Origin of the sequence: Acinetobacter sp. ANC 4204 (genome assembly GCF_002135205.1) — a bacterium.
Lineage (GTDB): Bacteria > Pseudomonadota > Gammaproteobacteria > Pseudomonadales > Moraxellaceae > Acinetobacter.
In genome coordinates, this window is sequence record NZ_NEFZ01000014.1 from 1 (window position 1) to 44963 (window position 44963).

General features: G+C 40.3%; 46 protein-coding genes and 1 tRNA gene. 29 read left to right on the plus strand and 18 right to left on the minus strand.

What is annotated here, in order from left to right; genetic code table 11:
• The 7 genes from B9T36_RS18185 to B9T36_RS18215 form a co-directional block, all read right to left on the minus strand.
• Window positions 1-158: DUF4372 domain-containing protein (locus tag B9T36_RS18185; protein ID WP_139841375.1), on the minus strand; the 158-nt coding region annotated here is incomplete at its 3' end.
• Window positions 159-290: 132 nt separating this feature from the next.
• The gene (locus B9T36_RS18190; RefSeq protein ID WP_086210834.1) at window positions 291-1214 is read right to left on the minus strand and encodes a CysB family HTH-type transcriptional regulator; all 924 of its coding nucleotides are present in this window, start codon (window positions 1212-1214) and stop codon (window positions 291-293) included.
• A gap of 56 nt (window positions 1215-1270) precedes the next feature.
• Entirely contained in the window at window positions 1271-2332 is a 1062-nt protein-coding gene (locus tag B9T36_RS18195) for a sulfate/molybdate ABC transporter ATP-binding protein (RefSeq protein WP_086210835.1), read from the minus strand.
• Window positions 2333-2344: 12 nt separating this feature from the next.
• On the minus strand, window positions 2345-3226 hold the full coding sequence (gene cysW, locus B9T36_RS18200; RefSeq protein WP_086210836.1) for a sulfate ABC transporter permease subunit CysW: 882 nt from the start codon (window positions 3224-3226) through the stop codon (window positions 2345-2347).
• On the minus strand, window positions 3223-4056 hold the full coding sequence (cysT, locus tag B9T36_RS18205) for a sulfate ABC transporter permease subunit CysT (protein WP_086210837.1): 834 nt from the start codon (window positions 4054-4056) through the stop codon (window positions 3223-3225). The genes cysW and cysT overlap by 4 nt, the downstream gene beginning before the upstream one ends.
• An 85-nt stretch (window positions 4057-4141) precedes the next feature.
• Window positions 4142-4747: an RBBP9/YdeN family alpha/beta hydrolase gene (locus tag B9T36_RS18210; RefSeq protein ID WP_086210838.1), complete on the minus strand. Its 606-nt coding sequence runs from the start codon at window positions 4745-4747 to the stop codon at window positions 4142-4144.
• Window positions 4748-4785: 38 nt separating this feature from the next.
• Window positions 4786-5796 carry a sulfate ABC transporter substrate-binding protein gene (locus B9T36_RS18215; protein WP_086210839.1) on the minus strand — a complete coding sequence of 337 codons (1011 nt, stop codon included), beginning with the start codon at window positions 5794-5796 and terminating at the stop codon, window positions 4786-4788.
• 164 nt (window positions 5797-5960) lie between these two features.
• Between B9T36_RS18215 and pabC the strand changes: the two genes are divergently transcribed.
• The 4 genes from pabC to B9T36_RS18235 all read left to right on the plus strand — a co-directional run bounded on the left by pabC (window position 5961) and on the right by B9T36_RS18235 (window position 8936).
• On the plus strand, window positions 5961-6773 hold the full coding sequence (pabC, locus tag B9T36_RS18220; protein ID WP_086210840.1) for an aminodeoxychorismate lyase: 813 nt from the start codon (window positions 5961-5963) through the stop codon (window positions 6771-6773).
• A 1-nt stretch (window position 6774) separates the two neighbouring features.
• Entirely contained in the window at window positions 6775-7830 is a 1056-nt protein-coding gene (gene mltG, locus B9T36_RS18225) for an endolytic transglycosylase MltG (RefSeq protein WP_086210841.1), read from the plus strand.
• Window positions 7831-8430 (plus strand): dTMP kinase, encoded by a 600-nt coding sequence (gene tmk, locus B9T36_RS18230; RefSeq protein WP_086210842.1) that lies wholly within the window; start codon window positions 7831-7833, stop codon window positions 8428-8430.
• An 89-nt stretch (window positions 8431-8519) separates the two neighbouring features.
• Window positions 8520-8936: a PaaI family thioesterase gene (locus B9T36_RS18235; RefSeq protein WP_086210843.1), complete on the plus strand. Its 417-nt coding sequence runs from the start codon at window positions 8520-8522 to the stop codon at window positions 8934-8936.
• A 54-nt stretch (window positions 8937-8990) separates the two neighbouring features.
• Here B9T36_RS18235 and nadB read toward each other — a convergent pair whose 3' ends face one another.
• Window positions 8991-10622 carry an L-aspartate oxidase gene (gene nadB, locus B9T36_RS18240; protein WP_086210844.1) on the minus strand — a complete coding sequence of 544 codons (1632 nt, stop codon included), beginning with the start codon at window positions 10620-10622 and terminating at the stop codon, window positions 8991-8993.
• Between the two features lie 235 nt (window positions 10623-10857).
• Between nadB and B9T36_RS18245 the strand changes: the two genes are divergently transcribed.
• The 11 genes from B9T36_RS18245 (at window position 10858) to B9T36_RS18295 (ending at window position 20100) form a co-directional block, all read left to right on the plus strand.
• Entirely contained in the window at window positions 10858-12237 is a 1380-nt protein-coding gene (locus tag B9T36_RS18245; protein WP_086210873.1) for a trypsin-like peptidase domain-containing protein, read from the plus strand.
• 115 nt (window positions 12238-12352) lie between these two features.
• Entirely contained in the window at window positions 12353-12847 is a 495-nt protein-coding gene (locus B9T36_RS18250) for an acyl-CoA thioesterase (RefSeq protein ID WP_086210845.1), read from the plus strand.
• 126 nt (window positions 12848-12973) lie between these two features.
• The gene (gene lepA, locus B9T36_RS18255) at window positions 12974-14791 is read left to right on the plus strand and encodes a translation elongation factor 4 (protein WP_086210846.1); all 1818 of its coding nucleotides are present in this window, start codon (window positions 12974-12976) and stop codon (window positions 14789-14791) included.
• 20 nt (window positions 14792-14811) lie between these two features.
• Window positions 14812-15639, plus strand: coding sequence for a signal peptidase I (gene lepB, locus B9T36_RS18260; protein WP_086210847.1), 828 nt, complete (start codon window positions 14812-14814; stop codon window positions 15637-15639).
• A gap of 24 nt (window positions 15640-15663) precedes the next feature.
• On the plus strand, window positions 15664-16038 hold the full coding sequence (locus B9T36_RS18265; RefSeq protein WP_086210848.1) for a DUF4845 domain-containing protein: 375 nt from the start codon (window positions 15664-15666) through the stop codon (window positions 16036-16038).
• The gene (gene rnc / locus B9T36_RS18270; RefSeq protein WP_086210849.1) at window positions 16010-16702 is read left to right on the plus strand and encodes a ribonuclease III; all 693 of its coding nucleotides are present in this window, start codon (window positions 16010-16012) and stop codon (window positions 16700-16702) included. The genes B9T36_RS18265 and rnc overlap by 29 nt, the downstream gene beginning before the upstream one ends.
• Before the next feature lie 6 nt (window positions 16703-16708).
• Entirely contained in the window at window positions 16709-17737 is a 1029-nt protein-coding gene (gene era, locus B9T36_RS18275) for a GTPase Era (protein WP_086210850.1), read from the plus strand.
• A 34-nt stretch (window positions 17738-17771) separates the two neighbouring features.
• A complete protein-coding gene (locus tag B9T36_RS18280) occupies window positions 17772-17963 on the plus strand; it encodes an NF038104 family lipoprotein (protein ID WP_086210851.1) in 192 nt (63 codons plus the stop codon).
• Between the two features lie 10 nt (window positions 17964-17973).
• Entirely contained in the window at window positions 17974-18684 is a 711-nt protein-coding gene (gene recO, locus B9T36_RS18285; protein ID WP_086210852.1) for a DNA repair protein RecO, read from the plus strand.
• Window positions 18685-18697: 13 nt separating this feature from the next.
• On the plus strand, window positions 18698-19423 hold the full coding sequence (gene pdxJ, locus B9T36_RS18290; protein ID WP_086210853.1) for a pyridoxine 5'-phosphate synthase: 726 nt from the start codon (window positions 18698-18700) through the stop codon (window positions 19421-19423).
• A 23-nt stretch (window positions 19424-19446) separates the two neighbouring features.
• On the plus strand, window positions 19447-20100 hold the full coding sequence (locus tag B9T36_RS18295; RefSeq protein ID WP_086210854.1) for a tRNA-(ms[2]io[6]A)-hydroxylase: 654 nt from the start codon (window positions 19447-19449) through the stop codon (window positions 20098-20100).
• A 93-nt stretch (window positions 20101-20193) separates the two neighbouring features.
• Here the strand turns inward: B9T36_RS18295 and B9T36_RS18300 are convergent, their stop codons facing one another.
• From B9T36_RS18300 to B9T36_RS18310, 3 genes are all read right to left on the minus strand, one after another.
• Window positions 20194-20871 carry a hypothetical protein gene (locus B9T36_RS18300; protein WP_086210855.1) on the minus strand — a complete coding sequence of 226 codons (678 nt, stop codon included), beginning with the start codon at window positions 20869-20871 and terminating at the stop codon, window positions 20194-20196.
• A gap of 10 nt (window positions 20872-20881) precedes the next feature.
• Window positions 20882-21484 carry a TetR/AcrR family transcriptional regulator gene (locus tag B9T36_RS18305; protein ID WP_086210856.1) on the minus strand — a complete coding sequence of 201 codons (603 nt, stop codon included), beginning with the start codon at window positions 21482-21484 and terminating at the stop codon, window positions 20882-20884.
• Window positions 21485-21711: 227 nt separating this feature from the next.
• Window positions 21712-21787, minus strand: a tRNA-Asn gene (locus tag B9T36_RS18310).
• Window positions 21788-22037: 250 nt separating this feature from the next.
• Here B9T36_RS18310 and B9T36_RS18315 point away from each other — a divergent pair.
• On the plus strand, window positions 22038-22496 hold the full coding sequence (locus B9T36_RS18315) for a hypothetical protein (protein ID WP_086210857.1): 459 nt from the start codon (window positions 22038-22040) through the stop codon (window positions 22494-22496).
• A gap of 58 nt (window positions 22497-22554) precedes the next feature.
• Here B9T36_RS18315 and B9T36_RS18320 read toward each other — a convergent pair whose 3' ends face one another.
• Window positions 22555-22992, minus strand: coding sequence for a PaaI family thioesterase (locus B9T36_RS18320; RefSeq protein WP_162900268.1), 438 nt, complete (start codon window positions 22990-22992; stop codon window positions 22555-22557).
• A 340-nt stretch (window positions 22993-23332) separates the two neighbouring features.
• Here B9T36_RS18320 and B9T36_RS18325 point away from each other — a divergent pair, with 340 nt between their 5' ends.
• The 3 genes from B9T36_RS18325 to B9T36_RS18335 all read left to right on the plus strand — a co-directional run bounded on the left by B9T36_RS18325 (window position 23333) and on the right by B9T36_RS18335 (window position 26398).
• Window positions 23333-23755, plus strand: coding sequence for a GFA family protein (locus B9T36_RS18325; RefSeq protein ID WP_086210859.1), 423 nt, complete (start codon window positions 23333-23335; stop codon window positions 23753-23755).
• A gap of 127 nt (window positions 23756-23882) precedes the next feature.
• On the plus strand, window positions 23883-24752 hold the full coding sequence (locus B9T36_RS18330; RefSeq protein ID WP_086210860.1) for a DMT family transporter: 870 nt from the start codon (window positions 23883-23885) through the stop codon (window positions 24750-24752).
• 317 nt (window positions 24753-25069) lie between these two features.
• Window positions 25070-26398, plus strand: coding sequence for an MATE family efflux transporter (locus B9T36_RS18335; protein WP_086210861.1), 1329 nt, complete (start codon window positions 25070-25072; stop codon window positions 26396-26398).
• A 75-nt stretch (window positions 26399-26473) separates the two neighbouring features.
• Here the strand turns inward: B9T36_RS18335 and B9T36_RS18340 are convergent, their stop codons facing one another.
• Window positions 26474-27700, minus strand: coding sequence for a pyridoxal phosphate-dependent aminotransferase (locus tag B9T36_RS18340; RefSeq protein ID WP_005399684.1), 1227 nt, complete (start codon window positions 27698-27700; stop codon window positions 26474-26476).
• Window positions 27701-27916: 216 nt separating this feature from the next.
• On the opposite strand from B9T36_RS18340, the gene B9T36_RS18345 reads away from it, so the two are divergent.
• Window positions 27917-28096, plus strand: a complete 180-nt coding sequence (locus B9T36_RS18345) for a hypothetical protein (protein WP_062032428.1) — start codon at window positions 27917-27919, stop codon at window positions 28094-28096.
• Between the two features lie 181 nt (window positions 28097-28277).
• Here the strand turns inward: B9T36_RS18345 and B9T36_RS18350 are convergent, their stop codons facing one another.
• The 3 genes from B9T36_RS18350 to B9T36_RS18360 form a co-directional block, all read right to left on the minus strand.
• Entirely contained in the window at window positions 28278-29660 is a 1383-nt protein-coding gene (locus B9T36_RS18350; protein WP_086210862.1) for a CmpA/NrtA family ABC transporter substrate-binding protein, read from the minus strand.
• 469 nt (window positions 29661-30129) lie between these two features.
• Window positions 30130-31572 (minus strand): GGDEF domain-containing protein, encoded by a 1443-nt coding sequence (locus B9T36_RS18355; RefSeq protein ID WP_086210863.1) that lies wholly within the window; start codon window positions 31570-31572, stop codon window positions 30130-30132.
• A gap of 191 nt (window positions 31573-31763) precedes the next feature.
• Window positions 31764-32555, minus strand: coding sequence for a hypothetical protein (locus tag B9T36_RS18360; protein WP_086210864.1), 792 nt, complete (start codon window positions 32553-32555; stop codon window positions 31764-31766).
• Between the two features lie 175 nt (window positions 32556-32730).
• Here B9T36_RS18360 and uvrB point away from each other — a divergent pair, with 175 nt between their 5' ends.
• The 6 genes from uvrB (at window position 32731) to B9T36_RS18390 (ending at window position 40003) form a co-directional block, all read left to right on the plus strand.
• A complete protein-coding gene (uvrB, locus tag B9T36_RS18365) occupies window positions 32731-34752 on the plus strand; it encodes an excinuclease ABC subunit UvrB (protein ID WP_086210874.1) in 2022 nt (673 codons plus the stop codon).
• A gap of 103 nt (window positions 34753-34855) precedes the next feature.
• A complete protein-coding gene (locus B9T36_RS18370) occupies window positions 34856-35440 on the plus strand; it encodes a lipocalin family protein (protein ID WP_086210865.1) in 585 nt (194 codons plus the stop codon).
• A 156-nt stretch (window positions 35441-35596) separates the two neighbouring features.
• Window positions 35597-36532, plus strand: coding sequence for an EamA family transporter RarD (rarD, locus tag B9T36_RS18375; protein WP_086210866.1), 936 nt, complete (start codon window positions 35597-35599; stop codon window positions 36530-36532).
• Between the two features lie 323 nt (window positions 36533-36855).
• On the plus strand, window positions 36856-38313 hold the full coding sequence (locus B9T36_RS18380) for a glyceraldehyde-3-phosphate dehydrogenase (RefSeq protein ID WP_086210867.1): 1458 nt from the start codon (window positions 36856-36858) through the stop codon (window positions 38311-38313).
• A gap of 251 nt (window positions 38314-38564) precedes the next feature.
• A complete protein-coding gene (locus B9T36_RS18385; RefSeq protein WP_404814584.1) occupies window positions 38565-39314 on the plus strand; it encodes an MFS transporter in 750 nt (249 codons plus the stop codon).
• 8 nt (window positions 39315-39322) lie between these two features.
• Window positions 39323-40003, plus strand: a complete 681-nt coding sequence (locus B9T36_RS18390) for a hypothetical protein (protein ID WP_086210868.1) — start codon at window positions 39323-39325, stop codon at window positions 40001-40003.
• Window positions 40004-40057: 54 nt separating this feature from the next.
• Here B9T36_RS18390 and B9T36_RS18395 read toward each other — a convergent pair whose 3' ends face one another.
• Window positions 40058-40909: an SDR family oxidoreductase gene (locus tag B9T36_RS18395; RefSeq protein ID WP_086210869.1), complete on the minus strand. Its 852-nt coding sequence runs from the start codon at window positions 40907-40909 to the stop codon at window positions 40058-40060.
• A gap of 112 nt (window positions 40910-41021) precedes the next feature.
• Here B9T36_RS18395 and B9T36_RS18400 point away from each other — a divergent pair, with 112 nt between their 5' ends.
• From B9T36_RS18400 to proB, 3 genes are all read left to right on the plus strand, one after another.
• The gene (locus B9T36_RS18400) at window positions 41022-41405 is read left to right on the plus strand and encodes a winged helix-turn-helix transcriptional regulator (protein ID WP_086210870.1); all 384 of its coding nucleotides are present in this window, start codon (window positions 41022-41024) and stop codon (window positions 41403-41405) included.
• A 296-nt stretch (window positions 41406-41701) separates the two neighbouring features.
• Window positions 41702-42913: an Obg family GTPase CgtA gene (gene cgtA, locus B9T36_RS18405; RefSeq protein ID WP_086210871.1), complete on the plus strand. Its 1212-nt coding sequence runs from the start codon at window positions 41702-41704 to the stop codon at window positions 42911-42913.
• A 26-nt stretch (window positions 42914-42939) separates the two neighbouring features.
• Window positions 42940-44073 carry a glutamate 5-kinase gene (gene proB / locus B9T36_RS18410; RefSeq protein WP_005399671.1) on the plus strand — a complete coding sequence of 378 codons (1134 nt, stop codon included), beginning with the start codon at window positions 42940-42942 and terminating at the stop codon, window positions 44071-44073.
• Window positions 44074-44130: 57 nt separating this feature from the next.
• Here the strand turns inward: proB and B9T36_RS18415 are convergent, their stop codons facing one another.
• Window positions 44131-44727 (minus strand): phosphatase PAP2 family protein, encoded by a 597-nt coding sequence (locus tag B9T36_RS18415; RefSeq protein WP_086210872.1) that lies wholly within the window; start codon window positions 44725-44727, stop codon window positions 44131-44133.
• Window positions 44728-44963 lie beyond the last annotated feature (236 nt).

The following is a 44963-nucleotide window of genomic DNA, read 5'->3' on the forward strand; positions in this document are numbered from 1 at the left end:
CGACATGATAATTGAGACATCAAAATAGCAATAAATTGATCCCATCGTGTTGCAGATCTTAATTTTTGTCCTTGATGGTATTGTTTTGCAAGACGTTCAAAATCTTGTCTTAAAATGGGTTTGAGTAATTGATGAAATACAGTATTCTGATGTGACAAAACCTGAATCCTTGTAGTTGAAGTGTTTGTTCGCACTTATATTTTAACTACTTTGGACTCAGGTTTTTTTATTTAAGTCTAACTATGGGACAGCAGTGGGCTCGTTAGCCTCTTTTTGAAAGTATTAATAAATTAGTCTTCTGGATAAGCGACTCTTTTCAGTGCTTTAATATCCGCATCTGGTGAGCAGAGTGAAATAAATTCATAGCCATAACCACGTAGTAAGTGACCTTTACGCACGGCAATCCATGTCGTGTTGAGACCAAAAATATCGGTTGGGATTTGTTTTAAACGATAGTCGCGTTCAACATCATAGGCTACATTATTGACAATACCAACGCCCATGTTGAGTTCGACATAGGTTTTAATGACATCGGCATCTAGAGCAGACATGACGATGTCAACATCTACACCAGCATCTTCAAAAGCTTTGTCAATTTTTGAACGGCCTGTAAAACCACCATGGTAAGTAATCAGTGGATATTCCGCCAAGTCTACAATACTAATATTTTGTTTGCTTGCCAGTGGATGGTTTTGTGGGGTAATAATACTGTGCTGCCAATTATAGAATGGTACGCTGGCCAGATTATCTTCTGCGGTGAGTGATTCAGTCGCAATACCAATGTCGGCTTCGCCTTGAAGAAGCATCTCAGTAATTTCTACAGGGCTCGCTTGTTGCAAAATGAGATGAACTTTTGGAAACTCTTTTTTAAATTGATTAACAATAGGCGGCAATACATAACGTGCTTGTGTATGCGTTGTTGCAATTGTTAATGTTCCTTCATCGACACGATTAAAATCATCTGCAAGACGTTTAATATTATCGGCATCGACCAACATACGTTCAACAATACCCAGTAGGGCTTGACCAGGTTCGGTTAAACCGAGTAAGCGTTTTCCTTTACGAATAAACAGTTGAACACCTAATTCATCTTCTAGGTCTTTAATATGCTTACTGACGCCTGACTGAGAGGTGTACAGTGCGGCAGAGGCTTCGGTAAGGTTGAAATTTTGTCTCACCGTTTCCCGAATAATTCTAAGTTGTTGAAAGTTCATATTTTGGATCTCTTTTATCATGAAGCAGGCATTCAACATGCCCCTTCATCTTGGTTTTAAGCCGCAGGTTTTGCAAATAAATGTAAGTTAGAAGGGCTTAACCATACCGTTTGGTTCGGTCTAAATTGGTGTAATCTTGCTTCTTCTGCCGTGAGTGATATTTCAATCAGTTTACCTTGACGATCATGTAATTCAGCAACTACTTTTCCTGCAATCCATAATTCACGAACAAAGGTTGCTTGAATGGCATTGTCTTGAGGCTGCGCATGGATACGTAATTCATCTGGACGGGCAAAGGCGATGACTTCACCAGATGGTGCATTGCGTAAACTGTCTAATTGAATACGGTCTTCACCAATCTGGATTGTGCCTGCATTATTTTGTCCTTCGAAACGGTTTGCTTGACCAAGGAAATCGAATACAAACGGCGTTGCAGGCTTTTCATACACTTCACGTGGTGATCCAATTTGTTCGACATTACCTTTGTTCATTACGATGATTTGGTCTGCAACCTCAAGTGCTTCTTCTTGGTCATGGGTGACAAAGATGGAAGTAATATGTAATTCATCATGCAGTGTACGTAGCCAACGACGGAGCTCTTTACGTACTTTGGCATCTAGTGCTCCAAAAGGTTCATCCAGTAATAGTACACGTGGTTCAACGGCCAAAGCACGTGCCAACGCAATACGTTGACGTTGACCGCCTGAGAGTTGCGCAGGGTAGCGATCTGCCAAAAAGCCCAATTGGACTAGATCCAGCAAACGTGTGACACGTTTTTTAATTTCAGCTTCAGAAGGACGTGTTGAACGTGGTCGTACACGAAGGCCAAAAGCAATATTTTCAAATACAGTCATATGGCGGAACAATGCGTAGTGCTGAAATACAAAACCGACTTCACGTTCACGTACGTGGACATTGGTCGCATCTTCACCTTCTAAGATGACTTGACCGCCATCTGCAGACTCAAGCCCCGCAATGATGCGGAGTAGAGTGGTTTTACCACAGCCTGATGGGCCAAGTAACGCAACCAATTGACCATCAGGAAAATCGAGGGAAATGTTATTCAGCGCATGGAATGCACCAAAGTGTTTTTCAATATTTTTAACTTGAATACTCATGAGGTCATTCCTTTAAACGGTTGAATCATTTTGTTTGTTTTGCTTTTCTTGGCGTAGCTCAACCCATGTTTTTAAAACAAGCGTTACAATCGCTAATAGCGCCAACAGTGAAGACACAGCAAAAGCAGCACTGAAAGTATATTCGTTATAGAGAATCTCAACGTGCAATGGCAAAGTGTTGGTTTCACCACGAATGTGTCCAGAAACTACTGATACTGCACCAAATTCACCCATGGCACGTGCATTACACAGAATGACTCCGTAAATCAGACCCCATTTAATGTTGGGTAGGGTTACTTTCCAGAATGTTTGCCAGCCTGATGCACCAAGGACAATCGCCGCTTCTTCTTCTTCAGTTCCCTGAGCTTCCATTAGAGGAATCAGCTCACGTGCTACAAAAGGAACAGTAATAAAGATCGTTGCCAATACGATGGCAGGAACAGCATAGAGAATCTTGATGTCATGATCCATGAGCCAACCGCCAAACCAACCTTGTGTACCGAAAATCAACACCAGCATTAAACCTGCGATAACAGGTGACACAGAAAAAGGCATATCAATAATCGTGGTTAGGATTGATTTACCACGGAAGTTGAATTTGGCAACACACCATGCTGCTGCAACACCAAATACCACATTCAGTGGAACCGCAATCACAGCAGTTAATAAAGTGAGTTTGACCGCAGATAATGTATCAGGATGAACCAAGGCTTGGGTATAGACGCCCACACCTTGTTTAAAGGCTTCAACAAACACCAAAATCAGCGGTAAGATCAAACAGCTCAGAAAGAACAGCAGAGCAATAGTAATCAGGGTGTAGCGAACCCAAGTGGGTTCACGTGTCGCATCACGCGATTGGAGTTTTTCAGCCAGTGCATTACTGTTGATATTCATCGTGCAGTTCTCCCTGTGCGGCGGCTGGCCCATGCCTGTAACAAGTTAATCAGGAATAAAATAGCGAATGACAGCACTAACATGACGACAGCAATCGTGGTTGCACCTGCATAGTCATATTCTTCTAGACGCGAAATAATCATGAGTGGCGCAATTTCAGTTTTGAAAGGCTGATTGCCTGCAATAAAGATCACCGAGCCGTATTCACCGACCCCACGTGCAAATGCCAAAGCAAAACCCGTGATAAGTGCTGGAAATAAAATCGGAAAAATGACTTTCGTGACAATTTGCAGACGGTTTGCACCCAATGCCGATGCTGCTTCTTCTAACTCAGTTTCCAAGTCGCTCAGTACAGGTTGGACGGTACGAACTACGAAAGGAATACCAATAAAAATAAGGGCTAGAGTAATCCCAATTGGAGTGTATGCCACTTGAATCCCTAAAGGCTCAAGATACTGACCAATCCAGCCTGTAGGCGCATAAAGACAAGTCAGTGCAATACCTGCAACCGCAGTGGGTAAGGCAAAAGGCAAATCGACCAAAGCATCGACAATACGTTTGCCCGGGAAGCTATAACGAACCAAGCACCATGCTAGTAATAAACCAAAGACCACATTAATAAACGCAGCAATTAATGCAGCACTAAAACTGAGCTGTAGAGATTTTAAGATGCGTTCTGAGCTTAAAATTTCCCATAAACCATCCCAACCGATGCCTAAGGATTTAATAAAAACGGCAGACAACGGAATCAAAACAATTAATGACAGATATGCTAGGGTAAAGCCTAGAGAAAGACCAAATCCTGGCAGCACTCGGGATCGCTGCGACATGATTACTCCTCAAAGAGAGAAGACTGACTCAAAAGTGGTCAGCCCAAATAAAACTAAATTTCGGCACAAACATTATTTGCAGTGTTTAAATAGCAAATTTAAATAAATAATTGCTTTCATTGCGGAAATCGACATTTTTTAGTACATTTTCTGAAATCAAAAAATCATAAATTTCAGGAAATGGACCAAAACCTGATGCAACATTGATATGACCAACTTGACCTAAATTTTTAGGTTTAATTTTCCAAGCTTTAGAAAGTTGCATTGCATCTTCAAAACCTAACCAAGGATCATTTTCACTAATGATCATTTGTGTCGGAACTTGAATTTTAAGGTGGTGAAAGTATTGCTGATAGTCATTTTGACTATCACGTGCAAAACCTAAATCCCCAAAGCGTGCGGGATTAGCTGGCGCAACCAAAACAAGATTTTTAACTTTCTGATTCAGTTCTGGATGCTGAGCTAATGCCGCAACTGTGGTTAAGCATCCAAAGCTATGCGCCACAATTTGGATGGGTTCTGAAACGGACTGCACTGTTTTGACAAATTGTTCAATCCATTCATGGAGTACAGGTTTATTCCAATCCTGTTGCTGTACACGAGAGCACGACTTGAGCTGACGTTGTAACCATGATTGCCAGTGGTCATGTTCACTCCCACCCACGCCCGGTACAATTACAGTATGAATCATGTCGATGCTCCCTTACAGATGTTTACTTGATTCGTTGCTTATTTTGCAGTATTCGCTTTCACGATTTGGTCGTACACACCACCATTTTCAAAGTGTTGTTTTTGTACTTTGGTCCAACCACCAAATTCTTTATCAATGGTCACCAACTTCAACGGTTTGAATGTGGTTGCATATTTTTTCAAGACGCTTGCATTACGTGGGCGATAGAAGTTTTTTGCTGCAATTTCTTGACCCGCTGGCGAATATAAATAGTTCAAATATGCTTTGGCTAAGTTCAGATTGCCGTCTTTTTCTGCATTCTTTTCAACAATAGCAACAGGTGGTTCAGCCAAGATAGACAGTGATGGAGTCACAATTTCAAACTTACCTGGTTGTTCACGAAGTGCTAAATGAGCTTCGTTTTCCCATGCGAGTAAGACGTCTCCAATGCCACGTTCAGCAAAAGTTGTGGTTGCACCACGTGCACCTGAGTCAAGTACTTTGGTATTTTTATAAATTTTACGCACGAATTCTTGTGCCTTGGCATCATTGCCCGCAGGTTGATGCTTTGCCCAAGCCCAAGCGGCTAAATAGTTCCAACGTGCGCCACCAGAAGTTTTTGGGTTTGGTGTGATAATCGCAACATCAGGTTTAACCAAATCACCCCAGTCCTTAATACCTTTAGGGTTACCCTTACGTACGAGGAATACAATTGTTGATGTATACGGGGTCGAGTTATTTGGAAGCTTCTTTTGCCAGTTGGTTGGTAAGAGTTTTGCTTTTTCAGCAATCACGTCAATGTCCGCTGCAAGTGCAAGTGTTACGACATCTGCACCTAAACCATCAATGACTGAACGCGCCTGTTTACCTGAACCACCGTGGGATTGTTTAAAGTTGATGTCTTGTCCAGTACGCTGCTTCCAATATGCCCCAAACTGTTTATTGACATTTTCATACAACTCACGTGTTGGATCATACGAGACATTTAGAAAATCTTTTGCGACTGCGCCAAAAGATGTAACTGAAACTAGCGTTGCTAGTACCCCGATTTTTAACTTCGATAAGCTCATGTGAGACCTCAAATTTTAAGCGTTTTTAAATATGAGCCAAGAATACTGCGAGTCTTATTGCTAAAAAAATAATAAAAAACGAATTTTATATGAATAAAAATGAAAAGAGGTTCTGCGCTGAATTCATTAAACTAAGGCGGATCATTGTTTCAAGGCAAATAGATATGCAATGCTATAAAAATGCAGAAAAAGTCAAACAAATAGAATTATTAGACCGTGCATTTCATTATGGTGATGGATGTTTTACTACGGCAAGAGTTTGTAATGGTGTGATTGAATTAGAGTCATTGCATATAGCTCGTTTGCATTTGGGCTGTGAGCGTTTGCTGTTGTCAGCAGACTTATCTTATATTCAACAAACCATCGAACTTTTCAAACAAGACCATGTAAATTTAAATGGCACTATGAAAATTGTGGTCAGTCGGGGTGAAGGGCAACGAGGTTATAGTTTGCCAACACAGCCTGCGGATGTTTGGGTCTTTTTTTATCCGCAAGCATTAGAAGCGTTGACATACAGTGAAATTGATTCAGGAGTGCTGCAACTTGCGATGGGCTTGAATATGCCACAGTTGGTCGGTGTGAAGAGTTTGAATCGTTTAGAGCAAGTTTTACTCAAGCGTGAGGCAGAGCAGCAAGGCTGGTTGGAAGCATTAGTGACCGATGTACAAGGTTCTGTTGTTGAAGGTGTGAGCAGTAATTGTTTCATTCTGATAAATGATCGGTGGATTAGTCCTGAACTTCGTTATAATGGCGTGCATGGCGTTATGCGCGCAGAAATATTGGCGCGTATGCAACAGCAAGGTATTGCCTGTGAGCTGAGAATGGTTGATATGGAAGAAATTTCACGCTTTCAAAGTGTATTTTTTTGCAATGCCTTGAGCCCTATGAAAATAGCCAAAAGTTTGAACCGTCAGCATTTAGATGTTCAACCATGTATAGATTTGTTTTATCGTCTTCAACTTAATCAGATGCACTAGTATGTCCGCAGCCAAAACCAAATCGAAAAAGAAAATACAACCGCCCAAACGTAAAATCAAAGCTTTGTTATTGATTGCTGTAAGCATCCTTGTTTTAGTGATGGTTGTACTGTGGTCAAGTTTATTTAAGTCCTATCCGATTGAAGGCAAAAAGCAATTACTGGCCATTAATTCAGGCGATACCTATTCTGGTTTTATCGACCGTTTGGCCAAAGATGATATTGCAAATTTTCCGATTATTTTAAAGCTCTATCAAAAGATTTTTATTCATGACACGCTGAAAGCGGGCGTTTATGAAGTACATGAAGGTATGAGTATTCGCCAAGTTTTGGATATGATTTCCAATGTCGATAATGCGCAAATGAACCGTATATTGGTAATAGAAGGCACGACTTTTAAACAACTGGTTGAAGCGTTAAAAAAAGATGTTCTCGTCAAAAAAGAAGTGTCTAATTTGCCCATGGATCAGCTTTTAAAAGCTTTAGAGATTCCTTATGACCATGCAGAAGGACTGTTTGCGCCAGATACTTACTTTTTTGCTAAAGGTGAGTCGGACAAAAAAATCTTAATGGATTTATACAAACGCCAAATGAAAACTTTAGATGAAGCGTGGGCAAACCGTGCGGCAAATTTGCCGTATAAAGACAAATACGAAGCCTTGATCATGGCCTCTATCATTGAAAAAGAAACCAATGTTGATCGTGAACTGGAGCAAGTGTCAGGTGTGTTTGCGCGTCGCCTTCAACTCGGTATGCGTTTGCAAACGGACCCAACCGTGATTTATGGTATGGGGGATAAATATACAGGCAATATTAGCCGCCAAGACTTACGTACGCCAACCGCTTATAATACTTATACCATCAATGGCTTACCGCCAACGCCAATTGCTTTACCAAGTAAAAAAGCCATTGAAGCCACCATGCATCCAGACAACAGCAAAAACATCTACTTTGTTGCAACGGGGAATGGTGGTCACACATTTAGTGAGACTTTGGAGCAGCATAATCAAGCTGTACAAGAATATCTCAGCGTTTTAAAAACCAAGAAAGGTGAATAGATGTTTATTAGTTTTGAGGGCACAGAAGGTGTCGGTAAAACCACACTGATTCGCAAAATTTATGAGCATCTAGAGCAACAAGGCCAACAGGTTGTTTTAACCCGTGAACCAGGCGGTACACCGATGGCTGAGCAAATCCGTGCCTTGTTACTCTCTGTTAATCATGAAGAGTCGATGTCAAATGACACGGAACTATTGTTAATGTATGCAGCACGTGCACAGCATTTACAGCAAGTGATTGTTCCTGCATTGACTGAACAAAAAACAGTACTATGCGACCGCTTTACCGATGCGAGCTTTGCTTACCAATGTGCAGGACGCGGTTTAAGCCAGTCGAAGTTGCAACTCTTGAATGATCACTTTGTGAGTCATATGCCAAATATTACATTTTGGCTCGATGCACCGATTGAAACAGGTATGTCGCGCGCACGTGAACGTGGGGCTTTAGACCGCTTTGAACAAGAAAAAGTCACTTTTTTTGAAAAAGTACGGGCAGGTTATCAGCAGCTCTGGGAGCAGTATCCTGAGCGGGTCAAACGCTTGGATGCGACCCAGTCACCAGAGCAGGTTTTTGCACAAGCGTTGCAATATTTAAACTAAAAACTATCCTGAAATTTCCATTTCGGGATTGTAGTGAAATGAATTTTTCTTTTATAGTCAGTCACAAAGGATTGTAAATAGCAGGGAAAATGAAAAGTAACTTAACCGAAATTGTGGCTTTTTTAGAAAAGGAATTTCCACAAAGTTTAGAAAAATGTTGTATTGAGTCAGTCACTGAGCGTGCTGCAACGGTGCTCTATCAAGTTGATGACCGCGACTTGCGACCAGGCGGTACGGTTTCAGGCCCAACTATGATGACCCTTGCTGACTATGCGCTGTATATTGCTATTTTAGGAGAGATTGGGATAGTCGGTTTAGCTGTGACCACTAATTTGTCGATTAATTTTCTCAGTAAACCTGTTGCGTCAGCAAATATACGTGGTGAGTGTAAACTGATGAAGGTAGGCAAAGCGCTGGTGGTTGGTGATGTGTGGTTATATTCTGTCGGGAAGGATGAGCCGATTGCACATGTGGTGGGCACATATTCTATTCCGCCAAAATCCTAAGATGATAATTTTAAAATAAAAGCCTGATAGTCAGGCTTTTATTAGGGGTTAAATTTAGCTGTTCACTAAAGGTGTTTCAACTTCGAAGTTGGGCGGAGTAAGTACCGTTTTACGCAGTTCATTTGATAGCTCAGGGTAATCTAAAGTGTAGTGTAAACCACGAGATTCTTTGCGTTCCATAGCACAGCGCACGATCATTTCAGAGACTAAAACCAAATTCCGTAGCTCAATTAAGTTCTTACTGACTTGATAATCTTGGTAATACTCGGTAATTTCCCGCTTCAACATTTCAATACGGTGGAGTGCGCGTTCAAGACGTTTTGTGGTGCGGACAATGCCGACATAGTTCCACATGGTCTGACGCAGTTCATCCCAGTTTTGCAAAATCACCACATCTTCATCAGGATTTGTCACTTGGGAATCGTCCCAAGCTGGAGCCGTTGGAGATTGGTAATTTGAATCAAAACTTTTCTCGATGTGTTCCGCAGCACTCATACCATACACAAAACATTCTAAGAGTGAGTTGCTCGCCATACGGTTAGCGCCATGCAAACCTGTATATGATGTTTCACCAATCGCATATAAACCTTGAATGTCAGTTTGACTATGTTCATCAACCACGACACCGCCGCAGGTATAGTGCGCAGCAGGAACTACAGGAATCATTTCCTTGGTAATGTCGATGCCAAGTTCGAGCAAACGTGCATACAAGGTCGGAAAGTGTTCTTTAATGAAACTTTCGGGTTTATGACTAATGTCGAGCCAGACATGACGAATACCTAAGCGTTTGATTTCATAGTCAATGGCACGTGCCACAATGTCGCGGGGTGCAAGTTCAGCGCGCTCATCAAAGCGCAACATAAAGCGTTCACCATCGGGTAGACGCAGATAAGCACCTTCACCGCGCATCGCTTCAGTAATCAGAAAAGAGCGTGCTTGTGGATGATAAAGGCAGGTTGGGTGGAATTGGTTAAATTCCATATTGGCCACGCGGCAGCCTGCTCGAAAAGCCATGGCAATACCGTCACCTGTTGCAATGTCAGGGTTTGAAGTATACAGGTAGGCTTTCATTGCCCCGCCACAGGCTAAAGCAGTGAAAGGTGCTAAAAATGTATGGACTTTTTCAGTCTTTTCATCCAGTACATAAAGACCGAGAGCACGATTATTCTGTTCTTCTAAGCCTAATTTTTGAGAGGTGATTAAATCAATCGCAATATAATTTTCAAAAATAGTGATGTTGTCTTTTTCAATTGCACGTTCAACTAAGGTTGTTGAAATGGCACGGCCTGTAGCATCTGCAGCATGAATAATACGGCGCTGTGAATGCCCACCCTCACGGGTCAGGTGCAATTGTTCTTGATCATCAAGCGTAAATTGCACGCCATGTTTCAGCAGAAAATCAACAGAAGGTTTACCACCTTCAACTGTTTGTTTAACGGCATCAACCTCACAAAGATGAGCACCAGCAATCATGGTGTCATCAATGTGCTGTTCGATAGAATCCGTTTCGTCTAAAACAGCAGCAACGCCACCTTGCGCATAGAAGGTACTTGCATCGGTCAGGTTTGATTTTGCAAGAACAGCAATATTGAAATGTTGAGGCAACGATAAGGCTAAGCTCAGGCCTGCACCGCCACTTCCCACAATAATCACATCAAAATGATGCGTTGTGCTTAAATTAGACATGTCCGTCAGCTAATTTGGAAAAAGTTTGCTAATCACAGCGCTTTTTTCACAAAAAGGCAAGGGCAATATCTATTCAAATTATGGAAAATATAAATAAAGAACTTGTTTTTTAAGCAAAGTTTAAGCATCTGTTTATACAAACATAATAGAACATATTATTACCCAAGATAGACAAACTTTATGCTAAAAACGCTAATACATAAATTGATAACAAACACATAGGTCAATGCTTGATATGAAAAGTCGCGCTATACACACTGTTTTTTTTGCTGTTGCATGCACAATGGCTGCCGTACAAACACAGGCAGCACCTGTTGATTTCTCAAATTTAGTTGAGCAAGTCAGCCCTGCGGTAGTCAGTGTCAATGTTGTAAAGAAAATGACTCAAGAAGAGTTAATGCAACAGCAGATACCTGAAATTTTAAAGCGTTTCTTTGGCAATCAAGTCATTATTCCACAGCAGCAAGCACCGCAAGAAAAAACGGCTTATGGCAGCGCATTTTTTATTAGTAAAGATGGTTACTTGCTGACAAACCACCACGTTGTAGAAGATGCATCGAAAGTCACCATTATGTTTAATGACCGCCGTGAACTGGATGCGACCGTGGTGGGTAGCGATGAACGAACCGATGTGGCCTTACTTAAGGTGAATGGCACAAATTTTCCATCACTCCGTGCCGGTAATGTTGACCAACTGCGTGTAGGCGAACCTGTGCTTGCGATTGGCTCTCCTTTTGGTTTTGATTACTCTGCCTCAGCAGGTATTGTCAGTGCCAAGATGCGTAATATGATGGGGGAAACGTCTGTACCCTTTATTCAAACTGATGTAGCTTTAAACCCTGGGAACTCAGGTGGGCCATTGTTTAATCAACAGGGTGAAGTGGTTGGGGTGAACTCACGTATTTTCAGTGGTACGGGCGGGTATATGGGACTGTCTTTTTCGATTCCTATAGACGTTGCCATGGACATTGCTGACCAACTGAAGAAAACAGGTAAAGTCACACGTTCTTATTTAGGTTTCAATTTACAAGATTTAGACCGCAATTTGGCTGAATCTTATAATTTACCGAAACCAGAAGGTTCACTGATTACCAATGTACAGCCAAATTCACCTGCAGAAAAAGCAGGCTTAAAAGCAGGCGATATTATTTTAAAATTCAATGGAACACCGATTTCACGAACATCTGAATTATTGAATTATTTAAACCGTACTATGCCAAATCAAACGGTACAGTTAGAGATTTTACGTGACGATAAAAGGCGCAATATTTCAGCGACACTGACCACTGCACCAGATGATACACCAGCAAAGTCAGATGCAACTGCACAAGCAAAAGGACCTGTTCTAGGTGTGGCGATTCGTAATTTATCGCCAGTTGAATCATCTCAATTAAAGCTAAAAGGTGGTGTTCTCATTCAAGAAGTGAAGCGTGGTGGAGCAGCTGCACAGGCAGGTATGACCGCTGGAGATGTCGTCACTCGTATTAATAACAAGTTGATTACTGATACCAATGATTTTGTTCAGGCTGTATCTGATTTGAAAAAAGGTCAGGTTGCTCGGGTTGGAATCATTCGACAAGGTACACCAGCCATCTTGGGTATGCGTATCCAATAAATAAGTGTAAAAACCACTCGTAAGAGTGGTTTTTTATTTTTTGCAATTTGATGCTGTCTTTGATTGGCGTACACTGCGACATTCTTCGGGGAAATGGGGATTAGATAGAGTTCTTATGAGTAGTATTTTTGATTTAAATCTTCAGGTACAAGCAGAACATATCGACCAGTTGGGCCATGTGAATAATGTGGTTTATATGCATTGGATGCAGGATGTTGCAACAGCACATATTGATGCTTTGGGTTTGGGCTTAAAAGAGTATATTGAATTAAAACATGCCATGGTTGCGGTTGAGCATCATGTGCAGTACCGAAAAGCTGCATTTGAAGCGGATGAAATCATCTTACGAACATGGTTTGACGATATAAACGCTTTATATTCATCACGCCAGTATGTGTTTTATAGACCTAAAGACAATAGTATTTTATTTGTTGCACAAACCAAGTGGGCATGTGTTGAAATTGAAACGGGACGCCCGAAACGAATGTCACCCGGTTTTACCCAAGCTTACCAACCGCTTGCAAAAGATGTGAATGCCCTAGATTTTTCAATGGATTATTCAAAAAGCTCAGTACGAAGCGAAAAACGTAAAAAAGCGTCTGAGTTGTGAGAAGGAAGCGTATTATTATGGATACTTTGAAAAAACCATCTGCTATAATCTTTCGCAATTTCTATTCGGCTTTTGTTATGCATCGAAATTTGTCTGCATAACGCTTCATTTTGTTCAAGGTAGCCCATGGCGCAAGCTAAAAAATCTGTTGATATTAAAAATATCCGTAACTTCTCGATTATTGCGCATATCGACCACGGTAAGTCGACGCTTGCCGATCGTTTTATTCAGACCTGTGGTGGTTTGCAAGATCGTGAAATGCAAGCACAAGTACTAGACTCCATGGAGCTTGAGCGTGAGCGCGGTATTACTATTAAGGCTGCGTCGGTTACTTTGTATTATACCCATCCAAATGGGCAAGAGTATCAATTGAACTTTATTGATACCCCGGGGCACGTTGACTTTTCATATGAAGTATCACGCTCACTAGCGGCCTGTGAAGGTGCATTGTTGGTTGTAGATGCGGCGCAAGGCGTGGAAGCACAGTCGGTTGCGAACTGTTATACCGCTATTGAACAAGGTCTTGAGGTTCTTCCAGTCCTCAACAAAATTGATTTGCCACAGGCTGAGCCTGAACGTGTGATTCAAGAAATTGAAGACATTATTGGTATTGAAGCGACGGAAGCGCCAACCTGTTCGGCGAAAACAGGGCTTGGGATTGATAGCGTTTTAGAAACATTAGTCAATGTCATTCCTGCACCAGTAGGTGATCGTGATGCGCCATTACAAGCTTTAATTATCGACTCTTGGTTTGATAACTATTTGGGCGTGGTTTCTTTGGTGCGTGTGAAAGAAGGTCGTGTGCGTAAGGGCGACAAGATGTTGATGAAATCAACAGGTCAAACGCACATTATTACTTCTGTGGGTATTTTCAATCCTAAGCATACTGAAACAGACATCCTTGAAGCAGGTGAAGTTGGTTTCGTTATTGCAGGGATTAAAGACATTTTTGGTGCGCCAGTGGGTGATACGATTACCCTTGCAAGCACACCAGAAGTTAAAACTTTGCCAGGCTTTAAAAAAGTAAAGCCACAGGTGTATGCAGGTTTGTTCCCGATTGATTCAAGTGAATTTGAACCATTTCGTGAAGCTTTGCATAAACTCCAGATCAATGATTCTGCGTTATTCTTTGAACCTGAAAGCTCAGATGCTTTAGGTTTTGGCTTCCGTTGTGGCTTCTTAGGCATGCTACACATGGAAATCGTACAAGAGCGTTTAGAGCGTGAGTATGATTTAGACCTCATTTCATCTGCACCGACAGTGATTTACGAAGCGGTGATGAAGAATGGTGAAACGATTTATATCGACAGCCCATCAAAAATGCCAGATGGTTCAACAGTCGAAGATCTACGCGAGCCGATTGCCGAGTGCCATATCCTTGTACCGCAAGAGTATTTGGGTAATGTCATGACTTTGTGTGTGGAGCGCCGTGGTGTGCAAAAAGACATGAAATTTATGGCGAACCAAGTTTCGATTACCTTTGAAATTCCAATGGCCGAAGTGGTGATGGACTTCTTTGATAAATTGAAGTCGTGTTCACGTGGTTTTGCATCCTTAGATTATAATTTTGTCCGTTTTGAAAGTTCATCATTGGTCAAAGTCGATGTTCTAATCAACGGTGAAAAAGTTGATGCCTTAGCCATGATTTGTCACCGTCAAGATGCGCGTCACCGTGGTATCGCACTGGTTGAAAAAATGAAAGATTTGATTCCACGTCAAATGTTTGATGTGGCGATTCAAGCTGCAATTGGTGCACAAATTATTGCTCGTTCCACTGTAAAAGCGATGCGTAAAAACGTCTTGGCTAAATGTTATGGTGGCGATGTTTCTCGTAAGAAGAAACTTCTCTCGAAGCAAAAAGAAGGTAAGAAACGTATGAAGCAAGTGGGAAGTGTAGAAATTCCACAAGAAGCGTTCTTGGCTGTGTTGAAAGTAGAAAGATAATAAGGTAGGACGATAAGCCCATGGATTTTGATTTTAATTTAATACTTGTTCCTGTCACGCTCATATTCTTTTTGGTGTGGTTGCTTGATAAGTTTGTATTCAAGCAGCGAGCGACAAAAGGCAAGGGGAATGAAAATTTTGTCATTACTTGGGCTTATGATTTTTGGCCAGTCCTCGCAATCGTTCTATGCTTACGTTCATTCTTTTATGAACCTTTTAACATTCCTTCAGATTCAATGGTGCCGACATTAGAGACAGGTGATTTCATTTTGGTCAACAAATTTGACTATGGTGTGCGCCTTCCAATTGTGAATAAAAAAGTGATTGATGTTGGGGAGCCTGAGCGTGGGGATGTAATTGTATTCCGTTATCCACCTCAACCAACAATCAGCTATATTAAACGTGTAGTGGGTATTCCAGGGGACCATATTGTTTTTGATCATGGGCAATTAAGTATTAATGGTCAAAAAGTGGCTAAGGTTCCTGTCCAGTTTAGTCGTGAAAAAGACAGTTTGGACACACCAACCTCTATTTATCACAAAGAAACGATTGGCAAGCATACCTTTACCATGCGTGAGTTAGAAGGGGTGAATGTTGCACGACAAGCACCATATATTAACTTTGTAGAAAATGGTAAATACTCTGCTGAAAATGGTTTATATTGGGAAGTGAAAGTAAAAGAAGGTGAGTACTTTGCGATGGGGGATAATCGTGATCAAAGTGCTGACAGCCGCTTTTGGGGGATGGTTCCTGAACAGAACCTGACAGGTCGTGCATTCTACATTTGGATGCATAAGGAACCTGGCTTTAAGCTACCGTCATTTAACCGTAACGGTAGCATTGACTAGTATATCGTTTCGGAAAAATAAAAAATGCGTAAGAATCAACAAGGGGCATCTTATATCGCCATTTTATTTGCAATCATGGGGTTTGCATTTATGGCGAAAGTGGCGATTGCGGTATGGGCTCCATATTTTGATGATCGGATGATCAATAGCCAAATTGAGGAACTATTTCAAAATAGTCCGAAAAATATGCAGCCAGCCGAGTTTGAAAAGCAACTTTCAAAACGTCTGGAAATGAATAACATTCGAGATGTAAAAATTAAAGAGATTATGCAGGTCACCAATACCGAAGGGTTGCAGGTGAAAAAGGAGTATGAAGTAAGAAAACCCTTCTTGCTGAATATAGATTTGGTATTAAAGTTCGAGAAAAGTTTTGATCAAAGCTCAGTCCAAGCTAAGTGAAGCCCGCTTAGCGAGCCGTATCGGTTATCAGTTTAAACAACCTGAATTACTTCAGCTTGCACTGACCCACCGATCGGTGAGCCACAAATACAACTATGAGCGCCTAGAGTTTCTAGGCGATTCTTTGTTAGGGATGATTATTGCAAATTATCTTTATAAAGCTTACCCAACTGAAAATGAAGGACGCTTAACGCGTATGCGTGCGACTTTGGTACGTCAGGAAGCTTTAGGTAAAATTGCAAATGATTTAAAACTCAGCCAGTCGCTCATTTTAAGCACTGGTGAGTTAAAATCAGGTGGACATCATCGTGAGTCCATTCTTGCGGATACGGTTGAGTCGATTATTGGTGCAATCTATGTGGATTGTAGTGATTTAACGGTATTAGAGCCGATTGTGCTAAAATGGTATGAGCCATATTTAGACCATATCGAGCCGACCGATCAACTTAAAGATCCAAAATCACGTTTACAAGAATATCTACAGGCACGAAAAAAAGCTCTCCCAGTTTATGATGTGGTCGATATTCAAGGTGATGCACCGAATCAACATTTCAAAGTGGAATGTAAAGTCGATGGATTGCCTGTTGTAAAAGGTGAAGGTACAAGTCGTCGCTTTGCTGAACAAGCTGCAGCGGCAGATATTTTAAAACTATTGGAGCAGTAATCTGCCATGTCAAATTCTTCCGATCACATTGATGCTGATCACGAGTCGCAAAGCGACAGTAATGATTTAATTAGCCAGTTTTTTAGTGCACAAGGTACCGAAATTCCTTCAGATTTTCGTAGTGGCTTTGTCGCAATTGTTGGTCGTCCAAACGTAGGGAAATCTACGTTGATGAACCATTTGTTGGGTCAGAAATTATCAATTACTTCCCGTAAACCACAAACTACACGTCATAAGATTGTGGGTATTGATTCGCGCTCAAAATCTCAAGCAGTGTTTGTGGATACGCCAGGGATGCATAAGAAAGAAGTTCGCGCCATCAATAAAATGATGAACCGTGCTGCATCTTCTGCATTGCGTGATGTTAACTTGGTATTGTTTGTTTTGGATGCAGACAAGTGGACTCAAAACGATGAACTAGTTTTGGAAAAACTTAAAACCGCAGATATGCCTGTCATTTTAGTGATCAATAAAATTGATACACTTGAAAATAAAAATCATGCATTACCTTTGATTCAAGAGCGCGCAAAACTGATGAATTTTGCGGAAATTGTTCCTGTTTCTGCTCTTCGTGGTGCAAACTTAGATCATTTGCGCGATACGATTGAAAAATATTTACCCTTCCAACCACCATTATATTCATTAGATCAATTAACCGATCGTTCTGAGCGTTTCTTAGCATCGGAAATTATCCGTGAAAAGATTATGCGTCAGTTGGGTGAAGAACTACCTTATGATTTAACTGTACAAATTGAGTCGTTTAAGACGGAAGAGGCGACAGTGAATGAAAAAACAGGTCGTCCAAAACCAGCATGTACTTATATTGATGCAACGATTTTTGTCGATCGCCCAGGTCAAAAAGCCATTGTGATTGGTGAAAAAGGCAGTAAGCTGAAGAAAATTGGGATGGATGCTCGTGTTGACATGGAAAAAATGTTTGAGCAGAAGATCATGCTGACACTTTGGGTGAAGGTTAAAGGCGGCTGGTCTGATGATGAGCGTGCATTAAAAAGCTTAGGTTATAGTGATATCTAAGTTAAAGTAAAACGAATTTTATAGGAATGGTGTTATGGTCAAAGTGTTTGCGGTAATCGCTTGTATGTTATTTTTGCAAGGGTGTATCCACAAAATCGTCACCGTTCCTGTAAAGATCGCTTATAAAACCACTAAAGGCGTGGTAAAAGGAACTGCAGCAGTGGTTGGAGCTGTTATCCCAGATGGGGATGATGAAGACAGTGAAAAGAAAGATAAAAAAGATTAGTTAATTTCTCATGCGCAATGAAGTACTGCATGGTTACTTAATTCACCATAGAAAATACCGTGAACGTAGTCATATTGTGCATTTATTTACCCAAGAGCATGGGCGGGTTGATGGTATTTTAAGACAAACCCCGCCGCCGCAATACCAACCGATCTGTCTGCAGGCTTCGGGTAAATCTGAGCTCAAAAATTTTACAAAACTTGAAATTGTGAATCAGCCGATTTTTTTCTTTGGAGATGCTTTTTTTTCAGGTTTTTATCTCAATGAAATTCTACTCAGGCTCTGTCCACTTGAAGTTCAAATGGAGCAAAGCTTTGCTCAATATGCACATACGCTAACACAGTTACAGCAATTGACGCAGCAAGCCAATCCCAATCAATTTTTAAAACAAATTCTAAGGCAGTTTGAGCACGAACTGCTGGAAGATTTGGGCTATGCTTTAGATTTTTCGACCGATGCCAATCAACTCGAAATACAAGCCTCGCTTAACTATATTTTTCAGTTGAATGAAGGCTTTATTCCTACTGCGCAAGCCTCGCGAGCGACCTTAAATGGACAGCAAATTTTAAGCATGTGCCAATATGAAAAGGGTAGGGATTTTGGTTTGGAACAGTTACAATTACTGACCAAGTTGTATCGACAAATGATTAGCTCGTTGTTAGGCGATCGTCCCTTAAAAAGTCGTCAGTTGTGGATTCAGAACACTCAAACTCAATCGTAATTAGGAAATGAATATGGCTGCATTACTTGGTGTAAATATTGACCACGTAGCAACTTTACGACAAGCGCGTGGAACGTCTTATCCAGATCCAGTCAATGCAGCACTGATCTGTGAGCAAGCAGGGGCGGAAGGGATAACTTTGCATTTACGTGAAGACCGTCGTCATATTCAAGATGACGACGTACGTCGTATGCGCCCAGCGCTAAAAACACGTATGAATTTGGAACTGGCAGTGACAGATGAAATGATTGCATTTGCCAAAGAAATTAAACCGCATCACGTATGTTTCGTTCCTGAAAAACGCCAAGAAGTCACGACCGAAGGGGGCTTGGATGTGGTGGGCCATTTTGATGATGTTAAAGCGGCAACTCAAGCCTTGTCTGAGATTGGCTGTGATGTGTCCTTGTTTATTGATGCTGACTTTGCGCAAATTGATGCAGCGGTTGCTTGTGGTGCGCCAACCATTGAGATTCATACGGGTGCTTATGCTGATGCTGAAACACCTGAAGTTCAGCAACATGAGCTTCAACGTATTGTCAAAGGTGCCGAATATGCAGCATCTAAAGGCTTAGTTGTGAATGCTGGGCATGGACTCAACCTTGAAAACGTGACTCCAATTGCGCAAATTCCACAGATCCACGAATTAAACATCGGACATTCCCTAATTGCGGATGCCATTTTTGTAGGTTTGGAACAAGCGGTGCGTGAAATGAAAGCGGTCATTAAAGCTGCACGTTAATTTTAAAGTTTTAAGATTTAAATATGTCGAATATCAATTATGATGAACTCATGAAGCCCGTCATTGGTTTCTTGGGTTGTGAAACACCAAAAGCTTGGTTGGATGAAGCTATCAATAATCTTGATGTGCTGATGCAAGATCATGCGAATTGTGAAAAAAAAGCAGCAGGCACAGCGATGAACCTGATGTTTCGGTATAGCTTCTTTACCGATTTACAAGTCAAGCTTGCACAATTGGTTCGTGAAGAAATGCTACATTACGAGCAAGTGCTTGAATTTATGAAAAAGCGTGGGCTAGAGTGGAGCAATCTGAGTGCAGGTCGCTATGCGGGTGGTTTGCGTAAAGAAGTACGAACGTATGAGCCTGAAGCTTTAATTGATATTTTAATTATTGGTGCTTTTGTCGAGGCGCGTTCGTGTGAACGTTTCTATGCGTTGGCACCCATGGTGGATGAAGAATTAGGCCGTTACTATCGCTACTTGTTAAAGTCTGAATCCCGTCATTTTGAAGACTATTTGGCTTTGGCTTTAGAAGTTGCACAAACGGGTAAATTGAAAAACCCGAAAGAGGATATTCAAGCGCGTATTGATCATATTCGTAACGTTGAAAAAGAGCTGATTAGTACCTCTGATGATCTGTTTCGTTTCCATAGTGGTGTACCAGTCAAAGTGGCTTAGTCTTTTACTGGTTTTTGAAGTGTATCTCTCATTTTACGTCATGCTAAGCGATGCAAATAAAAGCCCAATCTAGTGAGATTGGGCTTTTATTTTTTATGAGTTAAGGCTTTTTTTCTCAGCTCGATTGATTAGCCATGTTATGAGTAAACCTGGAACCAGAAAGCCTAAAAGTACTAGAAAACCGTGAACGAGAGAGGCCGCAGGCTCTTGTAGGGTTGCTGCGTGTTTCATTGGCGATAGCCATGGAGAAAGTTGAAAAAAGCTGATAACCAACAAGACAGTTGGCCATAAGATGGAAATATGTTCTCTGCCAAAGTTTCTCCATGCATAAAAAATGAGTGCAAGGCTAAACAGACCCTCAAAAATCCATGAACCAGTACCCCATTTTCCCCATAAGCCATAACCCATGTGCTCAGCAGAATATGGATACAGTGCTAAATCCATATTGTGCATAGGCCAATCGGCAAGCCAATGCGAGAAACAAGCGAACCCTGCGATGAGCGCAACACGTTTGTCTTTCCTAAAAAATAAAGCCCAAACGATAGAGAGGATCACAGCCATAACTAGGGAATGATCCCAGTCAATAAACGTTAAATCAAAGAATAAGTAGGGGCCTGCTTGCAGATTTGGTGTGACATGATTTAGACCCAACATGATGAGTAAACCATCAATGATATCGAGAAAACCAACACCGAGCATGATGGGAAGGGTTGGAACTTTTGGGAATTTTGATTTAATGGCTAAACCAATGGCTAAATGTCCGACATACATAATGATTCACCTATCTAGATTGGAGTAGGGTTAAGCTGTTTCTTAAAACGGCATTAATAAAAGAATCATCAACCTTTTTATTTTCAATAAAAATTTGAAAGTAAAAACTTCCTAGCGTCATGCTGATGATGTCATGAATATTTTGTTGTTGCTGGTTTTCAGGGAGTAATCTCTGAAAACTTTGGGCAATGAGTTGGTAACGTGCATGCCATAAATCTTGACGCTTACGAATACTGATTTCATCCTTAATGTTTAATGATGCTTGCAAGAATGAGTGACCAAGTGGGGACTGTAAAAACATTGCAAGTTGCTGCAACATGATTTTAAAGGCATCTATTGGTGCTAATTCTTGCGGTATCTCAATGGAATCTTGGATTTTCTTTGCAATAGCATCCACAATTAAATCATCAAGGGATGACCATCTTCGGTACAGTGTTGTGCGACTAATCCCTGTCAATTTTGATAGTTGCTGTAGGGAAATATTTCCATAGCCTTGACTGAGCAACAGCTCGAATAAAGCCTCATAAATGACCTGTGAATTTGAACGGTCTTGTTCACTGACTAAGGCCTGTTGGCTTTTATTTCGGTATTTCTTTAAAGGTAAGTCGCTCATGCTTAGCTATCTTAATTTTTATATGTAACACATGTTACATTGTGTTTTGGAATTTAGAAAGCTTGTTTTTTGATCTGTTACAAATGTAGATCAAAATTGGAAAAAATACAGAGATTGCTTTTGCAAGGGGCTGACAGCAGAGTTGAACTTATAATCAGGCAAGTATGGTGATGCTGATATTTGGGCAAAAAAAAGCCCACGTCATATTGCGTGGGCTTTCTTGAATTTGGCTCTCCAACCTGGGCTCGAACCAGGGACCTGCGGATTAACAGTCCGTCGCTCTACCGACTGAGCTATTGGAGAATCTGCATGCGATTATAAGGACATTTTATAGTGGGTCAAGTCTAAAATGTCATGTTGCTGTCATTTTTGTTTCGGATGCTTCTAATTTGAACAAAAAAAATATTTTCAAAAAAAATCGTACCGAATTACTTGCAATGTTGAAATGGCGTTGATAGTCTGAATTCAACAACAGAGCGTTTAATTAAAACTTAAACAGTGTGGATTTATCACCAACTTGCCAGCACTAAAATGGCTAAACAGGAGAAAGCGAATGAATACGCTGACAATTTCCGATCTTTTCAATCATCTTTCTGATTATCAAAACCAGTATCTTTCGATCATTTCAGACCCTGAACAGTATTATACGGCTGTAGAATCTGCATATATTGATGTTTGGCCCATAGGTCGCACCGATTTGTATTTAGGTGACTTACTACAGCTTTGGTTTAGTGAACGCTGGTTAATTAGCAGTCCATGTCAGTTATTGTCTGTGCAGACCGAGCGTAGTGTTAAAAAGTCCTTTCAACGTGAACATGATTTATATCTATACCAACTCTCAGGCAGTGCATTGTCTGGAAGTAATCGTTCTAAAGTGTGGTCTGTCTCTGAAGGGAAAAGCTTAGACGTGAGTTTGGATAGTGCATTTAAGTATTATTGTATTTTTAAAGGTGCTCAACGTCCTGAAGCTGAGAAACCATATGCGAACAATTCTTTTAAAACAGCGATCTAGCAGACAGGGATTGATTTGATTGAGCAAAAAGGCACTGAATTCTCAGTGCCTTTGGTTGTTATGGGCGAATAATCATACAAGTGGCAGTGGCATGTGCATATAGTTTGCCATCTTCATCGACAATTTGACCTTCTGAAATGCCTAGGTTTTTACTGATGTTAATGACGTTGCCAATAGCAAGTAACTCTTTATCTTTTGGAATTGGACGACACATTTTAATATTCAGATCAATCGTGCCATAACCTACGCCAGCTTCAAGCATGCTATGTACAGCACAACCTGTAACTGAGTCGAGCACTGTTGCAGCAAATCCACCATGCACGCCACCTAGTGGATTTAAATGACGATGATCCGCTTTTGCTTTAAAGCTAATTTTCCCTTCTGACACTTCATAAGGCTGCATGGGAATGGTTTCACTAATGCTCGCGGGTGGAATATTTCCAGTACACATAGCTTGTAGAAGTTGTAGTCCAGTCATTTCTTTAGGGTTCATTATGGCTTCCTTTGTATTATTAAGTTCCTTTTTGGAACTTAATAGGAAAATAATCAAAATTTAATCATTAGGTCAATATTAGATTGTGAGCTGATCAGTAAAAAACTTATAGAAATCCCTTATATTGAGATTGCTAAGAGAGATGGTTGAGCTTCAGGGGCGTTATATTCCTGAATTTGCAGATGATGGTCTATCGAGTTTTATGAATCAGTGAATTAAAGAAGCTAATTGTTTCAAAAATAATGCATAAGTTTTAGGCATCGGAACACTTTTGATTTATATATGGAATAAACAATATTTTGATGCCGATTGACATCGTATTTTAATAATCAAGGAAATAATAATGAATGTATCTTGCTTATGCGGTAAAACCAAATTCCAAGCTGAGCTTAAAAATCATGATGTACATGCTTGTCATTGTTCGATGTGTCGTCAACAGTCGAGTGGTGTACTCATGAGCATTGATGTCGAACCAAGTAGTTTAACATTCCAAGACCAATCATATTTAAAGCTGTTTCAGTCGTCTGAATGGGGAGAGCGTGGTTTTTGTAGCGAATGTGGCACGTCACTTTTTTGGCGTACTCAAGATGGGAGCTATTGTAATATCAATGTATTTGCTATGGACGAGCAGCCGAAAGACTTAAAGCTTAGTACGGAGATTTATATTGATAACAAACCTGACTTTTACCAATTTAAGTATTCTACAGAACAGCTCACGGAAGCAGATGTTATTGCCTTATTTTCCCCAAATGAAAAAGAAAGATAGTTGTCGGTTGTATAGAGCTTGAAATTTACATCAATATTCCTGATAAGTTGAATGAGAAAATCACTATAGATTTAATAAATTATATTAGATATATCTAAAGTAAGCTGTTGAATAAGGATGCTCAAACATGCTGCTTAAAATTTGTGTAGCGATGTTGGCCTTTGCTGCGAATTCTGTACTGTGTCGTTTAGCTTTGGCTGATCAGCAGATTGATCCTATGAGTTTTAGCCTGATTCGGGTGTGTAGTGGTGCCGCAGTATTATGGGTACTTTATAGGTTTTCTACACATAAGGCGAAAATAGAATGGAACATAAAAAACGGATTCTTGCTCGCTTTATACATCGTTGCTTTTTCACTTGCTTATTTGCATATTGATGCAGGTGTGGGAGCGCTGCTCCTCTTTGGTACGGTTCAGCTCAGTATGGTCGCTTATGGATTGTATCATGGTGAAAAGATCAATCTGCGTTGCGGTCTTGGTTTAGCGATTGCACTTTTAGGTATGCTCATTTTGTTGTTGCCTGGGGCTTCAGCACCTCATTTGGGTTATGCCACGATGATGGTACTTTCAGGTATGGGATGGGCGATGTATAGTATTGCAGGTAAAAATATGCATAACCCACTAGCAAGTAGCTTGGCAAATTTTGTACTGGCGATTCCTTTTGTATTGCTGGTTTATTTAGCATTTTTCACGCAAGCTTTTATCAAGCCACAAGGTGTAATCTTAGCAGTGCTGTCTGGTGGTCTAGCATCGAGTGGAGCTTATGTGCTGTGGTATGCCATAGTGAAGCAGATTGACCGTGTGACAGCCAGTAGTGTGCAATTGTCTGTGCCGTGTTTAGCAATTCTGGGTGGGGCATTGTTTATAGGTGAAGCACTGAGCTTTAGAATTATCATTTCTGCAGTGATTGTTTTGGTCGGGATTGCTTTGGTGATTTCGGCATCGTCTAACCGTACCAATTTAAATAAATCGGATTTAATCGGTTCTGAACGTCCATAAGTAAATTTCAATTCATCCATAACTAATTTTGACTTTAGCTTTTGAGATAGAGGCTAGGTTTTATCGTTGTTCTTATTTTAATTTTATATCATGTAAAAATGGAATGAACTAAATTGATTTTTAGTAAATAGGCTAGATATATTTTCATTTTGTTCGGCGTCATTAAATAAAACAAAAATATTCGGCATGAAACTTGTATATCAAGATACAGTTTCAGTAAAAATGAAATGTTGCTTAATTGTGCTACAAAAGTAAAAGGTATATCGTAGATATAAGTACCTTTCTCTTTAAATTTAGAGAAACTTCTTGGTTTAATAATGAAAAAATTTTGGGATTTATTTATTCCTTTATTATTAGGGAATGTGACAATTGCGGTCAGTGGCTTGGTCGATACGCTGTATTTATCGCATTTTAGTGCAAAACATGTGGCAGTCTTAGCAATTGCAATATCTTTATATAGTATGGTCTTTATCTTTGGTTTTGGGCTTTTACAAGGCATGATGCAGACTTTAGCCGAAGCAAAGGGGAGTGGCGAGTTACATCAGATAGATTTGATCGTTAAACAAGGGATATGGAGTGTATTGCTTTGGGGCCTGTTTGGTATATGTGTACTCAGTCATGCTGATTTTATTGTCGATTTACTTGGTGCAGATGCAACATTAAAAGACATGATCTTGGTTTGTTTAAAGATCAGCATGTTTATTATACCCGTTCAATTATTACTGCGTGTTTTTTTTATTGTGACACAGACTTGTGGTCAAGCTAAGCTAGTTTTTTATGGCAATATTTTATTTCTAATTGCAAAGTTGATTTTGTCAGGTGTATTTATCTTTGGTATCCCACTTTGGGGCTTAAAAGCATACGGTGTTTATGGTGCATTTATTTCTTCATTTTTAGCATATTGTATTATATTTATAACTTTCTATATTTTTCTTATGGATAAAAACTATCGGCTTCAATGGAAAGCCCCATTTTTCAACTTTAACATTTTAATAAAAATTTTACGTATAGGGATCCCTGCAAGTATAGTTATTTTCATTGATGTTTTTGCATTTACTTCAATTTCATTGCTTGCTGTTCCATTAGGGGATATTGCATTATCGGCAAACCAAATTGTGATGGTGGCGGGTTATTGGTTGTTTAATGTTATTAATGCGCTGATTGTAACATTTAGCATATTACTGTCGATAAAAATTGGAGAAGGTCACCAAGAACAAGCTTGGCAATTAAGCCAAAAAGCTGTTTATATCGTGTTGACGGTGGCGTCAATTTTGTCTTTCAGCTTGTTTTTATTTCAAAAGCAATTTGTTGTTTTATTTACTTCAGATCAGTCCGTTGCATTTATGGTTTCATCACTGATTGTATTGGTCTGTCTATTTCACATCGCAGATGCAATGCTTGCGATCGCTGTAAATTTACTACGTTGTTGGCAGGTCACTTTGCTTCCAATGTTCATTTATAGTTTTATGTTGCTTGTCGTTGGGCTGGGTGGCGGTTGGTATTTTGCCTTTCACCCGATGAGTTTTTTTGAGATAAATATCCCTTCGATGGGTATCCATTCATTTTGGGTTTTTGCTACCTTTGCTTATGCAAGTTCAGCAATTTTATGTCTGATTTGTTTGTACTATCGCAAATATCTAAACTAAGTAAATTCACTTAAGATTTGTATAAAAAACCCGCGAAGTTCGCGGGTTTCTCTAATCTAACTTTAAAGGGTTAAATTATTTTTCAGCAGCAATTGAAGCAATCGCAGCATCTACGCCTTCGATTGAATCAGCAGCTTTTTTGATACGCGCAAGCGCATCTACAAGTACTTCATCAGCAGTTGCATAAGAAATACGCATGAAACCGCCCAAGCCAAATGCATCACCAGGAACTACGGCTACACCAGTTTCTTCCAATAACCACTCAGAGAATTCTGTGCAAGATTTTAAACCTTTCGCACGAATCAATGGACGGATGTTTGCATATGCATAGAATGCACCATCAGCAGGTAAGCAAGAAATACCGTTGATGTCGTTCAAACCGCTAACTACTAAGTCATGGCGGCGTTTGAATGCTTCAATCATTGGCTCAAGAACGTCTTGAGGCCCATTCAACGCAGCTTCAGCAGCAACTTGTGAAATTGAAGTTGGGTTTGAAGTTGATTGAGACTGGATTTTTTTCATTGCGCCAATCAGCTTAGCAGGACCTGCTGCATAGCCAATACGCCAGCCAGTCATTGCATACGCTTTAGACACACCGTTTAACACGATTGTACGGTCATAAAGGTCTGGTGCAACTGTTGCGATGTTGTAGAACTCATCATCCCAACGGATTGGTTCGTACATATCGTCAGATGCGATATATACTTCAGGATATTTACGAAGCACGTCAGCCAAAGCTTCTAATTCAGCTTTAGTGTAGATCATACCTGTTGGGTTTGATGGACTGTTTAAAACCACTAAGCGTGTTTTGTCTGTGATCGCTGCTTCAAGTTGAGCAGGGGTGATCTTGAAACGTTGTTCTTCGCCACATTTCACAATAACAGGAACGCCTTCAGCGATGATTACCATGTCTGGGTAGCTTACCCAAAATGGTGCAGGGATGATCACTTCATCACCTTTGTTTAACAAAGCAAGTGCTAAGTTAAAGAATGACTGCTTGCCACCGCAAGAAACCAAAATCTGGTTTGCTGCATAATCAAGGTTATTGTCGCGCTTGAATTTTGCAATGATTGCTTTTTTAAGGCCTGGCGTACCATCTACAGCGGTATATTTTGTGAAACCGTTGTTAATCGCTGCAATTGCTGCATCTTTGATGTGTTGTGGGGTGTCAAAGTCAGGTTCACCTGCGCCCAAGCCAATAACATTCTTGCCAGCTGCTTTTAATTCAGCAGCTTTGTTGGTCACAGCAAGAGTTGGGGACGGTTTGATGGCATTTACACGATCAGAGAGACGTACGTCCACGGCATATTCCTTCTTATGGGGATTAAAAAATAAAAAGCACACTATCTTAGCTCAAAAAACTCTAGCAAGGCGTTTAAAAACGCAGAATTTTTGAAAAAAACATAATTTTTTTTAAATTTTGGGTTTCGAAATACAAAAATTGACAGAATGTGGAAGTTTCTCGCATCTCAAAGAAAAAAACTTTAAAATAAACCTAATTTGATGAGAGTGATGGTCATGAGTAAGCAACAGCCTACTTCAAAAAAACCTTTGGTGAATCTCCCTTTCCCAATGCCGAACGTAGAAGGCAGTTCTGATGATGTTGCACATAATCAGGTGCGCCCAAAACCTGAGCAATATGCAGATCGAACGTGGATGCCACCTCGTGGTACACGCCGTTCAATGGGTAAACGCTAAGGTTTAAAAAACGTGTAATAAAAAAGCCAATGCTGTAGCGTTGGCTTTTTTTATTCACTTAACGAAATATATCAAATGAAATCATGAGGCTAGTAAGACATAAACGTTAATGCATTCCAATACGGATCATCAGTACAGAAATCATCATCAGATACTTACTAACCACATATAAACATAGAATTTATTTGTAGCCAATTTTAAATGCAGCCAAGAATTGATTTGGCTGTTTTGCGTCGAATACAATGTGGTCAAGGGCGCTAGTTTGAGGAGCTTTGATGAAGGCATTATTTTTTAGGCTTGGAAATTGCGTATCCTGCATCTTACCTTCTTGAATTAATGCTTGCGCAGCTTGTACATAAATATCAGGGCGATAGGCCTTTTGGGCTGTTTCTAGGTACCATTGATCTGTTTGACTAGTGCTGATTTGTCCCCAACGACGCATTTGTGTTAGCCACCATACTGCATCTGAATAATAGGGAATGCCATATTGTCCCTTGAAGAATGTATGAAATGATTTTGCTGGTCGAACATCGCCTTGTTCATACTCAAATACGCCGGTCATACTATTGATAATAATATCTTTATCGACACGTAGATAATTATCTTGTGCAATAATTTTTGCAGCTTCTTTACGGTTTGCACCGTTATTTTCATCTAGCCAATTTGATGCACGTATTAAAGCTTTAACCAGTTTAAGTGTAGTCGTTGGATTTTGTTCAGTAAATTTTTTAGTTAGACCGAAGACTTTGTCTGAACCATTTTCCCAAATGGCATCTGAGGTGATGACAGGTACACCAAAACCTTTTTTTACGGCTTTCTGATTCCACGGCTCACCAACGCTATAGCCTGATGTCACACCTTCAACCATTGTTGATACCATCTCTGGAGGTGGAATAACGGTTAAATCTACATCTGAACCTGTATTTCCTGTGGTGTCATTATGTGCAGAATCATAAGTGCCCGGATGAATTCCGCCAGCAGCTAACCAATAGCGAATCATATAGTTATGTGTCCCCATTGGATAAGTCATGCCTAATTTAAATATTTTCTGCTGTTGCTTATATTCCGCAATCACAGGTTTTAAATTACTCGCACTAATGGGGTGCTTCGGTCGATTATTTTCCATAACTACGGTTTTTTTCATCTCATTCCAAACATTATTTGAAACCGTAATGGCGGCACCATTGTAGGAAAGGGTGAATGGTGTAACGATTGGTGTTTTTTCTGAGGATGTATCTATTATTGATGCTATAGGCATTGCTGCAAGCATATGAGCAGCATCGAGCTCACCACTCTGCACATGTTTGTAAAGTTCAGTCCAACTCGGTTGTGCTTCAAGTTTGACTTCGAGCCCTTCATCTTTAAAAAATCCCTTTTCAACGGCAATTGCAAGGGGAGCCATATCGGTTAATTTTACAAAGCCAATGGTTAATCTGGTTTTTTCAACAGCTAAAGGTTGAGCAGCTGTCTCTTGATCAGGTTCTTTTTGGCACCCCCCCAGTAAAAAACTGAGACCAAGCAAGCAGGGTATAAAAAAAGCCTTGTTTAATAATATCTTTTTCATTCATTTCCCAGATTTTATTGTGATTCGAGCGTCCTCGAATAGCAATATAGATGCCAAATGTAAAACCAAGGATAGAAATTCAAAATCTTATTTTTACTGTAGTAGGCTACTTATAGGTTTACGGTGAATATATGCATTTGATTTGGCGGGTAGGGGCTGTTAGTCGGGGGGAGTATTTCTGGTCTAACTGTATGTATCTCATCGTGTTTTGAGCGTATTTGGTGCAAGTGAAAGAAAACATGCCCATTTTTGTACATTTAGAATCGAATAGAATGGGGGGAGCATCAAGGTGGTGCATGGCAAGGGTATTGGGTCTGAAAGAGTATGCGTTAAGTGAGGAGATTAAAATTATTTTTATACATTTTCACGCGAGTGAATCAAAAATGTAGGAGTTTGATTTTAAACTCCTACATAAGGCTTAGGGAATGTATGAGAAACAAAGATTTTTTAAGAGTTGTGTGGATTAAAATTAACGTGCGCGACGTTCATTGTCTGCATAGTATTGATTCTTCTGTTGGTACATCAGCTGATCTGCGCGTTTCAACATATCCTCAATCCGTTCATTCTCTCTGACGGTAGCAGATCCGATAGACAGACTAATCGGTTGGCTAGAATAGAATTGATTATCGACATGAATAAGTTCATGCAAACTATGTAGGCAGTTATGTAGAGCAGCTTCATCAGCACCTGACATTAGAATCACCAATTCATCCCCACCAATACGGGATGCAGAATAAAGCGTGTTTTGTATAAGCTGATTTAAAATACTTCCTACACGACGTAATAAACCATCGCCTACATCATGTCCAAAGTTATCATTCGCTTCTTTTAGACCATTCATATCGAGAAAAATACATGATACAGGTCGGATGGGACTACGTTCTAAACGATTCACTTCTTCAGTGTAGAAAGAGCGATTGTAGAGTTTAGTTAAAACATCATGTCTGCCTAGGTATTCTAAATAGTTCTCCGCCTTTTTGCGTGCAGTTATATCGGTCAAAGCAACTTGTACCATACTCCAGTCATCTCGATAATCTGGGAATACGGTAAATTGCAGTAAAACATGGCGGATACTGCCATCAAGAGCATAATTTACGGCTTCACGCTGATGGTGAATATTGCCATTCCATAATTCAATTAACTGCTCTCTAAAGGTTTGCACCATTTCTTTAGCAAAAATTTTATGAGTATTTTTCAGCAAAGTATTCTTATCCGCAGCACCAAACAAATCTAAGGTTGCTTGGTTGACATCAATAATAATAATGTCTTGAATACACTGCATAATAAAATCATGATGCACATCTAAAAAGGTTTTAAAGTCATCTATACCTAAATGACGGACTTGGTCTAAACGCGCTTTGATACGGCTAAAATCTTCAACCCAGAGTGAGGTTGGTGAGAAATGAAAACGTGATTCGGCTAACTGTCGGTTTTTTTCTTCTAATCGACAGGCTGTTTTATATGAGGTGATGTCTTCTGTGGTGATGAGTAAACGAGATAGATCATGTTCATAGCCAGGTATAACAGTACCACGTAACTGAATATCTAATCGGGTACCTTTAATTGTGTAATTCACTGTTGTGCTGATGAATTCATTATGACCATTCCATAGACTCGATAGCTCTTGAATATGCGTTTTGGCCATGTCTTGTTTGAAAACAAGATCTAGATTCTGTTGCAGATGCTCCAGATTATCTGCTTCAAATAGTTCCAGTGTTTTGGGATTTACTTTTAAAATTTTAATTTTACGTGCACAAAGGAAAACACGAGCTTCGTCCTCTTGTAAAAACTCTTGTAGATTCTCAACACCTTGCTGTCGCCAGATTTCAAATTGCTGCTTTACTTCACTAAAATCTTCTAACCACATTGCTATTGGGGACAAATCGAAAACTGAAGAATCCAGAATCTCCATTTTTTTGCTCTTAATTATTTTTAAGTGAGCGTAGTATAGAGTCTATTTTTTCTTTTTGAAATCGTGAGGTAAATAAAAGATTTATAATTCATTTTGTGATTTAGTTGGCATTAAATTTGCTAGATTGAATTCTTGTTAAGCTATGATAGCTCCAATCAAGACTTCAATCTGCAATAAATATATTCTTGTATTTAGCGTATCGTTTTACGTGCACGGTGTTCAGGTTTAGGCGGTGATATTTCTCGAGTACCTTGCCATACTTCGATAAAGTCTTGCTCATTAATATTATAAAGTTCAAGCAACGCTAAAATGACACCGCCAAAGAGCATGGAACCTTCTGCATTTGATTCAAAGTCAAATATTTTGCCAGACAGAACATGCAAAATATCTTCAATTTCAAAAGCACGATCACGTCCATTACTGTCCGTTGGATACATCCGAGTATTTAGAATAATTTTGGCTAAGCTTTTTTCATTATCAGTTAGAGCCAGATGCTGAACCAGCATGTCGTCATTTTGGGTACTGAAAATCACAGCATCGTTAAAAATGGTATGCAGAAACTTTTTGTTTAGACGAGGCAGTGTTCTTTCTACAAATGGGCGAAATGATGCAGGAAAGATAACGTTATGCGAAATGCCTTTAAACATGGGAGCAATTTCTTCGACTTTATAACCCGCAATACCACAGCCGATAGAGGTGAGAAAATAAGTCATTTTCGGATGATTCTTGGTATAGATTTTAAAATCATCAATATAGTGTTGAATTTGTGAGAGCGGCATTTGTTGTAAGTGTTCGTTCATGGTAGGAATGGCATAACTTTGCCCCGACCAACCACGTCCAACACCTTTCATCGCCCCAAAATGTTCGAGTGCGGTACGTGCAGCACCATCTGCATGTTGGCCTGCCATGTTACTACCAAAAACAAATACAGTCTGTTCATCTAAGTTTTTGACGATGCTTTCGTCATGATATTGGTAAGTCATAGGCTCTGATTTTTCGCTCTTCTTCACTTCATGTTGCCCTTGAAACTGAGGAGGGTCAAGTGAAAAATCTTTGTAATATTTTCAGTAAATTACATTAAAAATTTAAAAGCAAGATTTGCTCGGGATTGAATCTGTTAAAATAGTTGCTTGAAGAAGCAAATCTTGGGATATGTCTGTGAGTGAGAAACAACCTTTTGATTTAGTCACCAATTACCAACCCGCAGGTGATCAGCCGCAAGCCATTGAAAAGCTTGTTGCTGGAATAGAAAAGGGCTATCACGACCAGTTATTACTTGGAGTTACGGGTTCAGGTAAAACCTATACCATGGCCAACGTGATTGCGCGGACACAACGTCCGACTATTGTTATGGCACATAATAAAACCTTAGCTGCACAGCTTTATGGTGAGTTCAAATCTTTCTTTCCGAACAATGCTGTCGAATATTTTGTTAGTTATTATGATTATTACCAACCTGAAGCCTATGTGCCATCTTCAGATACATTTATTGAAAAAGATTCAGCGATCAATGACCACATTGACCAAATGCGTTTATCTGCAACACGGTCGCTCTTAGAACGTCGCGATGCAATTATTGTTGCTTCAGTTTCTGCTATTTATGGTTTGGGTGACCCCAATGCCTATATGAGCATGTTGCTCCATATTGTGCAGGGAGACCGTATTGCACGTGATGATATCATCCGTCGTTTGGTGGAAATGCAATATAGCCGCAATGAACTTGAGTTTTTACGTGGTACCTATCGTATCCGCGGTGAAATTATTGATATTTTCCCAGCGGAATCAGATCAACATGCAATTCGGATTGAGTTGTTTGATGATGAAGTGGATTCGATTCGCTGGTTTGACCCGCTGACAGGCAAACTGGTGCGGAAAGTTCCGCGTGTAACGATTTATCCAAAAAGCCACTATGTAACACCGAAAGATAATTTAGAACGCGCCATCGGCACGATTCGTGAAGAATTAAAAGAGCGTTTAGGTTTCTTTCGTGCCCATGACAAATTGCTTGAAGCACAGCGAATTGAGCAACGCACCCGCTATGACTTGGAAATGATGCAGCAGTTGGGCTATACCAACGGTATTGAAAACTATTCACGTCATTTATCTGGTCGGCCTGCGGGTGAAGCACCACCAACTTTGTTCGATTATGTCCCTGATGACGCCTTACTGATTATTGATGAGTCGCATGTGACTGTACCGCAAATTGGCGCGATGTATAAAGGTGACCGTTCGCGTAAAGAAAACTTGGTGAATTATGGTTTCCGTCTCCCTAGTGCTTTAGATAACCGTCCGATGCAGTTTGAAGAGTGGGAACGGATCACCCCGACAACGATTTATGTCAGTGCAACACCAGCCAAATACGAGCTTGAAAAAGCCGAACAGGTGGCTGAACAGGTGGTTCGTCCTACAGGTCTGATTGACCCCGAAATTGAAGTGCGTCCAGTACTGACTCAAGTGGATGATGTGTTGTCTGAGATTAATATCCGTAAAGATCTCGATGAGCGTGTGTTAGTGACGACTTTAACCAAACGTATGGCAGAGGATTTAAGCTCGTATTTGAAAGAATATGGAGTGAAGGTGGCTTATCTACACTCAGATATTGACACTGTTGAGCGAGTGAAAATCATTCATGACTTACGTTCAGGTGTCTACGATGTGCTTGTCGGGATTAACTTATTACGTGAAGGCTTGGACATGCCAGAAGTCTCTTTGGTCGCTATCTTAGATGCTGATAAAGAAGGCTTTTTACGTTCTGAACGGTCTTTGATTCAAACCATTGGTCGGGCAGCCCGTAATGTAAAAGGTAAGGCTATTTTATATGCAGACCGTATCACCGACTCTATGCAAAAAGCCATTGATGAAACGGAACGTCGTCGTCAAAAACAAATGGCGTTTAATCAACTGCATGGCATTATTCCACGTAGTACCATTCGACAAAATAAAAAGGATATTGATACAGGTGAAGTACTGACGGATGAGCAAGTTGAGAGCAATATTGCCGATCAACATCAGACACTCAGTGCAGACGAACAGCATTTATTGTCTGATCCAAAACTTCTTGCGAAACACTTAAGCAAGTTGGAAAAAGAAATGCTCAAAGCCTCTAAAGAGTTACAGTTTGAGCAAGCTGCGCGACTACGCGATGAAATTTTGCGTTTAAAATCGCAGCTTTTGGCTTAGTCTATATTTACATAACGCTACAGTAATTTGGGCAGAAAGCATTATTTTTTAAAGAGATGTTTATTTTTAGATCATAAATTCTGAAATATTAAAGGTACAGTTTATGTCTGCAAATCTTCCCAAGGCGGGTTTTACCCTTGCCAAAATTGCTGTAGGTGGTGCTGTTCTGGTGGGCTTAGGTATGGCAACCATGGCTTATGCTCAAAGTAAGCCTTTAGCTGTGGTGGATAAGATCGAATTGGATCGTTATTTGGGGGTATGGTATGAAATAGCGCGTAAGCCTATGTACTTCCAAAATAAATGCGGAACTAATGTCTCAGCGATTTATACACTCAATGAAAATGGAAATGTCAGTGTCGATAACCGCTGTTATGCTCAAGATGGCAAGCTGATGCAGTCGATAGGTGAGGCATTTGTACAAAACCCACCTTTTAACAGTAAGTTGAAAGTGAGTTTTTTACCTGAGGCTGTGCGGTGGTTGCCTGTGGCGCGTGGGGATTATTGGATTTTAAAAATTGATGATGACTATCAAACAGTGCTTGTAGGTGAGCCACGCCGCAAATATATGTGGGTGCTTTCTCGTACACCGCAAGCAGATCCTAAAGTTATTAATGAATACTTGGAATATGCTAAGTCGGTAGGCTACGACTTAAATGATTTAATCCATACCAAACAACTGCCAAAGTAAAATTGATAGTATTGTCTAAGCCATGCGGAAGCATGGCTTTTTTATTTCTAGGCATTATTTTAAGCCTATTAAAACTTGAATAATAAAGCTTTATTTGGATGAAAGCTTTATAATTGGTCGAATTTAAAGTTGCCCACAATGTATATGGAGTGAAGGATGTATAAAGGTGTTGCATTATCAGTTTTAGCATCCGTCACTTTTGGGGTGTTATATTTTTATACCTTTTTTCTAAAACCTTTAGATAGTGAGCAAACCTTTGCTTGGCGTATGTTTGCCACACTTCCTTTTTTAACGGCATTTATGTGGTGGAGTGGTGACTTAAAACTGATCATTGAGTTATTTAAGCGTATTTTTAAACAACCATGGATGATTGCATGGTTATTATTCAGTTCATTTTTATGTACGACCCAACTATGGCTGTTTTTATGGGGGCCGATGAATGGTCGTGGCTTACAAGTGTCCCTCGGCTATTTTTTACTGCCTTTGGTCATGGTATTGGTTGGTTGCATCCTTTACAAGGAAAAGCTATCCCGCTGGCAAATGGTTGCGGTCGCTTTTGCTGTGCTTGGGGTTGGACATGAAATTTGGCGTATTGGCAGTATGGCATGGGAAACAGTCTATGTTGCTGTGGCTTATCCTTTGTATTTCTTCTTGCGCCGTGTTTGTAAAACAGATCATTTGGGGGGCTTCTGGTGGGATCTGTGTTTAATTCTCCCTGTCGCATTTTATTTAGGATTTGTACAGAGTGATAGTTTAATGTTGATGCAGCAGTTTCCGCATCTTATTCTTGCTGTCATTGGTTTAGGTTTTCTAAGTGCGATGGGCTTGGGAAGTTATATTTTAGCAAGTCGTTATTTACCTTTTGTGATTTTTGGTTTGCTGAGTTATTTAGAACCAGTGCTGTTAGCTGGTGCATCCATTACGATGGGTGAGCGTGTTGAGGCGGGTGAGTGGTTCACCTATATTCCTATCTGGTTTGCTGTTTTGTTGCTGATTATTGAAGGCACTCTGCATTTATATAAACAACAGCAAAATAAAAAACAACTCGAGCGAAATATTGAGCATTTTGAAAAACAGCAGCATCCAGACTGATCTGATCATGTTTGATGTTGCTATTGTGCTGGAATTTGGACGATGACTAAGTCTCTTATTTGTCTATTGCTCTTTAAGAATAGTTGACTGTTTGATAAAACATCATTTGTGTAACTGTTTATTTTTTATTTAAAAAAATTAGTTTTAGATTTTTCTACTGAAAAATCATTGGACTAAATTCAATCATTTCTGAAATTAATAATGAATATACGATAAAAAACATCATGCATTTACAGCTTTCGATTCAAACTTGGCACTAAATCCTTTACAATTGTTGGGTTTTGAAATTTATGCTTAGATTAAATTAATTAGAGGACGTATCTGTGAGCAAAGAGACTATCATCGCCCTACACGCAGAACACCAAGGTCGCTGGAAAAACCGTGAAGAAATCGCAGAACAAATGATCGCTTTGATCGGTCAGCTTTACCGTGAAAAAAATATTGTAGTTTCAGTGTTTGGACGTTCTTTAGTTAACCGTTCAGTAATTCAAATTTTAAAAGCACACCGTTTCACACGTATGATGGACGTTGAGCTTTCAGTTGTGCATACATTCCCAATCCTTGAAGCGCTCGCTAAAATTGAAAATATTGGTACTGCTGAAATTGATCTAGGCAAATTAGCTGTTGCTTTCAAAGAGCAAGGTGGCGATGTTGATGCATTTGTTGCAGCAGCAGTTAAGTCTGTAGAAGGTCGCCCAACTTCTGTAGAAGGCCGTGACGTTGTACTTTACGGTTTTGGTCGTATTGGTCGTATTCTTGCGCGTTTAATGATTGGTCAGTCTGGCCTTGGACGTGGCTTGAACTTAAAAGCGATTGTGGTTCGTAAGTCTTCTGATGGTGATTTAGAAAAACGTGCGTCTTTATTACGCCGTGACTCAATCCATGGTCCTTTCTCTGGTACGATTTCTGTTGATGAAGAAAACGAAGCAATTATTGCAAATGGTCAATTCATCAAAGTGATTTATGCATCTAACCCATCTGAAGTTGACTACACTGATTATGGCATCAGCAATGCGCTTGTGATTGACAACACGGGTAAATGGCGTGATGCAGAAGGTCTTGCTCAACACCTTAAATGTCCTGGTGCTGCACGTGTAATTCTAACTGCACCTGGTAAAGGTGACATGAAGAACGTGGTATTTGGTGTGAACCAAGCAGACATTCTTGATGAAGACAAAATCATCTCAGCTGCAAGTTGTACTACAAACGCGATTACACCAACACTTAAAGTACTACATGACAAATACACAGTGTTGAATGGTCACGTTGAAACAGTTCACTCATTCACAAATGACCAGAACTTAATTGACAACTACCATAAAGCAGACCGCCGTGGTCGTGCTGCAACATTGAACATGGTAATTACTGAAACTGGTGCGGCTAAAGCGGTTGCTAAAGCACTTCCAGCACTGCAAGGTAAACTGACAGGTAACTCTGTACGTGTTCCAACACCAAACGTTTCACTTGCGATTCTAAATTTAACTTTAGACAAAGAAGTTGATCGTGATGAAGTGAACGAATACATTCGTAAAATCTCAATCAGCTCAAGCCTTCAAGGTCAGATCGGTTATACCAACTCGACTGAAGTTGTATCATCTGACTTTATCGGTTCGCGTACTGCTGGTGTATTTGATGCGCAAGCAACCATTACTTCGGGCAACCGTTTAACTGCGTATGTTTGGTACGATAACGAAGTAGGTTATAGCTGCCAAGTATTACGTATTGCAGAGCAAATGGGTGGCGTAAGCTATCCTAAAATTCCTACTGAAACAAATGCATAATTTGTAGTAGTGATCAAAAAGAGCCTCATATGAGGCTCTTTTTTTTACTTGCTGATTTATAAAATTTGTACATATATGTCAGGATTGGCATAAGTATTGAATTTCATGGTAAGAGTTGCCAATGCTTAATTCTGACTTATTTACTTAGAATAATTGGAACATTTTATTGAAATAGACATTTATATATTTATCGAGTCAGGTTGGGATGACCTGTAAACAGACTGGGCTGACAAAAGGATTAGACTTGTCAGATGAAGAATCAAAATAAAAAAAGGAATTTGACTTTGCAAGTGAAACACCTACTCAGTGGATTGGTATTTATTGTGTTAGCAACCATGTGTGGTGTATTCATCGCTATTTGGATGTTTAAACACTTTAATATCTATATTCCCTTAGAAAATCAAAAAGTCAGTATTGATCTACAAGAGCCTTTACAAGCTGAGGTCAAAATTCATGACGCTTTAGATGTGGATGTGACAGGGCGTGTGAATGCTGAAATTCCGATCCGAGAAAACCTGAATATTCCACTGACCCAAACTCTGACACCACGTGTGTATTTTGATAATCAAGTCCCGATCAAAACCAGCATTCCAGTGCGTGAAATCTTGAAAATTAATCAGAGTATGCCTGTGGATACCAAGGTGCAGGTAAAAGTCATGGGACGAGATGTAACTTTGCCTTTAAAAGGTAATATTCCTATTCAGTTGGATGTTCCAATTCATATTGATGTGCCACTGGAACAGCAAGTACACCTCAAATTTGATGCACCTGTAAAAACTGTACTGAAAGAAAATCTACATATTCCAGTAAATACAGTGGTTAAGACCAATATTCCAATACAAGGGCATTTAAACGTTCCTATTAAAACGGCATTGAAAGCTTCGGTGGATGTGCAAAATACATTGCCAATTGAAATTAAGCAGGGGGAGTTGAAGATTCCACTCAACAGTTTGCAATTCTTGCGTGAAAAACCTCTATCTCAAGAACACGTGAAGCCATAGGAGGGAGTATGTGGATATTCCAGTCCGCGAAGCGGCTTGTCTTGAGTTTTGTGTGTGTTGTCATTTTGGTGGGTGCGCTGTTTTGGTTTTACCTGAATATTCAAGCCAGTATGCAAGTGTCTGCAAATGAAGCACAAATTCAACTGTCAGACTCTTTACCGACAAAAATACAAGTCGGTAATTATTTAGAAACTCAATCTGTTGGAACTTTAGATACGCAACTGAAAATTGATCAAAAAATTAATTTGCCTTTACATGGAAAATATTTGGCAAATTTGGAGTTCGAAGTAGAAGTACCTGTTTCTGTATCGGTTGATTATCAAACCGAGGTGCTTATTGATCAAAACATGCCGTTGGAGACCAATACGGATTTAATTTATCAGAATAAACTGTTGCCTAAGTTTCCACTCACTTTGGATATTCCGATTAAACTGGCTGTGCCATTTCATTTAAAGCAAGACTATCAGATTCCGATCAAAATTATGTTTAATGGCTTGGTTTATTTTGAGTTCAATGAGCAAGTACGACTGCATGTGTTGCATCAGTTTGCGCCACAGCTTAATTTGAATGATCCAATGACTATGCGAAAAATAGCAAGCTTCAATGCCACCATGTATAACACGGAGCGGAGTACGACAGCGAACTTGGAGATGAATATGACACTACCTGTGAAGAATATTCATCCATAAAGAAAACACCACCAATCATTGGTGGTGTTTTCATGTGAAAATCAAAAGGGTGGCTTAAAGTGCAGCTTTGATCGCATCTTGAATGTTCGTAGTTTTACGTCCAATCAATTGTTCTAGGTCTTGACTGTCACTATACATTGCACCTTGTATAGTTTGAATGTCTGCATCAACGATGACCTCAACTAAGCCAGCAGGTAAGCCCGCCTGAGTTAGGCCTTGAGTGTATTCTTCCGCACTTAGGTTTTGATAATTAATGGTTTTACTCGCTGCTTGACCAATCAATGTTGCAAGCTCTGAGAGGCTAAAGCTTTGTGAACCTGCTAGTTCATAGATTTGATTATCATGGCCAGTTGACGTTAAGACTTTCGCTGCAGCTTCAGCATAATCTATGCGTGATGCCGAGCTAATGCGACCATCTTGAGCTGCTCCAAAAAGCGTCCCAATTTCAATGGTGTGAGCAACACCTGCAAGGTAGTTTTCGCTATACCAGTTATTTCTTAAGAAGGTGTAGCGTAGTCCACTATCTTGAATCAGTTTTTCAGTTTCACGGTGTTCTTGGGCTAAGCCGAGTGGCGATGTATCTGCACGTAGTAAGCTAGTATAAGCAAGATAAGGAACACCGGCCACTTTTGCAGCATCAATCACTGCCTTGTGCTGAGGTGTACGGCGACCGACTTCATTTGCAGAAATGAGTAATAATTTATCTATACCTGATAGAGCAGGGACTAAAGTTTCAGGTCGGTCATAGTCAAACTCACGCACTTCGATATTTTGTGCTGTGAGATGTGTCGCTTTAGCTGGGTTTCGCACAAGCGCAACAATGTTGTTGGCCTCAGTTTGTAGTAAAAGTTTTTCTATCACAATAGAACCCAATTGGCCTGTTGCACCTGTGATTGCAATTTTCATAAGTCACCTATATTGGTTGTTTTCTGTACTTGATGGTTTTATCCTAATCTAGTAACTTACTAAGTGAAAGTACGTACCAAAAAGTAAGTAATAAACCAAATGGAGAGAAATGATGCACACCTATGCAACAAGCAAACTATTAGGTCAAGTTTTATCCACTGAGTGCCCATCTCGTGACATATTGGAACATCTTACGAGCAAATGGTCAGTACTGGTGTTGCGTTGTTTGAGTGATGGTGTACACCGTTTTAGTGAATTGAGACAGCGTATAGAAGGGGTGAGTGAGAAAATGCTTTCCCAAACCCTTAAAACACTTGAGCAAGATGGTTTTATTTTACGGACGGTTTATCCTGTAGTTCCACCTAAAGTTGAGTATCAATTGACGATACTGGGCTCCCAAGCGGCCGAAAAAACCATGTATCTAATTGGATGGATTGAAAAAAGTTTGCCTGAGATCTTGGAAAATAAAGAGCGAGTCTCAGCTTTAAAAAAATAACTTAACAACAAAATAAGCAGAATAAATGGTTTGAATTAAGTGAGTTATAGGTTTCACAAAAAGCCATAGATTTGCTTGTAACAGAGTATATGCTGCTTAATTTATGTAAGTTGAGCATGGGATTAGGTTGATTGTTTTCAGGGACAAAACTGAAGAAAATCAAGAGAAAAAGAGCTAAATGCACGTTTTTAAGTGATTTGTCACTAAATTTCATGTTTCGCTCAATAATTCTATTCGAGAAATTTTGTAAAATATGGCAGAATATGCGGTTTTAAAGTATTTAGAGGATTGGCAGCATGCGCTTTGTTGATGAAGCAGTCATTACCGTAGAGGCTGGCGACGGTGGCAATGGCGTAGCCAGTTTTCGCCGTGAAAAATTCGTACCCTTTGGCGGGCCAGATGGTGGTGACGGTGGTCGTGGTGGTAGCGTATTTATCGAAGCTGATGATAATACCAGTACCCTTGTAGACTTTCGTTATACGCGCCGCTTTCGTGCGGAGCGAGCTAAAAATGGTCGTGGTGCAAACTGCGCTGGCCGTGGCGGTGAAGACACTGTACTAAAGGTTCCTGTAGGTACAACGATTGTTGACACTGATTCGGGTGACATTATTGGCGACTTGGTTGAAAGTGGTCAGCGTGTGCTTGTTGCAGCGGGTGGTGATGGTGGTTTGGGTAATACTCATTTTAAATCATCGACGAACCGTTCGCCGCGTAAGTGTACCCATGGTTTTAAAGGCGAATTCCGTGAAATTCGCTTAGAACTAAAAGTACTGGCAGATGTCGGCTTACTAGGTATGCCAAATGCAGGTAAATCGACTTTTATTCGTGCCGTATCAGCAGCAAAACCTAAGGTTGCAGATTATCCGTTTACTACAATGGTTCCAAACCTTGGTGTAGTCGATGCGGACAGTCACCGTTCATTTGTAATGGCAGATATTCCTGGCTTGATCGAAGGGGCGTCAGAAGGTGCGGGTCTGGGTATTCGTTTTTTAAAGCACTTGGCGCGTACGCGTATTCTGCTTCACATTGTCGATGTTCAGCCGATTGATGGTTCTGATCCAGCATACAATGCAAAAGCGATCTTGGCGGAGTTAGAGAAATTCTCTCCGACACTTTCAAAGTTACCGATCGTTTTAGTGTTAAACAAAGTTGACCAACTGGCAGATGATACGCGTGATGAATGGTGTCAGCATATCTTAGATGAAATGCAGTGGGATGGCCCTGTATTTAAAACTTCAGGTTTGATGTCTGAAGGGACAAAACCAGTTGTGTATTACCTGATGGATCAAATTGAGCAACAACGTGAGCGTGAGCTTGAAGATCCAGACTATGCAGCAGAAGTGAAAGCATTCCGTGAGCAGCTTGAAGCTGAAACACGCGAACAAACGATTGCCGCTAAAGAAGCGTATCGTGAAATGCGTCGCCAACAACGTCTTGCAGGCTTGTTGGGTGATGATGAAGACGATGATGAAGATGATGGCGAAATGGAAGTGTACTACGTACGTTAAGCTCGTAATGAGTAACTGAGGACAAGATGATAGAAGTGGTAGATGGGCAACGTAAGCTCGAAGCTTGTAAACGAATCGTTGTTAAAATCGGATCATCTTTACTCACAGCAAATGGGCAAGGTTTAGATATAGATGCAATTTCGCATTGGGCGAAACAAATTGCAGATCTACACAATGCAGGACATGAGATTATTCTGGTGTCATCAGGAGCTGTGGCTGAAGGTATGGTTCGTATGAAGCTAGACAGCCGACCCACCGATCTACCCAGTCTTCAGGCGTGTGCTGCCATTGGTCAGATGGGCCTGATTCATACATGGTCGAGTGTGCTTGAAAAACACCATATTCAGACTGCACAAGTGTTGTTGACCCATGATGACTTGGCAGACCGTCGTCGTTACTTAAACTCATGTGATGCTTTACAGAACTTGATTGAATGGCATGTGATCCCTGTAATCAACGAAAATGACACGGTTTCGACCGATGAAATTCGCTTTGGTGACAATGACACGCTGGCCGCGATGGTTGCTGGTCAAGTGCATGCAGATTTGTTAATTATTTTGACTGATCAGCAAGGTATGTTTGACTCAGACCCACGTTCAAACCCAGACGCGAAACTGTTCCATACCGTGCGTGCTTTAGATGAAAGCTTGTTTGATATGGCTGGCGGTGGTGGTAAGTTTGGTCGTGGCGGCATGTTGACCAAAGTCCGTGCTGCACGCTTGGCTGCAAAGTCTGGCTGTCCAACGCTGATTGCCAGTGGTGAAAGTGATAATGTGCTTGCACGTTTGATGGATGGTGAAATGCTTGGGACATTGTTTATTACTGACAATGACCGCATTACTGCTCATCAACAATGGTTAGCGGCTCACTTACAAACAGCAGGTCGTTTGGTGTTGGATGATGGTGCGGTTAAGGCCATTAAAGACAATCATCGTAGTTTACTTCCGGTTGGCGTGAAAGCTGTGGAAGGGCATTTTGAGCGCGGTGACGTGGTTGAATGTGTTGATATTCAAGGCGGTCGTGTTGCGGTCGGACGTGTCAACTTTAGTTCGCGTTCTGCGGAGTTGGTCAAGGGCTTGGCGTCAGATAAAGTTCATCAAGTTCTAGGTGAAGCACGGTCACTTGAGATGATTCATCGTAACCACATGGCAATCTACTGATTTAAACGCATGAAAAAATCCTGCTCTCGAGCGGGATTTTTTGTTTTAAAGAGAAAGTTATTTGATATAGCCTTTTTGAATAAGGGGCTTAAATAAGTAAAAGTGAAGGGTGAGTGCCCATTGCATGATTTTCTCTTTATAGAGATTCCAAAGGGTTAAGCCAAAGAAGTTTAAGGCAAAAGCCAATAGAAAAGCGCCGAGCATATCTAAAGGGAAGTGCACACCGAGATAGACACGTGACCATGCAACAAGCCAAGCCATAATCAAGAGAAAAACTCCCAGTTTGCGCTGTACCGAGAACAGATAAGAAAAGGCAATACTGCTAAAAATCAGCATATGGTCACTCGGGAATGAACCATTAGGTGTATGGTAAATGAGAGTACGTCCAACATTCATGACAAAAGGCCGTGGGTGATAATACGCATGAGAAATACATTGGCTGATCAAAATGGCGATACTGGTAAAGATAAACGCCTTCAATATCTGTTTTTTAGTGTCATAGTTGCCACGTAGCCAAAACCAAGCAAACAATAAAATAATGCAATAGAGCAGGTCATTGGCGATGAATATGGCAAAATGAATACCGGTATTGCTAGCTTCGGGAGATGCATTAATCCATGAAAAAAGCGATAAATTAAGTTCAGAAAGGGTCATGAAGTAGGGTGATATTTATAAAGTGCGAAAATGTGTCACAATTTTGTCATATTGTTAAAACTTAGATTAGCATTTGAAGTGCAACACCATGTTGTTGCCATAATACCTGACTCGGACTTTTAAAGCTGAGTCTTTTTCTTGGGCGATGATTCAAACGTTGAGTGATTTCTGAGATATATTCATCCGTATAGGCATTTAAATTACTGCCTTTTTTAATGTATTGTCTGATTAAACCA

Bases quoted from the DNA above. Each gene is read 5' to 3' on its own strand.
- B9T36_RS18190 (WP_086210834.1), bottom strand. From the start codon at position 1,214: ATGAACTTTCAACAACTTAGAATTATTCGGGAAACGGTGAGACAAAAT.
- B9T36_RS18195 (WP_086210835.1), bottom strand. From the start codon at position 2,332: ATGAGTATTCAAGTTAAAAATATTGAAAAACACTTTGGTGCATTCCAT.
- cysW (WP_086210836.1), bottom strand. From the start codon at position 3,226: ATGAATATCAACAGTAATGCACTGGCTGAAAAACTCCAATCGCGTGAT.
- cysT (WP_086210837.1), bottom strand. From the start codon at position 4,056: ATGTCGCAGCGATCCCGAGTGCTGCCAGGATTTGGTCTTTCTCTAGGC.
- B9T36_RS18210 (WP_086210838.1), bottom strand. From the start codon at position 4,747: ATGATTCATACTGTAATTGTACCGGGCGTGGGTGGGAGTGAACATGAC.
- B9T36_RS18215 (WP_086210839.1), bottom strand. From the start codon at position 5,796: ATGAGCTTATCGAAGTTAAAAATCGGGGTACTAGCAACGCTAGTTTCA.
- pabC (WP_086210840.1), top strand. From the start codon at position 5,961: ATGCAATGCTATAAAAATGCAGAAAAAGTCAAACAAATAGAATTATTA.
- mltG (WP_086210841.1), top strand. From the start codon at position 6,775: ATGTCCGCAGCCAAAACCAAATCGAAAAAGAAAATACAACCGCCCAAA.
- tmk (WP_086210842.1), top strand. From the start codon at position 7,831: ATGTTTATTAGTTTTGAGGGCACAGAAGGTGTCGGTAAAACCACACTG.
- B9T36_RS18235 (WP_086210843.1), top strand. From the start codon at position 8,520: ATGAAAAGTAACTTAACCGAAATTGTGGCTTTTTTAGAAAAGGAATTT.
- nadB (WP_086210844.1), bottom strand. From the start codon at position 10,622: ATGTCTAATTTAAGCACAACGCATCATTTTGATGTGATTATTGTGGGA.
- B9T36_RS18245 (WP_086210873.1), top strand. From the start codon at position 10,858: ATGAAAAGTCGCGCTATACACACTGTTTTTTTTGCTGTTGCATGCACA.
- B9T36_RS18250 (WP_086210845.1), top strand. From the start codon at position 12,353: ATGAGTAGTATTTTTGATTTAAATCTTCAGGTACAAGCAGAACATATC.
- lepA (WP_086210846.1), top strand. From the start codon at position 12,974: ATGGCGCAAGCTAAAAAATCTGTTGATATTAAAAATATCCGTAACTTC.
- lepB (WP_086210847.1), top strand. From the start codon at position 14,812: ATGGATTTTGATTTTAATTTAATACTTGTTCCTGTCACGCTCATATTC.
- B9T36_RS18265 (WP_086210848.1), top strand. From the start codon at position 15,664: ATGCGTAAGAATCAACAAGGGGCATCTTATATCGCCATTTTATTTGCA.
- era (WP_086210850.1), top strand. From the start codon at position 16,709: ATGTCAAATTCTTCCGATCACATTGATGCTGATCACGAGTCGCAAAGC.
- B9T36_RS18280 (WP_086210851.1), top strand. From the start codon at position 17,772: ATGGTCAAAGTGTTTGCGGTAATCGCTTGTATGTTATTTTTGCAAGGG.
- recO (WP_086210852.1), top strand. From the start codon at position 17,974: ATGCGCAATGAAGTACTGCATGGTTACTTAATTCACCATAGAAAATAC.
- pdxJ (WP_086210853.1), top strand. From the start codon at position 18,698: ATGGCTGCATTACTTGGTGTAAATATTGACCACGTAGCAACTTTACGA.
- B9T36_RS18295 (WP_086210854.1), top strand. From the start codon at position 19,447: ATGTCGAATATCAATTATGATGAACTCATGAAGCCCGTCATTGGTTTC.
- B9T36_RS18300 (WP_086210855.1), bottom strand. From the start codon at position 20,871: ATGTATGTCGGACATTTAGCCATTGGTTTAGCCATTAAATCAAAATTC.
- B9T36_RS18305 (WP_086210856.1), bottom strand. From the start codon at position 21,484: ATGAGCGACTTACCTTTAAAGAAATACCGAAATAAAAGCCAACAGGCC.
- B9T36_RS18315 (WP_086210857.1), top strand. From the start codon at position 22,038: ATGAATACGCTGACAATTTCCGATCTTTTCAATCATCTTTCTGATTAT.
- B9T36_RS18325 (WP_086210859.1), top strand. From the start codon at position 23,333: ATGAATGTATCTTGCTTATGCGGTAAAACCAAATTCCAAGCTGAGCTT.
- B9T36_RS18330 (WP_086210860.1), top strand. From the start codon at position 23,883: ATGCTGCTTAAAATTTGTGTAGCGATGTTGGCCTTTGCTGCGAATTCT.
- B9T36_RS18335 (WP_086210861.1), top strand. From the start codon at position 25,070: ATGAAAAAATTTTGGGATTTATTTATTCCTTTATTATTAGGGAATGTG.
- B9T36_RS18345 (WP_062032428.1), top strand. From the start codon at position 27,917: ATGAGTAAGCAACAGCCTACTTCAAAAAAACCTTTGGTGAATCTCCCT.
- B9T36_RS18350 (WP_086210862.1), bottom strand. From the start codon at position 29,660: ATGAAAAAGATATTATTAAACAAGGCTTTTTTTATACCCTGCTTGCTT.
- B9T36_RS18355 (WP_086210863.1), bottom strand. From the start codon at position 31,572: ATGGAGATTCTGGATTCTTCAGTTTTCGATTTGTCCCCAATAGCAATG.
- B9T36_RS18360 (WP_086210864.1), bottom strand. From the start codon at position 32,555: ATGACTTACCAATATCATGACGAAAGCATCGTCAAAAACTTAGATGAA.
- B9T36_RS18370 (WP_086210865.1), top strand. From the start codon at position 34,856: ATGTCTGCAAATCTTCCCAAGGCGGGTTTTACCCTTGCCAAAATTGCT.
- rarD (WP_086210866.1), top strand. From the start codon at position 35,597: ATGTATAAAGGTGTTGCATTATCAGTTTTAGCATCCGTCACTTTTGGG.
- B9T36_RS18385 (WP_404814584.1), top strand. From the start codon at position 38,565: ATGAAGAATCAAAATAAAAAAAGGAATTTGACTTTGCAAGTGAAACAC.
- B9T36_RS18390 (WP_086210868.1), top strand. From the start codon at position 39,323: ATGTGGATATTCCAGTCCGCGAAGCGGCTTGTCTTGAGTTTTGTGTGT.
- B9T36_RS18395 (WP_086210869.1), bottom strand. From the start codon at position 40,909: ATGAAAATTGCAATCACAGGTGCAACAGGCCAATTGGGTTCTATTGTG.
- B9T36_RS18400 (WP_086210870.1), top strand. From the start codon at position 41,022: ATGCACACCTATGCAACAAGCAAACTATTAGGTCAAGTTTTATCCACT.
- cgtA (WP_086210871.1), top strand. From the start codon at position 41,702: ATGCGCTTTGTTGATGAAGCAGTCATTACCGTAGAGGCTGGCGACGGT.
- proB (WP_005399671.1), top strand. From the start codon at position 42,940: ATGATAGAAGTGGTAGATGGGCAACGTAAGCTCGAAGCTTGTAAACGA.
- B9T36_RS18415 (WP_086210872.1), bottom strand. From the start codon at position 44,727: ATGACCCTTTCTGAACTTAATTTATCGCTTTTTTCATGGATTAATGCA.